47 protein-coding genes (1 of these 47 running past the window's edge) are annotated in these 57,671 nt (G+C 70.5%); 21 read left to right on the top strand and 26 right to left on the bottom strand.

Annotated elements, in window-relative coordinates:
• The 4 genes from BCF74_RS03715 to BCF74_RS03700 all read right to left on the bottom strand — a co-directional run.
• Positions 1–546 carry the 5' portion of a carbohydrate ABC transporter permease gene (locus BCF74_RS03715; protein WP_245889203.1) on the bottom strand. The gene continues 384 nt to the left of window position 1, outside the view, so 546 of the gene's 930 nt are visible here — the first part of the coding sequence; the start codon lies at positions 544–546; the stop codon falls past the left edge of the window.
• Positions 547–760: 214 nt separating this feature from the next.
• Complete coding sequence (locus BCF74_RS03710; protein ID WP_106296712.1) at positions 761–2,140, bottom strand: ABC transporter substrate-binding protein; 1,380 nt, start codon at positions 2,138–2,140, stop codon at positions 761–763.
• Between the two features lie 127 nt (positions 2,141–2,267).
• Positions 2,268–4,730, bottom strand: a complete 2,463-nt coding sequence (locus tag BCF74_RS03705) for a DNA gyrase/topoisomerase IV subunit A (RefSeq protein ID WP_106296613.1) — start codon at positions 4,728–4,730, stop codon at positions 2,268–2,270.
• 64 nt (positions 4,731–4,794) lie between these two features.
• Positions 4,795–5,436, bottom strand: coding sequence for a nitroreductase family protein (locus BCF74_RS03700; protein WP_106296612.1), 642 nt, complete (start codon positions 5,434–5,436; stop codon positions 4,795–4,797).
• Positions 5,437–5,467: 31 nt separating this feature from the next.
• Here BCF74_RS03700 and BCF74_RS03695 point away from each other — a divergent pair, with 31 nt between their 5' ends.
• From BCF74_RS03695 to BCF74_RS03680, 4 genes are read left to right on the top strand one after another with little or no spacing between them, the layout of a single operon-like run.
• The gene (locus tag BCF74_RS03695; protein WP_170070121.1) at positions 5,468–8,137 is read left to right on the top strand and encodes a bifunctional acetate--CoA ligase family protein/GNAT family N-acetyltransferase; all 2,670 of its coding nucleotides are present in this window, start codon (positions 5,468–5,470) and stop codon (positions 8,135–8,137) included.
• 57 nt (positions 8,138–8,194) lie between these two features.
• Complete coding sequence (locus BCF74_RS03690; RefSeq protein WP_106296610.1) at positions 8,195–8,797, top strand: DUF5998 family protein; 603 nt, start codon at positions 8,195–8,197, stop codon at positions 8,795–8,797.
• 26 nt (positions 8,798–8,823) lie between these two features.
• The gene (locus BCF74_RS03685) at positions 8,824–9,951 is read left to right on the top strand and encodes an alkaline phosphatase family protein (protein WP_106296609.1); all 1,128 of its coding nucleotides are present in this window, start codon (positions 8,824–8,826) and stop codon (positions 9,949–9,951) included.
• 11 nt (positions 9,952–9,962) lie between these two features.
• Positions 9,963–10,652, top strand: a complete 690-nt coding sequence (locus BCF74_RS03680; RefSeq protein WP_106296608.1) for a thymidine kinase — start codon at positions 9,963–9,965, stop codon at positions 10,650–10,652.
• A gap of 454 nt (positions 10,653–11,106) precedes the next feature.
• On the opposite strand, the gene sepH is transcribed toward BCF74_RS03680, so the two are convergent.
• Positions 11,107–12,402, bottom strand: a complete 1,296-nt coding sequence (sepH, locus tag BCF74_RS03675) for a septation protein SepH (protein ID WP_106296607.1) — start codon at positions 12,400–12,402, stop codon at positions 11,107–11,109.
• A gap of 121 nt (positions 12,403–12,523) precedes the next feature.
• Between sepH and BCF74_RS03670 the strand changes: the two genes are divergently transcribed.
• The 7 genes from BCF74_RS03670 to BCF74_RS03640 all read left to right on the top strand — a co-directional run bounded on the left by BCF74_RS03670 (position 12,524) and on the right by BCF74_RS03640 (position 17,402).
• Positions 12,524–13,645 carry a ferrochelatase gene (locus tag BCF74_RS03670; RefSeq protein ID WP_106296606.1) on the top strand — a complete coding sequence of 374 codons (1,122 nt, stop codon included), beginning with the start codon at positions 12,524–12,526 and terminating at the stop codon, positions 13,643–13,645.
• A gap of 1 nt (position 13,646) precedes the next feature.
• Positions 13,647–14,537 carry an inositol monophosphatase family protein gene (locus BCF74_RS03665; RefSeq protein ID WP_106296605.1) on the top strand — a complete coding sequence of 297 codons (891 nt, stop codon included), beginning with the start codon at positions 13,647–13,649 and terminating at the stop codon, positions 14,535–14,537.
• Between the two features lie 154 nt (positions 14,538–14,691).
• Positions 14,692–14,991, top strand: a complete 300-nt coding sequence (locus tag BCF74_RS03660; protein ID WP_106296604.1) for a DUF4193 domain-containing protein — start codon at positions 14,692–14,694, stop codon at positions 14,989–14,991.
• A 53-nt stretch (positions 14,992–15,044) separates the two neighbouring features.
• On the top strand, positions 15,045–15,548 hold the full coding sequence (dut, locus tag BCF74_RS03655; protein WP_106296603.1) for a dUTP diphosphatase: 504 nt from the start codon (positions 15,045–15,047) through the stop codon (positions 15,546–15,548).
• Positions 15,545–16,345 carry a DUF3710 domain-containing protein gene (locus BCF74_RS03650; RefSeq protein WP_106296602.1) on the top strand — a complete coding sequence of 267 codons (801 nt, stop codon included), beginning with the start codon at positions 15,545–15,547 and terminating at the stop codon, positions 16,343–16,345. Before dut ends, BCF74_RS03650 begins: the two co-directional genes overlap by 4 nt.
• Positions 16,345–16,713, top strand: a complete 369-nt coding sequence (locus BCF74_RS03645) for an OB-fold nucleic acid binding domain-containing protein (protein WP_106296601.1) — start codon at positions 16,345–16,347, stop codon at positions 16,711–16,713. The genes BCF74_RS03650 and BCF74_RS03645 overlap by 1 nt, the downstream gene beginning before the upstream one ends.
• The gene (locus BCF74_RS03640; protein WP_106296600.1) at positions 16,710–17,402 is read left to right on the top strand and encodes a DUF3159 domain-containing protein; all 693 of its coding nucleotides are present in this window, start codon (positions 16,710–16,712) and stop codon (positions 17,400–17,402) included. Before BCF74_RS03645 ends, BCF74_RS03640 begins: the two co-directional genes overlap by 4 nt.
• A gap of 103 nt (positions 17,403–17,505) precedes the next feature.
• On the opposite strand, the gene BCF74_RS03635 is transcribed toward BCF74_RS03640, so the two are convergent.
• Positions 17,506–18,195, bottom strand: coding sequence for a potassium channel family protein (locus BCF74_RS03635; protein ID WP_106296599.1), 690 nt, complete (start codon positions 18,193–18,195; stop codon positions 17,506–17,508).
• Between the two features lie 27 nt (positions 18,196–18,222).
• Positions 18,223–18,885, bottom strand: a complete 663-nt coding sequence (locus BCF74_RS03630; protein WP_177426624.1) for a potassium channel family protein — start codon at positions 18,883–18,885, stop codon at positions 18,223–18,225.
• A 65-nt stretch (positions 18,886–18,950) separates the two neighbouring features.
• On the opposite strand from BCF74_RS03630, the gene BCF74_RS03625 reads away from it, so the two are divergent.
• The 5 genes from BCF74_RS03625 to acnA all read left to right on the top strand — a co-directional run bounded on the left by BCF74_RS03625 (position 18,951) and on the right by acnA (position 27,536).
• Positions 18,951–20,960, top strand: a complete 2,010-nt coding sequence (locus tag BCF74_RS03625) for an APC family permease (RefSeq protein ID WP_425432799.1) — start codon at positions 18,951–18,953, stop codon at positions 20,958–20,960.
• A complete protein-coding gene (locus BCF74_RS03620) occupies positions 20,957–22,267 on the top strand; it encodes a class I SAM-dependent RNA methyltransferase (protein WP_106296597.1) in 1,311 nt (436 codons plus the stop codon). Before BCF74_RS03625 ends, BCF74_RS03620 begins: the two co-directional genes overlap by 4 nt.
• 7 nt (positions 22,268–22,274) lie before the next feature.
• Complete coding sequence (locus BCF74_RS03615; RefSeq protein WP_106296596.1) at positions 22,275–23,135, top strand: hypothetical protein; 861 nt, start codon at positions 22,275–22,277, stop codon at positions 23,133–23,135.
• A 116-nt stretch (positions 23,136–23,251) separates the two neighbouring features.
• Positions 23,252–24,568, top strand: a complete 1,317-nt coding sequence (locus BCF74_RS03610; protein WP_106296595.1) for an MFS transporter — start codon at positions 23,252–23,254, stop codon at positions 24,566–24,568.
• Between the two features lie 181 nt (positions 24,569–24,749).
• Positions 24,750–27,536 (top strand): aconitate hydratase AcnA, encoded by a 2,787-nt coding sequence (acnA, locus tag BCF74_RS03605; RefSeq protein ID WP_106296594.1) that lies wholly within the window; start codon positions 24,750–24,752, stop codon positions 27,534–27,536.
• Between the two features lie 146 nt (positions 27,537–27,682).
• On the opposite strand, the gene BCF74_RS03600 is transcribed toward acnA, so the two are convergent.
• The 8 genes from BCF74_RS03600 to BCF74_RS03565 form a co-directional block, all read right to left on the bottom strand.
• Complete coding sequence (locus tag BCF74_RS03600; RefSeq protein WP_106296593.1) at positions 27,683–28,603, bottom strand: SGNH/GDSL hydrolase family protein; 921 nt, start codon at positions 28,601–28,603, stop codon at positions 27,683–27,685.
• Positions 28,604–28,664: 61 nt separating this feature from the next.
• Entirely contained in the window at positions 28,665–30,698 is a 2,034-nt protein-coding gene (locus BCF74_RS03595; RefSeq protein ID WP_106296710.1) for a vWA domain-containing protein, read from the bottom strand.
• Positions 30,699–30,748: 50 nt separating this feature from the next.
• Complete coding sequence (locus BCF74_RS03590; protein WP_106296709.1) at positions 30,749–32,101, bottom strand: magnesium chelatase ATPase subunit I; 1,353 nt, start codon at positions 32,099–32,101, stop codon at positions 30,749–30,751.
• Positions 32,102–32,289: 188 nt separating this feature from the next.
• The gene (locus BCF74_RS03585) at positions 32,290–32,889 is read right to left on the bottom strand and encodes a DinB family protein (protein ID WP_106296592.1); all 600 of its coding nucleotides are present in this window, start codon (positions 32,887–32,889) and stop codon (positions 32,290–32,292) included.
• Positions 32,890–33,056: 167 nt separating this feature from the next.
• A complete protein-coding gene (locus BCF74_RS03580) occupies positions 33,057–33,908 on the bottom strand; it encodes a carbohydrate ABC transporter permease (RefSeq protein WP_106296591.1) in 852 nt (283 codons plus the stop codon).
• A complete protein-coding gene (locus BCF74_RS03575) occupies positions 33,905–35,089 on the bottom strand; it encodes a carbohydrate ABC transporter permease (RefSeq protein WP_245889194.1) in 1,185 nt (394 codons plus the stop codon). The genes BCF74_RS03580 and BCF74_RS03575 overlap by 4 nt, the downstream gene beginning before the upstream one ends.
• A 5-nt stretch (positions 35,090–35,094) precedes the next feature.
• A complete protein-coding gene (locus BCF74_RS03570) occupies positions 35,095–36,348 on the bottom strand; it encodes an extracellular solute-binding protein (RefSeq protein WP_106296590.1) in 1,254 nt (417 codons plus the stop codon).
• A 92-nt stretch (positions 36,349–36,440) separates the two neighbouring features.
• Positions 36,441–37,463 (bottom strand): LacI family DNA-binding transcriptional regulator, encoded by a 1,023-nt coding sequence (locus BCF74_RS03565; protein ID WP_106296589.1) that lies wholly within the window; start codon positions 37,461–37,463, stop codon positions 36,441–36,443.
• Positions 37,464–37,585: 122 nt separating this feature from the next.
• Here BCF74_RS03565 and BCF74_RS03560 point away from each other — a divergent pair, with 122 nt between their 5' ends.
• The 3 genes from BCF74_RS03560 (at position 37,586) to BCF74_RS03550 (ending at position 41,352) form a co-directional block, all read left to right on the top strand.
• Positions 37,586–39,634, top strand: a complete 2,049-nt coding sequence (locus tag BCF74_RS03560; RefSeq protein WP_106296588.1) for an amylo-alpha-1,6-glucosidase — start codon at positions 37,586–37,588, stop codon at positions 39,632–39,634.
• Between the two features lie 166 nt (positions 39,635–39,800).
• Entirely contained in the window at positions 39,801–40,511 is a 711-nt protein-coding gene (locus tag BCF74_RS03555; RefSeq protein WP_106296587.1) for a metallophosphoesterase family protein, read from the top strand.
• Positions 40,501–41,352, top strand: a complete 852-nt coding sequence (locus tag BCF74_RS03550; RefSeq protein ID WP_106296586.1) for a ParB N-terminal domain-containing protein — start codon at positions 40,501–40,503, stop codon at positions 41,350–41,352. The genes BCF74_RS03555 and BCF74_RS03550 overlap by 11 nt, the downstream gene beginning before the upstream one ends.
• A gap of 79 nt (positions 41,353–41,431) precedes the next feature.
• On the opposite strand, the gene BCF74_RS03545 is transcribed toward BCF74_RS03550, so the two are convergent.
• The 9 genes from BCF74_RS03545 to BCF74_RS03505 form a co-directional block, all read right to left on the bottom strand.
• Positions 41,432–42,631, bottom strand: a complete 1,200-nt coding sequence (locus BCF74_RS03545) for an ABC transporter ATP-binding protein (protein ID WP_106296585.1) — start codon at positions 42,629–42,631, stop codon at positions 41,432–41,434.
• A gap of 49 nt (positions 42,632–42,680) precedes the next feature.
• A complete protein-coding gene (locus BCF74_RS03540) occupies positions 42,681–43,514 on the bottom strand; it encodes a carbohydrate ABC transporter permease (protein WP_106296584.1) in 834 nt (277 codons plus the stop codon).
• A 1-nt stretch (position 43,515) separates the two neighbouring features.
• Positions 43,516–44,508 carry a carbohydrate ABC transporter permease gene (locus BCF74_RS03535; RefSeq protein ID WP_281257170.1) on the bottom strand — a complete coding sequence of 331 codons (993 nt, stop codon included), beginning with the start codon at positions 44,506–44,508 and terminating at the stop codon, positions 43,516–43,518.
• Positions 44,505–45,794: an ABC transporter substrate-binding protein gene (locus tag BCF74_RS03530; RefSeq protein ID WP_106296706.1), complete on the bottom strand. Its 1,290-nt coding sequence runs from the start codon at positions 45,792–45,794 to the stop codon at positions 44,505–44,507. The genes BCF74_RS03535 and BCF74_RS03530 overlap by 4 nt, the downstream gene beginning before the upstream one ends.
• 98 nt (positions 45,795–45,892) lie before the next feature.
• Complete coding sequence (cobA, locus tag BCF74_RS03525; RefSeq protein WP_106296583.1) at positions 45,893–47,107, bottom strand: uroporphyrinogen-III C-methyltransferase; 1,215 nt, start codon at positions 47,105–47,107, stop codon at positions 45,893–45,895.
• Complete coding sequence (locus tag BCF74_RS03520) at positions 47,095–48,444, bottom strand: sulfate adenylyltransferase subunit 1 (RefSeq protein ID WP_106296582.1); 1,350 nt, start codon at positions 48,442–48,444, stop codon at positions 47,095–47,097. Before BCF74_RS03520 ends, cobA begins: the two co-directional genes overlap by 13 nt.
• A complete protein-coding gene (cysD, locus tag BCF74_RS03515; RefSeq protein WP_245889193.1) occupies positions 48,444–49,415 on the bottom strand; it encodes a sulfate adenylyltransferase subunit CysD in 972 nt (323 codons plus the stop codon). The genes BCF74_RS03520 and cysD overlap by 1 nt, the downstream gene beginning before the upstream one ends.
• Positions 49,412–50,185 carry a phosphoadenylyl-sulfate reductase gene (locus tag BCF74_RS03510; RefSeq protein ID WP_106296581.1) on the bottom strand — a complete coding sequence of 258 codons (774 nt, stop codon included), beginning with the start codon at positions 50,183–50,185 and terminating at the stop codon, positions 49,412–49,414. The genes cysD and BCF74_RS03510 overlap by 4 nt, the downstream gene beginning before the upstream one ends.
• On the bottom strand, positions 50,182–51,882 hold the full coding sequence (locus BCF74_RS03505; RefSeq protein WP_106296580.1) for a nitrite/sulfite reductase: 1,701 nt from the start codon (positions 51,880–51,882) through the stop codon (positions 50,182–50,184). Before BCF74_RS03505 ends, BCF74_RS03510 begins: the two co-directional genes overlap by 4 nt.
• Before the next feature lie 130 nt (positions 51,883–52,012).
• On the opposite strand from BCF74_RS03505, the gene BCF74_RS03500 reads away from it, so the two are divergent.
• Together BCF74_RS03500 and dxs are read left to right on the top strand one after the other, a co-directional pair.
• Positions 52,013–52,468: a hypothetical protein gene (locus tag BCF74_RS03500; protein WP_245889192.1), complete on the top strand. Its 456-nt coding sequence runs from the start codon at positions 52,013–52,015 to the stop codon at positions 52,466–52,468.
• A 118-nt stretch (positions 52,469–52,586) separates the two neighbouring features.
• Positions 52,587–54,455, top strand: a complete 1,869-nt coding sequence (gene dxs / locus BCF74_RS03495) for a 1-deoxy-D-xylulose-5-phosphate synthase (protein ID WP_106296579.1) — start codon at positions 52,587–52,589, stop codon at positions 54,453–54,455.
• Between the two features lie 275 nt (positions 54,456–54,730).
• Here the strand turns inward: dxs and BCF74_RS03490 are convergent, their stop codons facing one another.
• Both BCF74_RS03490 and BCF74_RS03485 read right to left on the bottom strand, forming a co-directional pair.
• Positions 54,731–55,690, bottom strand: a complete 960-nt coding sequence (locus BCF74_RS03490; RefSeq protein ID WP_106296578.1) for a hypothetical protein — start codon at positions 55,688–55,690, stop codon at positions 54,731–54,733.
• A 289-nt stretch (positions 55,691–55,979) separates the two neighbouring features.
• The gene (locus BCF74_RS03485; RefSeq protein ID WP_106296577.1) at positions 55,980–57,515 is read right to left on the bottom strand and encodes a helix-turn-helix domain-containing protein; all 1,536 of its coding nucleotides are present in this window, start codon (positions 57,513–57,515) and stop codon (positions 55,980–55,982) included.
• Positions 57,516–57,671: the final 156 nt, after the last annotated feature.

Raw genomic sequence — 57,671 nt, 5'->3', positions numbered from 1 at the left:
GATGAGCATGATCGTGTTGCGGGGTGCGTCGAGGAGGAACTGCTGGGTCTCGAACCCGAGCGACTTCAGGACCTGGTTGAGCAGGCCGATCTGCGGGCGCTCGGTCTGCTTGTACTGGTAGACGAACTTCCAGATGATGCTCGCGCCGACCATGGAGATCGCCATGGGCAGGAAGATGAGCGCCTTGGCGAAGGCCTCGCCGCGCGCCCGGTCGATGAGGATCGCGTAGAGCAGCCCGACGGCCGTCGCGAGGAACGGCACGAGCAGCACCCAGATCGCGGTGTTGCGGATGACGGTGAGCAGCTCTGGCTGGGTGAAGATCTCGGCGTAGTTGGAGAACCCGTAGGCGCCGTCGCCCTTCCGTCCGCGCAGGGACTGCTGGATCGTCAGCAGGGCCGGGTAGAGCAGTCCGACCGCGAGGAGCAGCACGACCGGTGCGGCGAAGAGCGCACCCTGGGCCTGCTCGCCCCGTCGCCCCTTGAAGAGGGAGGCGAGGAAGAGGATGAGGCCGAAGACGATCGCGAAGATCGCGACCGCGGCGAACATGAGCAGGAACTTGCCTGCGGTGCTCTCGGCCCGCAGGAGGGGCTCGGGAAGGATCGCCGAGGGAATCGCCGACGGAACGGCATACGCGACGTTCCCGGCATACGAGGTCGTCATGTCTCCACCTCCGGGAGTGGACAGGGGAAGGGCAGGGGAGCCCACGAGGAGGGCGGGGCGCCCGGAGCCGAGCGGCCCCACCCTCCTCGCGAACGTCAGGTCAGGACTTGGGCCAGGAGTTCTCGATGTAGTCGAGCGTGGCCTTGTCGTCCTGTCCGGTGATCCAGTTGGTCATGCCCTTCCAGAACGTGCCCGCGCCGACGGCGCCCGGCATGAGGTCCGAGCCGTCGAAGCGGAACGTCGCGCTCTCGTCGGTGAGCTGCTCCGCGGAGAGCTTGTCGACGGGGTTCTTCAGCAGCGAGACGTCGGCGTTCTTGTTCGCCGTGACGCAGCCGCCGGAGCCGCAGGTGCGGGCGCGCTCGTTGGCCCACTCGACCGAGGAGAGGTAGGTCTGGAAGGCCTTGACCTCGGGACGGTCGGCGAAGGCGGCGACGAACTCGCCACCACCGAGGACCGGCTTGCTCGACTCGTCCTTGGCCGGGAGGTAGAAGGCCCACACGTCGCCGTCCTCGGCCACGTTCGTGCCCTCGGGCCAGTTGGCGGCGTAGAACGACGCCTGGCGGTGCATGTAGCAGCTGCCGTCGAGGATCGGCTGGCCGGCGTCCTGGAACGACGTGGACGCGATGGTCTTGACGTCGCCGTAGCCACCGTTGACGAACTTCGGGTCCTTGAGGATCTTGCCGACCTCGGCGAGCGCGGTCTGCACGGACGGGTCGTTGAACGGGATCTCGTGCTTGACCCACTTGTCGTAGGTCTCCGGGCCGGCCGTGCGGAGCATGACGTCCTCGAGCCAGTCGGTGGCCGGCCAACCGGTGGCGTCACCGGACTCGATGCCGGCGCACCACGGCTTGCTGTCCGGGTTGTCGGCGGCGATCTTCTGGGTGAGCGTCATGAGCTCGTCCCAGGTCTTGGGGACCTCGTAGCCCTTGTCGGCGAAGGCCGAGGGCGAGTACCAGACGAAGGACTTGACGTTCGCGCCGAGCGGGGCGGCGTAGAACTTGCCGTCGACCGTGCCGTACTCCTTGAAGTCGGGCATGTTGGCGTCGACGTTCTTGACGACCTCCGGCGGGGCCTCGATGACCTTGCCGGTCGCGACCATCGTCTGGAGCAGACCGGGCTGGGGGAGGTAGGCGATGTCGGGGGCGTTGCCACCCTTGACGCGGACCGGCAGCTGGGCCTCGAACTCCTTGGAGCCTTCGTACTTGACCTTGACGCCGGTGCAGTCCTCGAAGGGCTTGTAGGGGTCGATGTGCGGCTGGTCCTCGGGCGCGGTGATCGAGGTGTAGACCGAGACCTCCTTGCCCTTGAGGTCGCCGAACGCCTCGTAGGGGGCGCAGTCGATCTTGCTCGCGCCGGCGTCACCGGAGCCGGCGTCGCCGCCGTCACCGCTGTCGCTGGACCCGCACGCGGCGAGACCGAGGGAGAGAACCGCGACGCTCGCGAAGACCTTGACGCTGCGGCGCTGGGAAGTGAGGGACATGCCCGCCTCCATCTGTGCAGGGGACGCGTCGCTGCCCGCGAGGGTCTCGACGCTGAGGGACAGTTCTGGAGTGTAAAAGCGGTTGCACCGGTCAGTCAGCCATTGTGCGCGAATCCCTCGGTCACGATCACGTAACGCGCGCGTTTGCGGGTGGTGCTGCAAGGCCGGCGATGACGGACGGGGCGGGGGTGCCGGACCCGTCGCGCTTGCCCGTCGCCTCGGGCAGCTCGATCGCGACCCCGCCGGCGCCGCTGGCCCGCACCGGCGTCGCACCGACCCACGCCAGGACGAGCGTGTCCTCGCCCTTGAGGAACCGGTGCGCGCGCACGCCTCCGGTGCCGCGACCCTTGGCGGGGTACTCGGCATACGGCGTGACCTTGAGGGCACCGGGCTGCGTGCCAGGCAGCGCGTCGGACGACCCGGAGGCCGTGACGACGACGGCCTCGCGCGCCGGGTCGACGACCCCGAAGAACACGGCCCGCTGCCCGGAGCCGACGCGCACACCCGCGACACCGCCGGCCGAACGCCCCTGCGGCCGCACCGCCGACGCCGAGAACCGGAGCAGCTGGGCGTCGGAGGTGACGAAGACGAGGTCCTCGTCGCCGGTGACGACCTGGCCGGCGCCGACGACGCTGTCGCCGTCCTTGAGCGAGATGACCTCCCAGTCGTGGGCCTTGGGCGCGTCCGCGGTGACCCGCTTGACGACACCCTGGGCGGTGCCGAGCGCGAGGCCCGGACCGTTCGGGTCGAGCGAGACGATGGTGATCGGCTCCTCGCCCCGGGGCAGGTCGACATAGGCCGCGAGCGGCGCGCCACCGGAGAGCGACGGGGCCCCACCGAGCGGCGGCAGCGCCGGCAGCTCCAACGCCGAGATCCGGATCATCCGGCCGCGCGACGTGACGAGGCCGACCTCGCCACGCGCCGTCGTGCGGACCGCGCCGATGACCGCGTCGTGCTTCGCACGCGGCCCCTCGGCGGGGATCGGCTCGGCGTCCGAGGTGCGCGCGAGCAGGCCGGTCGAGGAGAGCAGCACCCAGCACGGGTCGTCCGCGACCTCGAGCGGCGTCGCGGTCGAGACGGGGTTGCCGGCCGACTCGAGCAACACGGTGCGGCGAGGCGTGCCGTACTTCTTCGCGACCTCGGCGAGCTCGCCGGAGACCGTCTTGTGCAGCAGCTTCTCGTCGCCGAGGATCGCCTCGAGCTCCTGGATCTGGCGCTGCAGCTCGTCGCGCGTCTTCTCGAGCTCGAGCCGCGAGAACTTCGTCAGCCGGCGCAGCTGGAGCTCGAGGATGTAGTTCGCCTGCAGCTCGCTGAGGTCGAAGACGTCCATGAGGCGGGTGCGCGCCGTCGCCGTGTCATCGCTGGAACGGATGAGCTGGATGACCTCGTCGATGTCGAGGATCGCGATGAGCAGGCCCTCGACGAGGTGCAGCTGGTCCTGGGCCTTGCCGAGCCGGAACTGCGTGCGCCGCCGGACGACGTCGATGCGGAACTCGACGTAGTGCCTCAGCAGGTCCTTGAGGCCGAGCGTCTGCGGTTGGCCGTCGACGAGCGCGACGTTGTTGATGCCGAAGGAGTCCTCCATCGGCGTGAGCTTGTAGAGCTGCTCGAGGACGGCCTCGGGGTTGAACCCGTTCTTGACCTCGATGACGAGACGCAGCCCGTTCTTGCGGTCGGTGAGGTCCTTGACGTCGGAGATGCCCTGGAGCTTCTTGGACTGCACGAGCGTCTTCATCCGCTCGATGACCTTCTCCGGGCCGACGAGGTAGGGCAGCTCGGTGACGACGATGCCGGACTTGCGCGGGGTCACCTTCTCGATCCGTGCGCTCGCGCGCGTGCGGAACGTCCCCTTGCCGGTGAGATAGGCGTCGCGTATGCCGTCCAGCCCGACGATCTTGCCGCCGAGGGGCAGGTCCGGGCCGGGGACGAACTTCATGAGGTCGTCGAGGCTGCAGTCCGGGTGGGCGATGAGGTGGCGCGCGGCGCCGACGACCTCGACGAGGTTGTGCGGCGGCATGTTCGTCGCGAACCCGACGGCGATGCCGCTCACGCCGTTGACGAGGAGGTTGGGGTAGGCCGCGGGCAGGACGCCCGGCTGGGTGAGCTGGTCGTCGTAGTTGGGGACGAAGTCGACGGTGTCCTCGTCGAGGCTCTCGGTCATGACGAGCGCGGCCGGGGCGAGCCGGGCCTCGGTGTAGCGCGACGCGGCCGGGCCGTCGTCGAGCGAGCCGAAGTTGCCGTGTCCGTCGACGAGCGGCAGCCGCATCGTGAACGGCTGCGCCATGCGCACGAGCGCGTCGTAGATCGCCGTGTCGCCGTGCGGGTGGTACTTGCCCATGACGTCGCCGACGACGCGCGAGGACTTCACGTGACCGCGGTCGGGGCGCAGGCCCATCTCCGACATCGAGTAGAGGATCCGCCGCTGGACCGGCTTGAGCCCGTCGCGCACGTCCGGCAGGGCGCGCGAGTGGATGACCGAGACGGAGTACTCGAGGAACGCGTTCTGCATCTCGAGCCCGACGTCGATGTCGACGACGTTCTCGGCGATGTCTTCGTCGGTCTGGGCGGTCTTGGTCGTGCGCTTGGCCATGGAGCGGGTCGTGCCTCTTCGTCGGTGGTCCCGGGACGCGGCCGGGCGATCACTGCATCCTCTCTCAGGGCTGCGGCGCCTCCGCGGAGGGCGCGCCGAACCGCCCGACGTGCAGCACGTCACCGAGCGCCCGCCGGCCGCGCTTCAGCGAGGGGCTGCGTACCCGATGCGCCTCGTGACCCACCGCGATGACGCCGACGACGCGGCGACCGGGCGGGACGGCATACGCCGCCTTGACGGCCTCGTGGCGCCCGGCCGGGACCCCGAAGAAGAGCGCACCGAGACCGCGGTCGGTCGCGCCGAGGAGGACGAGCATGGCCGCCATCGCGGCATCGGTGTCCCAGTAGGGGATCGGCCACCGGTCGGGGGAGCGGTCGGTCCAGCCCTTGTCGGGTTCGGCATACCGGTCGAGGTATGCCGTGGGGTCGCTGAGCAGGACGAGCAGCACCGGCGCTGCCGAGACTCCCCGCAGCCAGGCGCTGCCCGGGTCGGGTGCCGGGCTCCGTTCCTCACGGGCCACCTCCCAGAAGCGCTCGCGGTCCGCGGCGTCGACGAGGGCGAGCATGTCCCAGCCCTGCGTGAAGCCCGCGCTCGGCGCCCGCTGCGCCAGGGCGACGAGATCCCGGACGACGTCGAGCGGCACCGGCCGGTCCGGGTCGAAGCGGCGCACCATCCGCCGCCGCGACACCACCTCACGCAAGTCCATGGACCCATCGTGCCGTGACACGATGGGCGCCATGGGCACGGGCAACGAGCTTCCGCCGGGCTATCCCGTGCAGTGGGAGGCCGATGTCGTCCTGCGTGACGGCAGCGTCGCGCACCTCCGCCCGATCAAGCCGAGCGACACCGCGGGCATCCACGCCTTCCATGCCCGGCAGAGCGAGGAGTCGATCTACCTCCGGTTCTTCGCGCCGCTGCGCCGGCTCTCCGACAAGGACGTGCACCGGTTCACCCACGTGGACTACGAGGACCGGGTCGCGCTCGTCCTCACCCTGCGCGACGAGATCATCGGCATCGGACGGTACGACCGGGTCTCGCCGACGTCGGCCGAGGTCGCGTTCAACGTGAGCGACCACTACCAGGGCAAGGGCATCGGCTCGGTCCTGCTCGAGCACCTCGCGGCGATCGCCCAGGAGTTCGGCATCACCCGGTTCACCGCCGAGGTGCTGCCGCAGAACCGCAAGATGCTCGCCGTCTTCTCCGACGCCGGCTACGAGGTGAGCCGCAAGGTCGAGGACGGTGTGGTCTCGCTGCACTTCGACATCGAGCCGACCGACCGGTCCAAGGCGGTGGCGATGTCGCGCGAGCACCGCGCCGAGGCGCTGTCGGTGAGCCGCATCCTGCGCCCGCAGGTCGTCGCCGTCATCGGCGCCGGGCGGTCGCCCGACTCGATGGGGCACCACTTCCTGGGGAACCTGCTCGACGCCGGCTTCACCGGCACGGTCCACCCCGTCAACGCGCGCGCGAAGAAGATCCTCGGGCGGACGGCATACGACACGATCGCCGACGTCCCGGGACCGGTCGACCTCGCCGTCGTCGCGGTGCCCGCGGAGAAGGTACTCGGCGTCGTCGACGAGTGCGCGGCGGCGGGCGTCGACGCGCTGCTGGTCGTCAGCGCCGGGTTCGCCGAGCGCGCGGACGGGGAGGGGGATGACCGGCAGGCCGAGCTCGTGCGGCGGGTGCGCGGCTCGGGCATGCGCATCGTCGGCCCCAACTCGTTCGGGATCATCAACACCGACGCCGAGGTGCGGCTCAATGCCTCGCTGTCGCCGTCGCTGCCCCCGGCCGGTCGGCTCGGGCTCTTCGCCCAGTCCGGAGCCCTCGGCATCGCGGTCCTCGCGTCCGCCGAGCGACGGGGTCTCGGGTTGTCGACCTTCGCGTCCGCGGGGAACCGGATCGACGTCTCCGGCAACGACTTCATGCAGTACTGGATCGACGACGACGCCACCGAGGCGGTCGGGCTCTACCTCGAGTCGATGGGCAACCCGCGCAAGTTCTCGCGGATCGCCCGCAACCTCGGGCGCATCAAGCCGGTCATCGTCGTGCGCTCGGGCGTCTCCGCGTATGGCGTGCCGCCGGGTCACCGGGTGCGTCGCACCAAGGCACGGCCCGAGGTCTTCGCCGCGATGTTGGGCCAGGCCGGTGTCATCCAGGTCTCCAACGTCCACCAGCTCTTCGACGTCGCCCAGCTCGTCGTGCACCAGCCGCTGCCCGCGGGGCGTCGCGTCGCGGTCGTCGGCAACTCCTCGGCCCTCGGCGCGCTGTCTGCCGGGGCGCTCGCCGGGCGCGGCCTCGAGGTGACGCACGGGCCGGTCAACCTCCCGAGCGACGCGACCGCCGAGCAGTTCCGCGCGGCCCTCGACGAGGCCTTCGCGGACCCGGACGTCGACTCGGTGTTCACCTGCTTCATCCCGCCGATCGTCGCGCACGACGAGGAGGTCACCGAGGCGGTGCGGGCAGCGGCTCGCCAGTCTGAGAAGACCTGTGTCGCAACGTTCCTCGGCATGAGCGGGGTGTCGCCCGACAGTCATCTGGCAGAGGGCGGGGAGTCCCACCAGGCCATCCCGGTGTACGCGATGCCGGAGGACGCGGCCTACGCCCTCGGCAAGGCGACGAAGTACGCCCAGTGGCGCGGCAAGGACCACGGCGAGCCGGTGGCGCCGACGGGCATCAACCGGCGCGTTGCCGAGGACGTCGTCCAGACGGTCCTCTCGGTCTCGCCCGAGGGCCGCCGTCTCGACCCCGACGAGACGAGCGCCCTGCTCGCGGCCTACGGCATCGAGGTGTGGCCGACGCGCCGGGTCGCGACGGTCGACGACGCGGTCGCCGCGGCCGAGGACATCGGCTACCCCGTCGTGCTCAAGTCCACCGCGCCGATGCTGCGTCATCAGGGCGGGGTCACCGGGGTGCGCGTGGATCTTGCGAACGAGCAGGCGGTGCGCGAGGCGTGGGCGTCCCTGCACGAGCGGCTGTCACCGCTCGCCGCCGGCCAGCTCGAGGTGCAGCGCATGGCGACTCCCGGTGTCGCCTGCGTCGTCACTGCCGACGAGGACCCGCTCTTCGGGCCGGTCGTGAGCTTCGGGGTGGCCGGGTTGCCGACCGAGCTGCTCGACGACATCTCGCACCGCATCCCGCCGCTCACCGACGTCGCCGTCTCCGAGCTCATCTCGTCGGTCAAGGCGGCGCCGGTCCTGCACGGCCACCGCGGCTCGACTCCCGTCCACCGGGCGGCGCTCGCCGACCTCATCGCCCGCGTCTCGGTCATCAGCGACGACATGCCCGAGATCGAGTCGCTGCGGCTCGCGCCGGTCAACGCACACCCCGGTGGTGTCGAGGTGCTCGGTGCCGAGGTGACGGTCGCGCCGATGGAGCGCCGCACCGACCCAGGGCGGCGCTCGCTCACCTGAGCGGCAACCACCCCGTGAGCAGGCTTCGCGGGACCGTCGACGGGGGTGCCTGCCAGAATGTCCGGCATGAAGCGCACCTTCGACGTCCCGACGCTGCCGGCCGACCTCACCAAGGCCATCGAGCGGGCCGGCTACTACCCGGCGCTCGTCGCCGACGTCGTCTCCGCCGCTCTCGTCGGCGAGGAGGTCCGCTCCCACCTCGTCCACCTCGAGACGACCTTCGACCGTGACGTCATCCGCCGCCACGTCACCGTCCTCGTCCTCACCCCTACCCGGCTCGTCATCGCGCATGCCGACGACCACGCCGATGAGGCCGCGGGTGCGGGGGAGCAGGAGGTCGCGACCGCGACCACCGAGAGCATCCCGCTGTCGGCCGTCCGCGGCGTCATGCTCACCCACGTCGTCGCCGACCCGCAGAACTACGTGCCCGGCTCGCTCGGCCGCGAGCTCACCCTCACCCTCGGCTGGGGCGCGGTGTCGCGGGTGGACCTGCTCCCGGCGACCTGCGGCGACCCCGGCTGCGACGCCGACCACGGCTACGACGGCACCATCGCGAGCGACGACATCGCCCTGCGCGTCTCGGCCACCGCCGACGGTGACTCCGCGCTCCAGCAGGCCGTCGGCTTCGCGCACGCGCTCTCGGCGGCCTTGGGGCAGTGACCGGAGCCCTCGGTGACGAGCGGCGTATGCCGCCCGCGCCGGCCTACGCCGACGGCGGCCTTCCCGACGTCCTACCGTCCGTCGTCGCCTCCCTCGGTGTCGGGGGCGTGCAGTCGCTGTGGCAGCTGCCGCCGGCCCGCAGCGCCGTCGTCGTGCTCGTCGACGGGCTCGGGCACGACCTGCTGAGGCGTCGCGGTGGGCACGCGCCGTGGCTGCGTTCGCTCTTCGACTCGGGGAAGCGGATCGTGAGCGGGTTCCCCTCGACGACGCCGGTGTCCATGGGGTCGTTCGGGACCGGCCTCGCGCCTGGAGCCCACGGGATGGTCGGCTTCGAGGTGCTCGTCCCGGGGGAGGACCGGCTGCTCAACGAGCTGTCCTGGGAGGACGGCCCGGTGCCCGAGCTGTGGCAGCCGCGGGCGACGTGGTTCGAGCGGGCCGCCGCGGCCGGGGTCGACGTCGTGCGGATCGGCCCGGGCTTCTTCGACGGGTCTGGCCTGACGCGGGCGGCCCTGCGGGGCGGAAGGTTCGTCGCGGCGAACTCGCTCGAGGCCCGCGTCGACGCGACGCTGGCGCACGTGCGCTCGCAGCCTGCCGCGCTGACCTACCTCTACTGGGGCGACCTCGACAAGGTCGGGCACGTCCACGGCTGCGAGTCGTGGCAGTGGGGTGACGAGCTGGAGTCGATCGACCGCGAGCTCGCCCGTCTCGCGGACGGTCTGCCGTCGGGCTGCTCGCTCACGATCACCGCCGACCACGGGATGGTGGACGTGCCGATGGCGAACCGGCTGGACCTCGCCCACGACGGCGAGCTCGCGGACGGCATACGGCACGTCGGTGGTGAGCCACGGGCGCCGCAGCTCTACTGCGAGACCGGTGCGCTCGACGACGTGCTGGCGACGTGGACGGCGCGGGTGGGGGAGTTCGCCTGGGTCATGCCGCGCGAGGAGGCCGTGGGCGCAGGGCTGTTCGGCGCGGTCGCACCCGAGCACGTGACCCGCATCGGCGACGTCGTCGTCGCGATGCGCGGTCCGCACGCCGTCGTCGACTCGCGCCACCACCGCCCCGAGCTGCTCGCGCTCATCGGGCTGCACGGGTCGCTCACCGACGACGAGGTACCCGTGCCGTTGTTCCACGTGCCGGCTCGCGGCGTCTAGGGTGTCGCCTCGTGGCTGAGCTGGTGTTCTTCTCCGGGACGATGGACTGTGGCAAGTCGACCCTCGCCCTGCAGATGGACCACAACCAGTCTGCGCGCGGCCGGGTCGGGCTGATCTTCACCAAGCTCGACCGGATGGGGGAGTCGGTACTGTCGTCGCGGCTCGGGCTGTCCACGCCGGCGCACGAGGTGGGTGACGACCTCGACTTCTGGGAGGTCGTCGTCGAGCACCTCACGCATGGTGCGCGAGTGGACTACCTCATCTGCGATGAGGCGCAGTTCTACACGGCGGCGCAGGTCGAGCAGCTGGCGCGCGTCGTCGACGAGCTCGGGATCGACGTCAACTGCTTCGGGATCACGGCGGACTTCCGGACCGAGCTCTTCCCGGGCTCGAAGCGGCTGTTCGAGCTCGCCGACCGCGTGCAGGTGCTCCAGGTGCCCGCGCTCTGCTGGTGCGGCGAGCGGGCGACGCACAACGCGCGCATCATCGACGGGGTCATGGTCGTCGAGGGCGAGCAGGTCGTCGTGGGTGACACGAGCGGTGAGGGTGGCGTCATCGACGAGGCGCACGTCGAGTACGAGGTGCTGTGCCGGCGGCACTACATGCGCCGGATGAACAGCCATGCCGCGCGGCTCGCGTCGGCGACCCCGGACGTGCTGCCCTTCGACCTCGACGTCTGTCCCGTGCCGCCGCGAGGCTGAGAGCGCTTTCGCTTCTCTTCGCGGACGGGCTCGCCGGAGACGGACGGAGCTCGCAGGTCGCTGCAGCTGTGGGTGCTCCAGTTGTGGGTCTGCAGGTTGCGGGTCTGCAGGTTGCGGGCCTGCCGGTTCCGGGCGCTGGATCGCTCCCGGGCAGTTGGGTCTTGACCCGTACTCTGGAACACCCGTCGGACGGAGCGTTCCAGAGTACGGGTCAAGACCTGAGCATCGTGGGCGCCGACCGCGAGCGCGGCGACACCGGCGGCGTGCGGGGATGCCATCGACGTCGGGGAGTCATCGAGTCCGCAGCGCTCTGATCTTGCGTCGTCCTTTGGACCACTCGGACTGGCCCAAAGGACGACGCAAGATCAGAGCATCGGACAGGGATGGACTCACCCCCGACTGGATCGCGTGCCCCATGGAAGCCACGAGGTTCCGGTGAGAACCTCGGCGGGGCTCAGCCCTTGCCGCGGCCTCCGCCGAACATGATGTCGTCCCAGCTCGGGACGCTCGGTCGGCCGGACTTGCGCGACCCGCCACGGCGCGAGGATGGCTGTGCGGAGTCGGCCGCCTCGTCTTCGGCGTCCTCGAGGTCGGTCGTCCCCGAGTCGGCTTCGTCGTCCGTGACTCGGACATCCCGGTCCGCGTCCGCGTCGCCGCGGTCACCCACGCGCGCGTCCGGGTCCGTGTCGGCACCGTCGGCCGGTGCGCGCTCGTCGAGGTGGGCGCTCTCGGGGTGCGAGCCGCGGGCCGCGGGAGGCTCGGGCGCCTCGGCGGGGTCCATCGTCAGCTCCTCAAGGGGGAGGGCGTCCTCGCGGGGTGCGTCATCGCCCGGGGTCTGCGCCGGGGAGCTCTTGCGGCTGCGCCCCCGTCCCTTGCCGCTACGGCGCGACCGGTTGGACTGCTCGCGCATCGCGGCCATGAGGTCGATGGGCTCGCGCGACGTGGCCCGGCGCCCGCGCTTGGGTGCCGGCGCTGCGTCGGCGTCGGGGTCGGCACCGGCTTCGGTCTCGGCCCCGCCCTGCGAACCGTCGACCTGAGGGACCTCGGGCAGCGGAGCGGGTCCCTCGTCGTCACCGTAGGACTCGACGTCGAACACCGCACTGGCCCGGTTCGCACTCGTCGCCACGTGCGGCGTCGGGATCGTCATGTCGCCCGAGGCGTCCTCGCTGAGCCAGCGCGCCTCGTCATTGGTCGCCATGAGCGACTTCAGTCGCGGGTCGAACGTCCACGACGCCGTGCGCTCCCGGCCGCCAGCGGGGAAGAGGGCCTGGACGGTCCAGCGACCGTCGTCAAGACGCAGCGAGTCCCACCGGATCAGCTCCTCGGGCACCCCTCGGGCCTTGAACCGCTCGTCCGCGCGAGCGCCGAGCGTCTGGTCGGACTCGACGGCACCGGAGCCACGCCGCGACGCCCCCCGACCGGACCCGACGACGACCGCCTTGGCGAGGTTCGCGACGTATTCCCGCTCGGCGAGCACCGGGCCCTCGAATCGCTGCACCTTCTCCACCGTCCACCCGGCGCGGTCCGCGACCTCCTCGGTCGACAGACCGGAGCGGATGAGGGCCTGGACGTCGCGGGGACGCAGCCCACCGTCGATCTCGATCTGCAGCTGGCCGAGCCGGGGACGGTCGCGGCGGGCCGCGGCACGCATCGCCTCGTCGAGCTGCACCCGGTAGCGCACCCCGTCGGCATCGGACAGCAGCATGTGCTCGCCGTCCTCGTGGACGCCGATGAGACGAAGGTCCTTCATCGCAGATCTCCCGGGCAGTGGTCAGGTCACCCTTGACTGTGCCATCTCGCAGGGCCGCGACAAAGCACCACGCCCGGTTGGGGCCCGCCGAGTTGCCGCACGCGCCTCATAGGGTGGTCGCATGACGCCCCTGCCCTCCGACGACGACGTCCTCGCCCCGTACGACGCCGTCCTCCTCGTCTCCTTCGGCGGGCCCGAAGCGCCCGACGAGGTCATGCCCTTCCTCCGCCGGGTCACCGCCGGTCGTGACGTCCCCGAGGAGCGCCTCCTCGACGTCGCCGCCCACTACGACCACTTCGGCGGGCGCAGCCCCATCAACGACCAGAACCGCGCCCTCGTCGCGGCCCTCACCGACGAGATCGCCCGCCGCGGCTCCGACGTGCCGGTCCTCTGGGGCAACCGCAACAGCGACCCGTTCCTCGCCGACACCCTCCGGGCAGCCCGGGCCGAGGGGCTGCTGCGCCTCTGCGTCGTCCTCACCTCCGCCTACTCGTCGTACTCGAGCTGCCGGCAGTACCGCGAGAACCTCGCCGCCGCGACCGAGGAGCTGGGCGTCGCCGCCGCCGACCTCGTCATCGACAAGGTCCGCCCGTATGCCGTCCATCCCGGCTTCGTGGCCGTCAACACCGAGGCGCTCGTCGAGGCCATCGCCGACCTGCCGGAGAACGGCGACGCCTCGACCCGCCTGCTCTTCGTCACCCACTCGGTCCCCGAGGCGATGGACGACACCTCCGGGCCGGGCGACGGCGAGGGCAACCTCTACGTCGACCAGCACCTGCGCGTCGGCGCCCTCGTCGCCGAGGGCTTGCGGGAGCGCACCGGCCGCGACCTGCAGCACGAGCTCGTCTTCTGCTCCCGCTCCGGCAGCCCGCGCACACCCTGGCTCGAGCCGGACGTGAACGACCGCATCACCGAGCTCGCCGCCGAAGGGGTCACGACGGTTGTCGTCGCGCCGATCGGCTTCGTCTCCGACCACATGGAGGTCGTCAACGACCTCGACCGGGAGGCGCGGGCGACCGCCGAGCGGCTCGGGGTGCGGTTCGTGCGGGTCCCCACCGCGGGCACCCATCCGGTGTTCGTCGAGACCCTCGTCGACCTCGTCGAGGAGCGTGCCGCCGAGGCCCGCGGAGAGGTGGTGCTCCCGGCGCACGCCGACTCCGGCGACCTCCGGCCGTCGGTGTGCGACGCCGGCTGCTGCCCGAACCTGCGCGAGGCCCTGCCCGCCCTCTGCGGAAGGGACTGAGATGACGACGCACGGCGCGCACCACGGCGAGCGGGCGGCCATACCGGCCCTTCCGGACGATGACGTCGCCGCCGAGCTCGAGGAGCTCGCCGCCGCCGTGGCCCTCTCGGCCGGACGGCTCATCGTCGACGAGCGACCGGACGCCGTCGAGGTGGCGTCGACGAAGTCCACCGCGACCGACGTGGTCACGGTCATGGACCAGCGCTCCCAGGACCACCTCGTCGCGCGGTTGCGCGAGGCCCGGCCCGACGACGCCGTCCTCGGCGAGGAACGCGGCGGTGCCACCGGCACGTCCGGGATCACGTGGGTCATCGACCCCATCGACGGCACCGTGAACTACCTCTACGGCATACCCGCGTATGCCGTGTCCGTCGCCGCCGTCGTCGGTGACCCGACCCGTGAGGGCGCGTGGCGCCCGTTCGCGGGAGCCGTGCACAACCCCGTCACCGGCGAGTTGTTCCGGGCGCGAACCGGCGGCGGAGCGCGGCTCGTCCTCGCCGACGACAGCGACCGCATGCTCGCCCCGACGGCGTGCACCGACCCGGCGCTCGCGCTCGTGGGCACGGGGTTCGGGTATGCCGCACAGCGGCGTGAGCGGCAGGCTCGCCTCGTCCTCGACCTCCTTCCGCAGGTCCGGGACATCCGGCGCATCGGCAGCGCCGCACTCGACCTGTGCGCCGTCGCGGCCGGCTCTCTCGACGCGTACTACGAGACCGGCCTCAACCCATGGGATCTCGCCGCGGGCTGGCTCGTCGCGACCGAGGCGGGAGCCGCGGTCGGGGGCTTCGACGGGCCGGGCTCAGCACTCACCTGGGCCTGCGCCCCGGGCCTGGTCGGGACCCTCCCCGAGCTGGTCGCGGAGGGTACCCGGAGGCACCTTCGGGACGCCTGACGAACCCGGCATGGCGTTCTGCAGGCCGATGGTGCACAATCTCCGCTCGCGCGGGCACAAAACCCGGCACCCGTGCGTTGACCGGGCGAGCAGGGCAACCAGCGAGCCGTCCCCTTCCCGGCAGACGGCACCACGACATCGGAAAGGGCGAGCCATGGCGACTGACTACGACGCTCCACGCAAGACCGACGACGACCTGTCCGAGGACTCGATCGAGGAGCTGAAGAACCGCCGCAACGACAAGCGGTCCTCCAGCGTCGACGTCGACGAGACCGAGCAGGCCGAGGGTTTCGAGCTCCCCGGTGCGGACCTCTCCGGCGAGGAGATGTCGGTCCGGGTCATCCCGCGGCAGGCTGACGAGTTCACCTGTTCGCGCTGCTTCCTCGTGCACCACCGCAGCCAGCTGGCGTCCGAGAAGAACGGCCAGATGGTCTGCAGCGAGTGCGCGGCCTGAGCGAGCCGCAGGTGGTCCGGCAGGGCCAGCGAACCGAGATAGGGTCAGTCCCCGTGACTGGCCCTTCTCGCGTTCCCGTGGCCTTCCGGCGACTCCACGAGGAGGCGCGCGTGCCGGCATACGCCACCGACGGCGACGCCGGCGCCGACCTCAGCTCGGTCGCCCGGGTGACCCTCGCACCGGGGGAGCGCGCGCTCGTGCCGACCGGTCTCGCCGTCGCACTGCCGCCGGGGACTGTGGGCCTCGTGCACCCACGCTCCGGTCTCGCGGCCAGGCACGGCATCAGCATCGTCAACGCTCCCGGGACCGTCGACTCCGGCTACCGCGGGGAGATCCTCGTCAACCTCGTGAACCTCGACCGCACCGAGAGCTTCACGGTCGAGGTGGGCGACCGCATCGCCCAGCTCGTCGTGCAGCACTATGTGCATGCCGAGTTCACCGAGGCCGATGCCCTGCCGGAGAGCGTCCGGGGGGAGACTGGACATGGATCCACCGGTGGTTTCGCGGGACAGGCTCGCGGGACCGCAAACACCTTCGAGGAAGTGACCGCACCGTGAGCATCTTTCGCCGGCGCAAGGCCGAGGACGCCACCGACACCACCGAAGACCTGAGCACCGACGTCGAGTCCGCCGAGGGCGACGCGACCGAGGGTGACGCCGCGATCGAGGCGGAGGACGACGACGGTCTCGACGCTCCCGCCGACCGCAGCAACGGACCGTACGACGCGAGCGAGGTCGCGGACGACGACGGCCGGCTCGACCTCGGCGCCATCCGGATCACCGGCGTCGAAGGGATGGAGCTGCGCCTCGAGATCGACCAGGAGCAGCAGCACGTCGTCGCCGCGACCGCCGTCATCGGCGAGTCCGCGCTGCAGCTGCAGGCCTTCGCCGCGCCGCGCTCCGGCGGGCTGTGGCGTGACATCCGCACCGAGATCGCCGAGGCCATCGAGGCCCAGGGCGGCACGGCCGACCACGAGCGCGGCGTCCTCGGAGCCGAGCTGCGCACCCGCATGCCGAGTGCCGGCCCGGACGGTCGGACCGTCTTCGCGCCGGCGCGCTTCCTCGGCGTCGACGGGCCGCGATGGTTCCTGCGCGGGGTCATCAGCGGCCGCGGGGCGATCGACGACGAGGCGGCCGCGCCGCTGCTCGACGTCTTCCGCGAGACCGTCGTCGTGCGCGGGTCCGACCCGATGGCGCCGCGTGAGCTCCTCCAGCTGCGCCTGCCGCAGGAGGAGGCCGCTCCGATGCCGGCGGCGACCGACGCCGGAGACGAGCAGGCCACCGAGGGCACGCCGCGCAGCACCGACGACCTCAACCCCTTCGAGCGCGGGCCCGAGATCACCGAGGTGCGGTGATGGGCCTCAAGGAGAAGCTGCGCGACCTCGCCCGCACCGAGACCCAGCTCGAGGCCGACGAGATCCGTGAGCGCACCCTCGAGGACCCCTCCGTCGCGCAGGCCTGCTCCACCCCACTGGTCGAGCGTCGCCCGGCCACGGTTGCCGGCTGTGTGCGCTGCACGACCATGCCGCCGCGCCAGAGCGTGCCCGTCCTCGTGGCCGAGCTCTTCGACGGCAAGCGGTCGGTCAACCTCGTGTGGATCGGCCGGCGTCGTATCGCCGGCATCGAGCCCGGCGTCTTCCTCAAGGCGCAGGGCCGGATCGCGAAGGTCAAGGGCCAGCCCACGATCTTCAACCCCGACTACCAGATCGTCCCGACGAAGTGACCGAGCGACCGCCCGCCCCGAGCACCGAGGTTCCCGCAGCGACCGCGGAGACCGTCGAGGAGCTCATCCGCCACCGGCTCTCCACCGCGCTTGGTGGGTGGCGCGGCTCGATCGAGACCGCACTGCCCACCGTTGCCTTCATCGCGCTGTGGACCTGGCGCGAGGACCTGCGGCTGGCGGTGTATGCCGCGTTGGCGGTGGCCGTGATTCTCGCGCTCGTGCGTATCGCGCAGCGATCGAGCCTTCAGCACGTCCTCGCCGCGGTCTTCGCGACCGCGATCGCCGCCTTCTTCGCGATGCGCAGCGGGCGTGCGGAAGATGCCTTCCTCCCCGGGATGCTGCTGTCCGGGGCATATCTCGTCGGGACCGTGGTGTCGATCCTCGTGCGCTGGCCCGTCGTCGGCTTCCTCGTCGGCGCCGGCGACCCGCGCGCATCCGAGGACCCGTTCGCGTGGCGGCGTGACCGCGGCATGGTCGCCGTGTGCTCGCGGCTGACATGGGTGCTCGTCGCGCTGTATGTCGTGCGGCTCGCGATCCAGGTGCCGCTCTACCTCGCGGGGCAGGTCCAGGCGCTGGGGGTGGCGAAGATCGTCCTCGGCTGGCCGCTCTGGGTGGCGGCGATCTCGGTGATGGGCTGGCTGCTCGTGCGCGGCCGCACCCCGCAACAGTCGCCGGCGCCCGACTCCTGACGGCTTTTCATTTCCCACTGATTGCGCAGAGTTCGCATCCTCGCTGCGCATCGGATGCGAACTCTGCGCAATCAGTCGTCGACCGGGGTGCCGGAACGGGCAGTCAGTCGTCGAGCTCGCGCTTCTGGCGCTGGGTTCCGGGGCTGAGCATCGACTCGAGCTCGGACTCGCCGTCACCGGTCGTGATGAAGAGCAGCTCGTCGAGCGGCTCGAGCGCGTCGTCGCGACTCGGCGCGATCGGCGCCCCCTCGCGGATGATCGCGGTCAGGACCGTGTCGGGAGGGAAGGCGACGTCGCCGACGCGCGCACCGGCATACGGACTGCCTTCGGGCAACGTCATCTCGACCATCGCGGCACGTCCCTGCTGGAACTCGAAGATGCGCACGAGGTCGCCGATCGAGACGGCCTCCTCGATGAGGGCCGTCATGAGGCGCGGCGTCGACACGGCGACGTCGACACCCCACGCCTCGTCGAACATCCACTCGTTCTTGGGGTTGTTGACGCGGGCAACGGTGCGGGGGACGCCGAACTCGGTCTTGGCAAGCAGCGAGACGACGAGGTTGGCCTTGTCGTCACCGGTTGCGGCGACGACGACGTCGCAGTCGGCGACACCGGCTTCGGTGAGGGCGCTCAGCTCGCAGGCGTCGGCCTGGAGCCAGGCGGCATCGGGGACCTTGGTCACCCGCTCCCCGTCGGCCTCCTTGTCGACGAGCAGGACCTGGTGGCCGTTGCGGAGCAGCTCGCGGGCGATGGAGCGACCGACGCTCCCGGCTCCGGCGATGACGACGCGCATGTGTGTGCTCTCTTCCTCTGTCGTCGCTCAGTGAGCGGGGGGCGCCTGGTCGAGGACGCGTTCGGCGTCGGCGAGCCGGTCCCGCTCGAGGGCGAAGTGGACGAGGTCGCCGTCCTGGTAGACGGTGTCGGACCGGGGGAGCAGTCCCTCTCCGAGCCGGCTGACGTAGGCGACCCGACCTCCGACCGCTTCCTCCAGATCGGGGAAGCGACGACCGACCCAGCCGTCATGGATGGGCATCTCGGCGATGACGATCTTGCCGCTCGGGTCGGTGAACTCGGGCACGTGACCCTGGGGGAGGAGGCGCCGCAGCACTTGGTCGCTGGTCCACTTCACCGTGGCAACGGTGGGGATGCCGAGCCGCTGGTAGATCTCGGCGCGGCCCGGGTCGTAGATGCGGGCGACGACGTTCTCGACGCCGAACTTCTCGCGCGCGACCCGCGCCGCGAGGATGTTCGAGTTGTCGCCGCTGGAGACGGCGGCGAACGCGTAGGCGTCCTCGATCCCGGCCTGTCGCAACGTGTCCCGGTCGAAGCCGACACCGACGACGCGGCGTCCTTCGAAGGATGCGCCGAGGCGGCGGAAGGCGGCCTCGTTCTGGTCGATGATCGCGACGTCGTGTCCGGCGCGTTCGAGAGCGCGGGCGAGAGAGGCGCCGACACGGCCGCAGCCCATGATGACGAAGTGCACGGCTCCGACGCTACACCGCGGAACGTGCGGCACAGCGGGCATGTCAGGTGCATAGAGTGGCCACCGTGAGTTCCTCAGGTCGCGTGGTCAAACGCGTCATCCTCGGTCGCGCCATGCGCTCGGACCGCCTCGGCGAGACCCTGCTTCCCAAGAAGCTCGCCCTGCCGGTCTTTGCGAGCGACGCGCTGTCGTCCGTGGCCTACGCCCCGGACGAGATCATCCTCACCCTCGGCCTCGCCGGCGGTGCCTTCGCCGCGACCCACTCGTGGCAGATCGCACTCGCCGTCGTCGTCGTCATGATGGTCGTCGTCGCGAGCTACCGGCAGAACGTGCACGCCTACCCCTCCGGTGGTGGCGACTACGAGGTGGCCAGCGTCAACCTCGGGCCGAAGGCGGGGCTGAGCGTCGGCAGCGCCCTGCTCGTCGACTACGTGCTCACGGTCGCGGTGTCGGTGTCCTCCGGCGTGCAGAACGCGGCGTCGGCGTTCACGTTCCTGCGCGGCCACGAAGTGGCCGCGGCCGTCGTCATCGTCGTGCTGCTCACGGCGATGAACCTGCGCGGGGTGCGCGAGTCGGGCAAGGCGTTCGCTGTGCCGACCTACCTCTTCATGTTCACGATCCTCTCCATGGCCGTCGTCGGCTTCTTCCGGGAGGCGACCGGGACGCTCCCGCCTGCCGAGAGCGCGGCATACGAGCTCGCTCCCGAGCCGGGTATGGGTGCCCTCGGCACCGCGGCGATGGCCTTCCTGCTGCTGCGCGCCTTCTCGTCGGGCTGTGCCGCGCTCACCGGCGTCGAGGCGATCTCGAACGGTGTCCCCGCCTTCCAGAAACCCAAGAGCCGCAACGCCGCGACGACCCTCTTCCTCATGGGCTCGATCGCCATCACGATGCTCGTCTCGATGGTCGCGCTCGCACGCTGGACCGGCGTCAAGATCGCCGAGGACCCCGAGGTCCAGCTGATGAAGGACGGCGTCCCCGTCGGCGAGGACTACGTCCAGGACACCGTCATGGGCCAGGTCGCCAAGTCCGTCTTCGACGGGTTCATGCCGGGCGTCGTCCTCGTGTCCATCGTCACCGGCCTCATCCTCATCCTCGCCGCGAACACGGCCTTCAACGGCTTCCCGGTCCTCGGCTCGATCCTCGCGCGCGACGGGTTCCTCCCGCGTCAGCTGCACACCCGCGGCGACCGCCTCGCGTTCTCCAACGGCATCCTCATCCTCGCCGGTGCCGCCGCGGCCCTCATCGCCATCTACGACGCGCAGGTCACCAAGCTCATCCAGCTCTACATCGTCGGTGTCTTCGTGTCGTTCACGCTGAGCCAGACGGGCATGGTCCGCCACTGGAACCGCAAGCTCGCCCTCGAGCGCGACCCGCGCGAGCGCGGCCGGATGATCCGTAGCCGGGCCATCAACGCCGTCGGCGCGGTCATGTCCGGGGTCGTCCTCATCGTCGTCCTCATCACGAAGTTCACCCACGGCGCCGGCTACGCCATCGCGGCGATGGCGGTGCTGTTCTTCATCATGGTCGGCATCCGCCGTCACTACGACCACGTGCGCGACGAGCTCGCCGTGACGCCCGGCGACACGCAGGCGCAGCTGCTGCCCTCGCGCGTGCACGCCATCGTCCTCGTCTCGAAGATCCACAAGCCGACGTTGCGGGCGCTTGCCTACGCGCGGGCGACCCGACCGTCGATCCTCGAGGCGCTCACCGTCGACGTCGACCCCGAGGACACCGCGGCCCTGCAGCGTGAGTGGGACTCCCGCGACATCCCCGTCGCCCTCAAGGTCCTCGACTCGCCCTACCGCGAGATCACCCGCCCCGTCGTCGAGTACGTCAAGTCGATCCGCAGCGGCAACCCGCGCGACCTCGTCGTCATCTACATCCCGCAGTACGTCCTCGGCCACTGGTGGGAGCAGATCCTGCACAACCAGAGCGCCCTGCGGCTGCGGACCCGGCTGCTCTTCACGCCGGGTGTCATGGTGTCGAGCGTGCCGTGGCAGCTCGCGTCGTCGGCGGGCGCCGAAGAGCGGATGGACGGCCCGGTCGTCGGCGACGTCCGGCGCGGCGAGGGATGAGCGAGGTCGAGGCGTCGGCGTCGGCTGCGGGTGAGCTCGCGGTCGGTGACGAGGTCGAGGTCGACTGCGGGCCGATCGCGCACGGCGGCTTCGTCGTCGCGCGGCACGAGGGACGGGTGATCTTCGTCCGTCACGCGCTGCCCGGGGAGCGGGTGGTCGTGCGCGTCACCGAGGGCGGTGCGGGGGACCGGTTCCTGCGCGGTGACGCAGTGGCTGTGCTGGTGGCCTCGCCCGACCGGGTGGCTGCGCCGTGTCCGTATGCCGGTCCCGGCCTCTGCGGTGGCTGCGACTTCCAGCATGTCGCGTTGTCGGCGCAGCGGGGTCTCAAGGCCGATGTCGTCCGCGAGCAGCTGCAGCGCCTGGCGGGACTCGACGTCGACGTCACGGTCGGGCCGGTGCCCGGTGACGTCGACGGGCTGCGCTGGCGCACCCGCACCGAGTTCGCCGTCGACGAGGATGGGCGCGCGGGGATGCGGCGGCACCGGAGCCACGACGTGCTGCCGGTGGAGGACTGTCTCATCGCGGGGGAGCGGGTCGTCGGGACCGGTGTCCTCGGGCAACGATGGGACGACGTCAAGGCCATCGACGTCGTGGCTCCATCGGATGGCGAGGCGGTCGTCGTGCGGGTACCGGTCTCGGATGCAGACGAGGTGCCGGTGGTGACCGAGACCGTTGCGGGACAGTCGATCTCGCGCTCGTTCGAGGTCAGCGCTCGGGGCTTCTGGCAGGTGCATCCGGGGGCGGCAGCGACGTTCGTCGACGCGGTGGTCGCGGGTCTGGAGCCGCGGTCGGGGGAGCGGTGTCTCGACCTGTATGCCGGGGTGGGAGTCTTCGCGTCGGCGCTGGCGGAGGCGGTGGGGGAGTCGGGTCAGGTGCTCGCGGTCGAGTCCGATGCGGTCGCGGTGGCGCACGCGCGCGACAACGTGGCTGCGACGCCGTGGGTCCAGGTTGTCGCGGGACGCGTTGACGACGTGCTGGGGGTGGAGTCGCGCGGGCGAGTGGCCGGTGGCCGGGGCCGGTCGCGCCGCCGGTCGGGCAAGCCGCGCCGGCCGCACTCGCTCATGCCGCCGTCGGCCGACCTCGTCGTCCTCGACCCGCCGCGCACAGGCGCCGGTGCCGCTGTTGTCGGGGCGGTGACAGCGCTCGGGCCACGCGCCATCGCCTACGTCGCCTGCGACCCGGCTGCATTGGCGCGGGACACGGCATACGTCATGGAGCGCGGCTACGAGCTGAGGAGCCTGCGTGCCTTCGACGCCTTCCCCATGACCCACCACATCGAGTGCGTCGCCATCTTCGAGCGCACATGAGTCGCGCATGAGTCCGTTGCGGGAGAACGCCTTCCGGGCGCTCGACGCGTCGACGCGGCGGTTCTGGCGTGGGGTGGGGCGACAGGCTGACCTCGACGGCGAGCACGCCTGGCTGCGCGCGCCCGAGGCCCGCGCCGGTGTCGTGGGAGAGTCGTGGATCGAGGAGGCAGCGACGTCGGTCGGCGGGACGGCCGAACGCGGACCACACGGCCTCGTGCCGGACCTCGCCGTCCTCGACGGTCCCGGCTTCGACGCCGACGACCTCGCCGCGCCGGTGCGCGAGTTCTACGAGCACACGAGCGACTGGGTCATGGACGCCTGGTCCAGCTGGTCACCGGTCTTCCAGCCCGGAGGCATGCTCGTCGAGCACCTCTTCGGCCGGCGGATGCAGCAGCTCGCCCTGCCCGTGCAGCCGCTCGACGTCAGCCACGGCATCGACAGCGAGGTCGTCGCGATCCGCGATGCGATGGGGGCCCAGGTGTGGGCGGCGTGGCTGCGCCGGCTGCGGCGCACCGACCAGTTCCTCTTCAGCGGTGCGTATGGCGTGCGCAGGCTTCCCGGGGCCGACCGCCCGAGCATCCACGTCACCTTCCCGCTCGAGCTCGGCAACGTGCAGGTGTTTCTCCGGCCGTCGACCCGCAACGACGGTGCCCTCGTGCTGTCCTCGCCCCGCGGCCCGTTCGGCAGGGACGGCGCCTACGTCCTCGCCCGGCAGCCCGACGGCACCGCTTGGGCCGCGAAGGCGCCGATCCACGAGGAGTTCACGGTCTACGTCGACGAACGTGGGGAGCTGCGCACCGACCACGAGCTGCGGTTCGGCCCGGCCCGCGCGCTGCGCCTGCACTACCGGATGCGCCGGACCGGCTGATCCGGGTCGCCCCCTCGGAAGGCGAGGTCGGACGCAGACCGCACTCACCGGCATACGGATCACTGACTGAGACGGGTGTCCGCACTGCGGAACCCACGGTGGCACGATGGCTGCCCATGTCCGACCTCATCGCCGAGCCACCACCCGCGCACGCGACCGGGACCCAGAGCACCGCCCGCATCGCGGTCGCGAGCTTCATGGGCACCGCGATCGAGTTCTACGACTTCTACATCTACGGGACGGCCGCGGCGCTGGTCTTCTCGGGCGCGTTCTTCCCCGAGCTCTCCGACGTGGCCGGCACGCTCGCGGCGCTGTCGACGTTCGCGGTCGCGTTCGTCGCACGGCCGCTCGGGTCGGCGCTCTTCGGGCACTTCGGCGACCGCGTGGGACGCAAGTCGATGCTCATCGCGTCGCTGCTCACCATGGGGCTGGCGACGTTCGCCATCGGTCTGCTGCCGGGCTACTCGTCGATCGGGGTGCTCGCGCCACTGCTCCTCGTCCTGCTCCGGTTCGCCCAGGGGCTGGGGCTCGGTGGCGAGTGGGGAGGCGCCGCTCTCATCGCGACCGAGCACGCACCGCCCGGGAAGCGTGGCCTGTTCGGTGCGTTCCCGCAGCTCGGTCCGTCGATCGGCTACATCGCGGCGAGTGGGATCTTCCTCGCGCTCACCCTGACGATGAGCGAGTCGACCTTCGAGTCGTGGGGCTGGCGTGTGCCGTTCCTCATCTCGATCGTGCTCGTGGGCGTCGGGCTGTGGGTGCGGCTGCAGATCGCCGAGACACCCGCCTTCGCCAGGGTCATGGACCAGCAGGAGCGGGCCAAGGTGCCGCTCTTCGTCCTGTTGCGCCAGTCCTGGCTGCCCGTGCTGCTCGGCGCCCTCGCGATGGCGATCGCCTACTCACTCTTCTACACCGCGACGACGTTCTCGCTCACCTACGCGACGGCCGACGAGCGTGGCTTCTCGCGGCCCGAGGCGATCGGCGCGACCCTCGTCGGCGCGGCGTTCATGGCGCTCGGCACGTGGGTCAGTGCGCGCCTGTCCGACCGGTTCGGCCGCCGCCCGACCCTCATCGCGGCGGTGGTCATGTCGGTGCTGTTCGCGCCGGCGATGTTCCCGCTCATCGACACCGGTGCGTATGCCGGCCTGCTGCTCGCGATCTGCGGTGCGCTGTGGTGCATGGGTGCCGTCTACGGCCCGATGGGCGCCTTCCTGCCGGAGCTGTTCCCGGCGACGACGCGCTACTCCGGCTCGGCCCTGGCCTACAGCCTCGGCGGTGTCATCGGTGGTGCCGCGGCGCCGCTCCTTGCCGCTCGACTGGCCGCCGACTACGGCGCGGGGGCCGTGGGTCTGTACCTGATGGGTGTCGCCGTCGTCAGCCTCCTTGCTGTCCTCGCCCTGCCCGAGACGCGTGACCGGGACCTCGTCGCGCAGTGACTCCCCGCCGGTGCGGCGTGGCTCAGGTCGGTCTACCGGTGCGGCGGGTGGCGTGGGAGTGTGGGACACGCAACGGCACACCGACCCCGAAGCGGTGGACACGGCATACGGTCGCTAGTATCTTGATATCAAGATAAATCGGGACCGACGAGCGCGAGGACGCGCGGAAGGAGCACAGCTCGTGGCGAGCACGGACAGCTTCAAGGCACACGGCGAACTCTCGGTGGGCGAGAAGTCCTACGAGATCTACCGACTCTCGGCGGTCGAGGGGAGCGAGACGCTGCCCTACAGCCTCAAGGTCCTCCTCGAGAACCTGCTGCGCACCGAGGACGGTGCGAACATCACCGCCGACCACATCCGCGCGCTCGGCTCCTGGGACGAGAACGCCGACCCGGACACCGAGATCCAGTTCACGCCGGCCCGCGTCATCATGCAGGACTTCACCGGCGTGCCCTGCGTCGTCGACCTCGCGACGATGCGTGAGGCCGTCGCCGACCTCGGCGGCAACCCCGAGAAGATCAACCCGCTCGCGCCGGCCGAGCTCGTCATCGACCACTCGGTGATCATCGACGTCTTCGGTCGCGCGGACGCCTTCGAGCGCAACGTCGAGATCGAGTACGAGCGCAACGGCGAGCGCTACCAGTTCCTCCGCTGGGGCCAGGGCGCCTTCGACGACTTCAAGGTCGTCCCGCCCGGCACCGGCATCGTCCACCAGGTCAACATCGAGCACCTCGCCCGCGTCGTCTTCGACCGCGACGGCGTCGCCTACCCCGACACCTGCGTCGGCACCGACAGCCACACGACGATGGTCAACGGGCTCGGCGTCCTCGGGTGGGGCGTCGGCGGCATCGAGGCCGAGGCGGCCATGCTCGGCCAGCCGGTGTCGATGCTCATCCCGCGTGTCGTCGGCTTCAAGCTCTCCGGCCAGATCCCCGACGGCGCGACTGCGACCGATGTCGTCCTCACGATCACCGAGATGCTGCGCGAGCACGGTGTCGTCGGCAAGTTCGTCGAGTTCTACGGCGAAGGCGTCGCGGCCGTGCCGCTCGCCAACCGCGCCACGATCGGCAACATGAGCCCCGAGTTCGGCTCGACCTGCGCGATCTTCCCGATCGACGACGTCACGCTCGACTACCTGCGCCTCACCGGTCGCTCCGACGAGCAGGTCGCGCTCGTCGAGGCCTACGCGAAGGAGCAGGGCATGTGGCTCGACCCGGCGAAGGAGGCCCGCTACAGCGAGCGGCTCGAGCTCGACCTGTCGACCGTCGTGCCGTCCATCGCCGGCCCCAAGCGTCCGCAGGACCGCATCGAGCTCTCCGGCGCCAAGGAGGCCTTCCGCAAGGTCCTCCCGACGTATGTCGCGCACGACGAGGGTGCCGATGGCGTCGCGTCGTCGTTCCCGGCGAGCGACCCGACGCCGCAGGGCAGCCCCGAGGGCGTCAACGGTGGCGACAAGCCGGAGGAGACCGGCAACGGCTCCACCCGCCCGTCGAAGAAGGTCCAGGTCACCGCGGCCGACGGTGGTGGCTCGTTCGAGATCGACCACGGCATCGTCTCGATTGCCTCGATCACGTCGTGCACGAACACGTCGAACCCGTCGGTGATGATGGCCGCGGCGATGCTCGCCAAGAACGCCGTCGAGGCCGGGCTCACCGTCGCGCCGTGGGTCAAGACGTCGATGGCGCCGGGCTCGAAGGTCGTCACCGGCTACTACGACAAGGCCGGCATGTGGCCCTACCTCGAGAAGCTCGGGTTCCACCTCGTCGGCTACGGCTGCACGACGTGCATCGGCAACTCCGGCCCGCTCAACGAGGAGATCTCGAAGGCGATCAACGAGAACGACCTCGCCGTGACGTCGGTCCTCTCCGGCAACCGCAACTTCGAGGGTCGCATCAACCCCGACGTGAAGATGAACTACCTCGCGTCCCCGCCGCTCGTCATCGCCTATGCCCTCGCCGGCACGATGGACTTCGACTTCGCGAACGAGCCGCTGGGTCAGGGCACCGACGGCAAGGACGTCTTCCTGCGCGACATCTGGCCCGCCCCGGCCGACGTCGAGCGGACCATCGCGGAGTCGATCAGCCAGGAGATGTTCACCGAGGACTACTCCGACGTCTTCGCCGGTGACGAGCGCTGGAAGTCGCTGCCGACCCCCGAGGGCAACACCTTCGAGTGGGACGACCAGTCGACCTACGTCCGCAAGCCCCCGTACTTCGAGGGCATGGAGATGCAGCCCGCACCGGTCGAGGACATCGAGGGCGCGCGGGTGCTCGCCAAGCTCGGTGACTCGGTCACGACCGACCACATCAGCCCGGCCGGGTCGATCAAGGCCGACAGCCCCGCCGGCAAGTACCTCGCCGAGCACGGCGTCGAGCGCAAGGACTTCAACTCCTACGGCTCACGGCGCGGCAACCACGAGGTCATGATCCGCGGCACGTTCGCCAACATCCGCCTCAAGAACCAGCTCCTCGACGGCGTCGAGGGCGGCTTCACCCGCGACTTCACCCAGGGCGGCGAGCAGTCGACGATCTTCGACGCGTCGGCGAACTACCAGGCCGCGGGCACGCCGCTCGTCATCCTCGCCGGCAAGGAGTACGGCTCCGGGTCCTCGCGTGACTGGGCGGCCAAGGGCACCCGCCTGCTCGGCGTGCGGGCCGTCATCGCCGAGAGCTACGAGCGCATCCACCGCTCGAACCTCATCGGCATGGGCGTCATCCCGCTGCAGTTCCCGCAGGGCGAGAACGCCGAGTCGCTGGGCCTCGACGGCACGGAGACCTTCGCCATCAGCGGCATCACCGAGCTCAACGAGGGCCGGACGCCGAAGACGGTCAAGGTCACCGCGACCAAGGACGGCGCCGACCCCATCGAGTTCGATGCAGTCGTCCGCATCGACACCCCCGGCGAGGCGGACTACTACCGCAACGGCGGCATCCTCCAGTACGTCCTGCGCTCCCTCGTCACGAGCTGAGCGACTTTCGACGGATGGCCCGTTCGGGTCTGCGCAACGACGCAGCCCGAACGGGCCATTCGGTCTTTCAAGGCATCGCTGCCCAAGAGCTCACCGAGGAGTGAGGGTCTCACCCAGGGGCCATCGTGATGCCCCGGTGGTGGTCCTCAGGTGAGCTCGTCGATGAGCAGGTCGGCGATGGCGCGCTGCTCGTTCGCGAACGGGTGGTAGTTCTGCGCCCGGGTGATGTCGGTGACCTGCCCGTTGACCCACGGGTCGCCGGAGCAGATGTCGTGCCCCTGGCTCGCCTTCCACACGTCGACGTACTCCACTTGGTTGCTCTTGGCCGCCTGCCGCAGCGCGTCGGTGAGGCGCTTGTTGACCTGCACGGCATACGACACGTCACCGTCGGCGAGCGGCAGCAGGTCGGGGCAGGTGCCCTGACGCGGCGCGATCTGCGGGTACCCGACGACGAGGATGCGCGCGTCCGGTGAGCGCTCCTCGATCTCGGCGATGACCGCGTCGATGCGTGCCCGGGTCTCTTTGACGGCGGCGAGCAGCCGGTCCTGCCCGTCGCTGCGCATCTCGTCCCGGCACGGGCTGCCCGTCGGGTCGCTCGCCCGCAGCGTCGTGCAATAGCCGACGAGGGTGCCGAAGACGTTGAAGTCGTTGCCGCCGATGCTCAGCGTGACGAGGTCGGTGTCGGGGGTGAGGTTGTCCAGCTGCGGTGCGACGCCGGCGAGCTGGCTCTGCGTCATGTCCGTCGTGTCCGCGCCGGAGCAGCTCGCGTCGACGAACGTCGTCACACCGAGCTCGCGCGCGAGCAGGCTCGGGTAATTGTTCGTCGAGCGGTAGCAGCCGCCCGCGATGTCGAGGTTCGGCACGAGCGGCGCCGCCGTGTAGGAGTCGCCGAGGGCGACATAGCGTTCGTATGCCGGTGCGTCGCCGTCCGGGGCGGGCGCGGCCTGCGTGGGCGCCGACGCCCGCTCGGTCGCGGCCATCGACTGGGCACCGGGCACGGCGACGAGCAGCGCAGCAGCCCACGCAGCGGCGACGGCGGTGCGGACGGTACGACGTGACGAGCTCATCCGTGAGGTCCCTTCATGGCGGGTGCGTCCCTCGCCACGATACGCCGCGCCGTCGTGCGGGTCAGCCCGCCCAGAAACCCCGCGAGCCGAACAGGTCCCCGAAGTGGTCACGGTAGGACCCACCGCCAGGACCGCGCGAGCCCCGAGACCCGAGATAGCTGCCGACGACCGCGGCGCCGAGGTCGTCGAGCTCGGGCGCCACGACGCGCCCGTCGACCCGCCGTGCCATCTGCTCGATGAACCGCGCCAGCCCGTAGTCCTCCCCGAGACGGAAGAACGTCACCTGCGCCCCGAGCCGCCCGACGGCGTCGAGCTCACGCACGGTGTGGGCGATCGTCAGCGGGTGCGGGGGATAGGCGAACGCGACCTCGCCGTCCGGTTCGAGGTGTGCGGTCGGCTCGCCGTCGGTGACGACGAGGAGGACGGGCTGGGCGTTCGGGTGCTTGCGGAAGTGCCGCTGTGCGAGGAGCAGCGCATGGTGCAGGTTCGTGCCCTTGGCCCACTCGGCCTCGAGCGCGGTGAGCTCCTCGATCTCCATGACCTCCGCGTGCCGTCCGAACCCGATGAGCTGCAGGTGGTCGCCGCGGAACCGCGTCTGCACGAGGTGGTGCAGCGCGAGCGACGTGCGCTTCATCGGCACCCACCGCCCGTCCATCGCCATCGAGAACGACGTGTCGACGAGCAGCGCCACGGCGGCCTGGGTGCGGGCCTCGGTCTCGCTCACCTCGACGTCCCGGATGTTGAGCCGTATGCCGCCGCGCGTCGCCCCACCCTCGCTCGCCGTGCGGAGCACGGCGTTCGTCACCGTGCGGGTGACATCCCACGGCTGGGTGTCACCGAACTGCCACTCCCGGGTGGCTCCGCTGGGCTCGGCCGCAGCACCGGCCTGACGCGTATCCCGTTGTCCCTGGCGGCCGCTCAGTCGTTCGGCGACGTCGCGCAGCAGGGCCCGGCCGAGCTGGCGCATCGCCTTCGGTGAGAGCCGGAGCTGGCCGTCGGAGGTGCGGCCGAGGTAGCCCGAGTCGCGCAGCGCCTTCTCCAGTTCGGCGAGGGTGCGGGCGTCGACGGCGGCGTCGTCACCGAGGTGACGGGCGAGGGCGTCGAGGTCGATGTCGTCCAGGCGAGCGCCCGGATAGGCCTGTGAGAGCTGCTCGCTCAGGCGGTCGAGCGAGGCGAGCTCCTGGAAGGCGCCGGTCCCGTCGCCGAGCCCGAGTCCTTCGGACCCGTCGAACTGTTCGCTGCCGCCCCAGTCCTCGCCGGGGCGCAGAGCCTGCAGGTTCGCGTCGAGCTGGTCGAGCGCGTCCATGAGCGCCGGGCTGCCGAACGCCTGCGCGGAGAGCGACATCAGCTCCTCACGCTGCTCGGGTGTCATCGAGTTGAGCATCCGCTGCGCCGCGGCCGACCGGGCCGCGAGGTTGTCGATGAGCTCGTCGACGTTCTGCGGGTTCTCGGGGAAGTGCTCACCGTGCTTGTCCATGAACTCGCGGAACTGCTCGCTTGTGTCCTCGCCCCGGGCGTGGGCGGCGAGCAGGTCGTTGAGGTCGGACAGCATCTCCTGCACTGCCGCGCGATCCTCGTCGGTGGCGTTCTCGAGCGCCTGCTTCATGCCGGTGAACCGCTGGTCGAGCGCCTCGCGGCCCAGGAGGTCCTTGATGCGGTCGAAGTCCTCGCGGGCCTGCGAGGACCGCCACGAGTAATCCGACAGCTCGCTCACAGCGCCGGCCGTCGAGGACGGCAGGTTCTCCAGCTGAAGCTCCGCGAACCGCGCGTCGTCGTCGAGGTCGCGGGCGAGCTGCTTGCGTTCCTCGAGCACCGCGCGGTCAAGCAGCTCACGCACCTCGCGCATCGTCCCGTCAAGCGAATGCCGTTGCAGCAGCTCGTTCTTGCGCTGCGCCACCCGTGCCGCCAGGTCGTCGAGACCGCGCTGGTCGCGTCCGCCACGACGCAGGAACTCCCGCATCGCGTGCTCGGCGGAGTAGCCGGCCATGACCTCCTCGCCGATGGCGTCGAGGGCTTCGGCGAGGTCGACCGGGGGAGCGAGCGGGTCGGGCCCACCGGAGTAGCGCGCGTAGCGCGCGCGGTGACCCCGCGGCATACCGCCGCCGGTGCCGGGACCGGGAGCGGACGGCATACCGGGTCGTTCGCTCATCCGTAGACCGTCTCGCCGTCGGCGCTGTCCTTGTCGACCCGGCGGGCAAGGTAGAGCGCCTCGAGGGCGAGCTCTACCGCGCCGGCCCGGGCGCCGTCGGAGGTGGCGTCGAGCCGCTCGGCGATCCGGTCGTACAGGTCCGACTCGCCGAGCACAGGCAGCCCGTCGAGGACGTCGCGGGCCGAGACCTGCTCACCGGTCGTCACCGTCGCGCCCTCCTCGAGCGCCGAGACGAGGAGCGCGAGGTCGATGCCACCGAGACGGGAGCGGGCAGTCTCGGCGACAGCGGTCCGCAGCAGGTGGGTAAGGATGTCCTGCTCGCGGCCTTCCTCGCCGGTCTCGAACTCGATCTTGCCGCCGAGCACCTCGACGGCGCTGTCGAGGTCGACGACGCGGGCGACAGCCTCGTCCTCGCCCTGCCGCGTCGCGCGGTGAAGTGCCGCCGCCGCAACGGTTTCCGCGCCGGCGATGGCGAACCGTGCCGAGACGCCGGAGCGCTGGTCGACCGACGACGACTCGCGCAGCCCTCGGGTGAAGCGGGCGAGGATCTCGACGAGGTGGTCGGGCAGCTCGGCGACGAGGTCGGCCTCCTGCCGGATGACGGCCATCTCGGCCTCGAGCTCGCGCGGGTAGTGGGTGCGGATCTCGGCTCCGAAGCGGTCTTGCAGCGGGGTGATGATGCGGCCGCGGTTGGTGTAGTCCTCGGGGTTCGCGCTGGCCATGACGAGGACGTCGAGGGGGAGGCGCAGGACGTAGCCGCGGATCTGGATGTCGCGCTCCTCCATGACGTTGAGCATCGCGACCTGGATGCGCTCGGCGAGGTCGGGCAGCTCGTTGATGGCGACGATTCCCCTGTGGCTGCGGGGGATCAGGCCGAAGTGGATCGTCTCGGGGTCGCCGAGCGAGCGGCCCTCGGCGACCTTCATCGGGTCGACGTCGCCGACGAGGTCCGCGACCGACGTGTCCGGGGTGGCGAGCTTCTCGGCATACCGCTCCTCGCGGTGCCGCCACGTCACGGGGAGGTCGTCGCCGAGCTCGGTGGCGCGACGCTTCGACTCGGGCGTGATGGGGGAGTAGGGGTGCTCGCCGAACTCGGAGCCGTCGATGACCGGCGTCCATTCGTCGAGCAGGCCGACGAGGCTGCGGAGCAGTCGGGTCTTGCCTTGGCCGCGCTCGCCGAGCAGGACGATGTCGTGGCCGGCGAGGAGGGCGCGCTCGAGCTGCGGGATGACGGTGTCCTCGAAGCCGTGCAGGCCCGGCCACGGGTCGCGCCCCTCGGCGAGCGCCGCGACGAGGTTGTCGCGGATCTCCTGTCGGAGGGGCTTTTCCTCGTGGCCGGACTCGCGCAGCTGGCCGAGGGTGCGCGGCTCCGGCGGCTCGGTGCGAGCCGGGGTGGGCGGCGGGGTGGACGCGGTGGTGGACGAAGTGGCAGGGGGCTGGTGCGAGGGGGTCGTCACCAACTCACGCTAACTCCGCCGCCGCGACTTTGGGTATGCCGTGCGTCCAGTCCGTGGTCGTAGGGCCGCACCGCGGGTTCTCAGCCCATCGTCTTCTGGCCGTCGATGGACTCGCGGATGATGTCGGCGTGGCCGGCGTGCTGGCTCGTCTCGGCGATGATGTGCAGCACCGCTCGCCGCACCGACCACTGGGCGCCGGGCTCGAACCACGGCGCCCGCGGCAGGTCGTGGCGGGTGTCGAGGTCGAGTGTGGCGACGAGCTCGTCCGTCGCCGCGGCGACCCGCTCGTACTCCTCGACCCAGTGCGCCAAGGTCTCGTCGTCGAGGAGGCGGTGGGAGTCCTGGAAGGCGCGGACCTCGGCGGGCGGGTTCGACCAGTCGATCGACTCCCAGTCGATGTCCGGGGCGGTTCCGGCACCCTCGCGCATGAAGGTCGCCCACTGTGCCTCGGTCTGGGTGACGTGCTTGACGAGGCCGCCGAGGGTGAGCTCGCTGACGGTGCTGCGTTCGCGGGCCTGCTCGTCGGAGAGGTTCTGGACCGTCGTGAGGAGGAAGCCGCGGTGGCGGCGGAGGGACTCGACGAGGTCGGCACGCTCTCCGGTGAGCGTCGTGGTCGAGCCGGCCGTGGTGCGTGCGGCGGTGGCGGACGTTGCTGCGGTGGTGGGTCGTGTCGTGGTCATGGACACCACGCTAGGGACGATTCAGGTCAGTTCCTGACCGTTGTGTTGCTGAGGTTGTGTCGACGCCGGCGAGCTCAGGGTGCCCGGGAGGGGGAGAGAGACCGACTGGACGCGCGGGCAGGGGGTCACGCGCGCCCAGCCGGGGTTCGGGGAGGGCTGCTGGGTCGTCAGCCCTTGACTCCTCCTTCGTTGGCACCGCGGGTGAAGTGGCGCTGGAAGGCGAAGAAGAGGATCGCCACGGGGATGGTCGTGAGGAGGGCCGCGCCGAGCTTGAGCGGGTACTGCGTGCCGGAGCTCAGCTCGCCGCTGGCCAGGCTCGCGAGCCCCGTGACCAAGGTCTTGCGTTCGGGACTCTGCGTCGTGACGAGGAAGTGGGTGAACTCGTTCCACGACCCCTGGAAGGACAGGATCGTCAGGGTGAGCAGGGCCGGCTTGGCCATCGGCAGGACCACGGACCAGAACGTCCGGAAGACACTCGCCCCGTCGATGCGCGCGGCCTCCTCGATCGAGACGGGGATCGTGTCGAAGAACTGCTTCATGATGAAGACGCCGGCGGCGTCGACGATGAGCGGCAGAATCATCGCGGTGTAGGTGTCGTAGATCCCGAGGTACTTCACCATGAGGAACTTCGGGATGAGCAGGGCGACACCGGGCACGCTCATGACAGCGAGGACCGTGGCGAAGAGGAAGCCGCGGCCGCGGAACTTGAGTCGGGACAAGGCATAGCCGGCGAGGCTGTCGAGGAAGACCCGGCCCGCAGTGATGACGATCGCCACGAGGAACGAGTTCTGCGTCCACGTCATGATCGGGACGGCGGAGCCGCCGATGCCGAAGATCCGCTTCCAGGCCGACAGGTCGAGCGGGTTCGGGATGAGCCCGAGCGGGTTGTCCGTCGCCGCGGCGTCCGACTTGAACGACGTCGCGATCTGGATGAAGAACGGGTAGATGAAGAAGAGTGCGAAGAGGATGAGCAGCCCGTAGAACAGCGCGAGCTTCCACGTGGGCGTGCGGGCGGTCATGCGCGGTCTCCTGCCTCTGCGGCGGCGCCGCTCGTCGTCGAGCCGACCGGGCGGCCGAGGCCGAGGCCCCGGCGCCGGCGGCGGGGTGCGGCGTCGCGGTCTCGCAACAGCCAGCGCTGGAACGACGTGATGGCGACGATGAGCGCGAAGACGACGAACGAGATCGCCGCGCCGGTGCCGTAGTCGAGGCTCGTGAAGGACTGCTTGTAGGACAGGAACGCCGGCGTGAGGGTCGTGTTCGCAGGGGCGCCCTTGCCCATGACGTAGATCTGGTCGAAGACCTGCCAGGTGCCGATGAGGCCGAGCGTCGTCACGAGGAAGAACGCCGGCTTGAGCATCGGGATGGTGATGTGCCGCAGCTTCTGCCAGCCCGACGTGCCGTCGAGCAGCGCCGCCTCGTCGACCTCCTCGGGCAGGTCCTGCAGCGCCGCGAGGAACATGAGCATGAACGTGCCGGTCGTCGTCCACACGACGAGGAAGATGACGACGCACATCGCGACCGACGGCCCGGCGAACCACTCCCAGAGGGTGCGCCCGAACACCTCCGCCTGCGCGAACGCCGGTGTCCCGTCGACCCCGAACGCGCCCGCGACGATGTGGAAGAGCCCGCGAGAGTCGGAGAACCATGCCGGACCGTCGATGCCGAACCAGGACAGCACCGCGTTGACGGCGCCCGAGTTCGCGAAGAGGAAGATGAAGACGACCGAGATGGCGATCGAGCTCGTCACCGAGGGGAAGTAGAAGGCGGTCCGGAAGAAGCCCTTCCCCCTGAGGAACCGGTTGTTGACGATGAGCGCGAGGAAGAACGCGAGCGCCGTCTGCAGCGGCACGACGAAGAGCACGAACCAGAAGTTGTTGCCGAGCGACTGCATGAACGTCTCACGCGTCAGCCCGTCCTCGGTGAAGAGCGCGGTGTAGTTGTCCAGCCCGACGAACCGCGCGTTCTCGCCGCCACCGAACGGCGAGCCGTTACCGTTCCACGACGTCAGGCTGACATAGAGCGCCATGAGCACGGGGATGAAGAGGAACACCCCAAGGATGGCGATCATCGGCGCGGTGAAGAGCCACCCGGCGGCGGCGTCACCGCGACGTCCGCGGCCGCGCGCAGACCCGCCGCGGCGCGGCCCCGACCCGCGGCCGGGCGTCACCCGGCCGCGGGTGGCGGACACGTCGGTCGTCACCGGCGTCACTTCCCCTGGATGACGGCTTCGCCGTTCTTCTGCAGCGTGTCGAGGATGGCCTTGGGGTCCTTGGACTTCAGCTGCTCGAGGTCGGTGTTGAAGGCGGCGTTCACCGGCTCGTAGCCCGCGAGGTTGACCGGACCCTGGCCGTACTCTCCGCCGGCGGCGAACGCCGCGTCCTGCGGGAAGTCCTTGGCGTACTGCTCGACGCCCGCGGTCGTCGACGGCATGACGCCGAACGCCTTGGCGAACTCCATCTGCTGCTCGGTCGAGGTCAGGCTCTTGACGAGATCGACCGCCGCCGCCTGGTTCTTCGACTTGGCGGCGATGCCCCAGCAGTTGCTGAAGAGCAGCGTGCCCTTGCCCTTGGGTCCCGCGGGCAGCTCTGCCACGGTGGCCTTGACGTTCGGGAAGTCCTTCTGGAGGGCACCGCGGATCCAGTTGCCCTCGATCGTCATGGCCGCGGTGCCCTTGCCGAGAGCCTCGCCGCCCCAGCCGGCGTCGACCTCCTTGGCGTACTTCATCGTGCCGTCGGTGAGCATCTTCTTGACGAAGGTCAGCGCCTCGACGTTCTCCGGCGAGTTCGCCGTCATCTCGGTGCCGTCCTCGTTGACGATCCAGCCGCCGGCCTGCTTCATGAAGGCGCCGACGCGGGCGGCTTCACCGCTGATGACGAGCCCGGTGACGTTGCCGCTCGTGAGCTTCTTGGCCGTGGCCTCGAGGCTCGGCCAGTCCTTGGGGATGTCGGCTTCGGTGAGGCCGGCCTTGGCCCACAGGTCGGAGTTGATGACGAGGCCGAGGGTCGAGAAGTCCTTCGGAGCGCACTGGAGCTTGCCGTCGTAGGTGTAGGTCTGGACGAGGCTGTCGAGGAAGCCGGCGTCCTTGACCTCGTCGCCGTAGGCGTAGAGGTTGCCCGCCTTGGCGAAGTCGCCGACACGCGAGGCGTCGGTGTAGAAGACGTCTGGCGGGTTGCCGCCGGCGAAGCCCTGGCCAAGCTGCTGGTTGAGATCGGAGGCCACGACCACCTCGGCCGTGTTGCCGGACTTCTTCGCCCACGCGTCGGCTGCGGCCTTGACGGCGTTGGTCTCTGCGTCACCGGAGGTGCCGATGAGGATCGTCAGCTTGGCGGGGCCACTCGACTGCTGCGGCGAGCCGGCCTCCTCCTCGAAGCCGCCCCCTCCGCAGGCGGTGAGGGCGAGGGCGAGGGTGCCGGTGCAGACGATGGCGGCGCGGCTGCGCCGCGGTGTCGTGGACTTCATGGTGTCTCCTCCAAGGGGGGTGGCAGGGGTTGGTGTCAGTGGTCGTATGCCGGGTGCGCGCGTCGTCCTCGCAGGCCCACCCGGGAGAGTGGTCAGGTGCGTTCGGTGCTGGCGTCCGGCACGAGCTCGGGGGCGAGCATCACTCCGGCAGAAGGGAGCTCATCGTCGGTGAGCTGGTCGTGCACCTGGGTGAGCAGGGTGTCGGCGATGGCGCCGTAGGGCTGGTGGACGCTCGTGAGGCCGTGGGTCCGTGCCGTCTGGGAGCCGTCGAAGCCGACGATGCCGACGTCCCGCCCGGGGATGAGCCCGCGGCGTAGGAGGACCTGGTGGACGCCCAGCGCCAGCACGTCGGACGTGCACACGATCGCGCCTCCTCCTCCCACGGAGTCGACGAGTCCCTCGGCGGCGGCCATCGCGCTGACGAGATCCTGTTCGGCCCGCGCCTCCGGTCCGTCGAGACCGTGCCGCTCGAGGGCATCCACCCATCCGGAGCGTCGCTCGTCCCCGATGGCCGACCCGTCGGGCCACCCGAGCCAGCCGATGCGCTCGTAGCCGCGTGCCGCGAGGTGGTCCACCGCGTCGGACGTGCCGGCCCGGCCGTCGACGTCGGCCCATGCCGTGAAGGACGGGTCGTCCCAGACGCGACCGAACGAGGCGAACGGGACCCGTCGCTCACGCAGCCAGCCGGGTCGCGGGTCGTCGGGGTGGGTGTCCATCATGACGAACGCGTCGACGAGCCGGCTGCGCCACATCGACCGGTAGCGCTCCGGCTCCGGGCGGTCCGCGTCGGTGGCGAAGGTGACGATGTGGCAGTCGTGGGCGGGCGCGTGGACCGCGAGCCCGAGGAGGAATGGCGCGAGCGCCTCGCTCGGGGTGGTCCCGAGACCGGTCAGCTCGATGCCGACCGCGCCGGCCCGCTGGTCGCGCAGTGACGTCGCCGCGGTCGAGGGGGTGTAGTCGAGCCGGTCGATCTCGGCGAGCACGCGCTCGAGGGTGTCCGGCCGCACCCGCTCGGGGTGCTTGAGGGAGTTGGAGACGGTCTGGCGCGAGACCCCGGCGGCCTGCGCGACGTCGATGATCGTCGCGCGGCTGCGGCCGGTGGGGACGGTGGCCATCTCGGACTCCTCGGCGGTGAGAACAGTCTCTGGACGACTCGAATTTGAACCTTCAAGTCGCTAGGGTCCTTACTGTGGCCCGCGTCACCGTGGGTGTCAAGAGCGCGAGAGGATCAGGTCCCATGACGAGGTACCAGCAGCCGTGGCTCCACGACCTCGAGATCGCGGTGCGCGGCAACGTCACCTCGCTCGGTGACCGCCTCGGCGACATGGGTGCGGCCGGGACCGGGCTCTTCGTCGACGACGAGCGGGTCGTCACCGTGTGGTCCCTCACCGTCGACGGCGAGGCACCCGCTCCCTTGGCCTCCGGGAGCACCGGCGACCTCACGCGGACGTCCGGGGTCGCACGCGGGCTCGGCGACACCGGGCCGGACCCCACGGTCGAGCTGCACCGTGAGCGGCGTCTCGTCGACCACGGCATGGTCGAGACGGTGACGATCGCCTCCCACGCCGGCCAGCCGGTCACCGCCACCGTGACGCTCGACCTCGCCGCCGACGGTGCGGACATCGCGACCGTCAAGGGCGGGGCCTCCGACCCGCTGCGCGAGCTCACCGTCAGTGACACGGGCGTGGAGTGGCACACGCCGCGCCACTCGCTCCGGCTCACCGGCGATGCTGGCAGCGCGGAGACGACAGGCCCCACGAGGGCGCGCTGGAGCTGGGTCGTCAGCGTCCCGCCGGGTGGCAGCCAGACCCTGACCCTGAGCATCGACGTCGCGAGGAGCGAGGGTGCCGTCTTTGCCACGGATGCTGGCTGGGACCGCGCAGCTTGGGACGCCGTCGAGGTCACGAGTGACGACCCCCGGCTCGGCGCGGTCGTCGCGCAGTCGGTCACCGACCTGCGCGGCCTGCTGCTCACCGATCCCGAGGAGCCGGCCGACGTCTTCGCCGGGGCGGGCACGCCCTGGTACCTCACCCTCTTCGGCCGGGACTCCCTCTGGGCCGCGCGCTTCATGCTGCCGTTCGGCACCGAGCTCGCGGGTGGGACGCTGCGCGCCCTCGCTCGCCGTCAGGGAACCCGCACCGACCCCACGACGGCCGAGGCGCCCGGCAAGATCCTCCACGAGGTGCGCCGGACGGCATACGTCGACCCGGTGACAGGGATGGCCCTGCCCCCGGTCTACTACGGCTCGGTCGACGCAACTCCCCTGTGGCTCAGGCTCGTTCACGACGCATGGCGGTGGGGGATCGACGAGTCCGAGGTCCGCGCCCTGCGTTCGCACATCGATGCCGCGCTGGGGTGGCTGGCCGAGCAGGCCGAGAGCGGTGACGGCCTGCTGCGCTACGTCGACGAGAGCGGCAGCGGGCTCGCCAACCAGGGCTGGAAGGACTCCGGCGACTCGATGCGACGCGACGACGGCAGCGTCGCCCCCGCGCCCATCGCGCTCGTCGAGACGCAGGCGTATGCCGTCGCGGCGGCTCGCGGGGCCGCTGACCTCCTCGAGTCGGTCTGGGGAGAGGACGGCGACTCGTGGCGGAGCTGGGCCGACGACCTGAGTGGCCTTGTGCGGGAACGGTTCTGGGTGGAGGACGTCTCACCGCGGTTCCTCGCCATGGCCATCGACGGTGAGGGTCGGCAGGTCGACGGCATCGGCAGCAACATGGGCCACGTGCTCGGCACTGGCTTGCTCACCGACGCCGAGGCGCGACGCACCGCGCACGTCCTGACCCGCGAGGACCTGCTCGGCGCGGGAGGCATCGGCACCCTCTCGCGGGACAACCCGGCATACAACCCGATCGGCTACCACACCGGTTCGGTGTGGACGCACGACAACGCGGTGGCCGTGCTCGGTCTCGCCGCTGAGGGCTTCGCCGATGAGGCCGGTCGCGTCATACGGTGTCTCGTCGACGTGGCGTCGCGGGTCGAGAACCGCTGGCCCGAGCTGTACGGCGGCGAGCTGCTGCTCGGTTCGCCGGTGCCCTATCCGGCGTCCTGTCGGCCGCAGGCGTGGGCCGCGGCGAGCGTCGGCGCCCTCGTCGAGGCCTCACTCGGACTCGCGCCTGACGCGCCTCGCCGCTCGCTCCGCCTGTCGCCCGTCGCGGCCTCGCCGTTCGGTGCGATGACCGTCCGCGGGCTGCGGGTCGGGGACGTCCCGGTCTCGGTCCGGATGAACGCCGAGGGCGAGGTCATCGACGTCGACGCTCCTGGTCTCGACGTCACCGTCGCCTGAGCGGCCACTCTCGACCCGACTGATTGCCCGTTGTGGCTGCCACAACGGGCAATAAGTCGTCGGTATGCCGGGCGGCTGGGGTCCGCGGGCCTGCGAACTGTGCGCAATCAGTGGGGACTGATTGCCGTTTCCGTTCGCTTGGGTGCTGCAGCGGCATACTGGGGCGATGGTGCGTGTCCTCGCCATCGCTGACGAGGTGGACCACTCCCTGGTGGGGGAGCGGCTCGCTCGGATGGCGCCTGACCTCGTCGTCAGCGCCGGCGACCTCCCGTGGGACTACGTCGAGGCCGTGGCATCTGCCGCGAATGTGCCTCTCGTCTTCGTGCCGGGCAACCACGACCCCGCGCTCGCTCGCACGCGGCTCTCGCGCTCGGGGATGCACCTCGAGGCCGGAATGCCCTGTGCCACACCGCGACCCATCGGCGGCATCAACGTCGACGGGCGCGTCGCCGACGTCGCCGGCCTGCGGATCGCCGGGCTCGGCGGGTGTGTGCGCTACCGACCCGGGCCGAACATGTACTCGCAGGCCGAGTACCGGCGGCGGGCGCTGCTCCTGAGGTGGCGGCTGTGGCTGCACCGTCGGCGCGACCCTCGTGGCGTCGACATCCTCCTCACGCACGCCCCTCCCCGCGGGGTCGGCGACGAGGACGACCGTCCCCACGTCGGGATCGAGGCGTTGCACGGCCTCGTCGAGCGACTCCGTCCGACCTGGCTGCTGCACGGACACATCCATCCGCACGGGATCCGCCGTGAGGACCGCCAGATGGGCGGGACGACCGTGCGCAACGTCGTGCCGGTGCGCCTCTTCGACGTCGAGTCCCGAGGTGGCTCCGGCTGGGCGACCAGCGAGCGCGAGAGCTGGACCCATGCCCTCTGACACCGGCTTCCCGCGCGCCGACGCCGAGGCCGACTTCCTCAAGGTGCGCCGCCAGCAGCGCGTCTCCGGCCTCGCCCGCAAGGTGCGCGGTGAGCAGCGTCGCGTGCTCTCCCTCGACGAGGTCCTCCAGGCGGTCGGCAACCGCGGCGAGGAGGCGCTCGGGGTGCAGAGCATCCCGCTCGACAAGATCGTCGGGTCGGTCGACAAGGTGCGCGAGTTCGACCCGAGCTTCCGGCCGACGTCCGGTCGCAACCGCGCCCGGTGGGAGCGCCTCGCCGAGGCCGTGCGTCGAGGGCAGCCCATCCCGCCCATCGACGTCTACCAGGTCGGCGATCTCTACTTCGTCCGGGACGGGCACCACCGCGTCTCGGTCATGAAGGCGCTGGGGGACACGGCCATCGAGGCCGACGTCACGCGGATCCGCACGACCCTGGACGCGAGCGGCATCCGCGGCCGCGAGGACCTGCGCGGCAAGAACCTGCGCCGGCTCTTCCTCGAACGGGTGCCGCTCGACCGGCTCGCCCGCGGTGAGGTGAGATGCGCTGAGCCGCAGCACTATCCGGAGCTCGCCGAGATGGTCGAGGCGTGGTCGGCGCGGCTCATGTTCCGCGAAGGCGTCCTGCTCACGGCCTCCCACGCGGCGGCGCGGTGGTATGCCGAGGAGTTCACCATGGTCATGGACCTCGCTCGCGACGGCGGGTTCGTCGAACCGGGTGAGGACGAGGGTGACGCCTACGTCCGGCTCGCGGGCACGCGCTACCACCTCATGGGTGCGCATGTGTGGTCCGAGGAGGTCTTCGAGGAGATCGCGCGCTCCCGGCGCAAGGCGCCCAAACGCTGACCGTATGCCGTCCGCGCGACGCGCGCGTGAATCCGCGACGCGCACGGACGGCATACGGTCGCTGGGTTGCGAGCGAGCGTCAGGCCTGGGCGGTCTCGCGCTGCTGTCCGGCGAGGAGGTTCTCGCCGCTCTTGGCGTCGAAGACCTGCATCTGTGCCGTGTCGTACCAGAGCTCGGCGTCCTGACCCGCCTGCGTGCGCGCCGCGGGGTCGAGACGGGCCGTGACCTGCGTGCCGCCGCCGGTCATGTCGTTGCCGGTGTCGGCCGCGAGGTCGTCGAGATCGGCCGACGACGCTCCCTCGCCGCGCACGGTGAAGTAGGCGTAGATGTCCGAGCCCATCGCCTCGACGAGGTCGATCGGCGTCGTGAACCTCGCACCGGGCTTGCCCTCGGGCACGAGCCGGGCATCCTCGAAGTGCTCCGGGCGGATGCCGACGATGACGTCGCGCGAGGACGCGTCCGCCGCCTCGAGGGCCTGCCGCTGCTCGTCGGGCAGGGTCGCCTCGCCGAGCGCGGTCGTGATGCGGCCACCGCCCTCGAGCCGGCCCGGGAGGAAGTTCATCGACGGGCTGCCGATGAACCCGGCGACGAAGAGGTTGTTCGGGTGCTCGTAGAGCTCGGTGGGGGAGCCGACCTGCTGGATGACGCCGCTGCGCATGACGACGACGCGGTCCCCGAGCGTCATCGCCTCGGTCTGGTCGTGGGTGACGTAGATCGTCGTCGTGCCGAGGCTCTTCTGGATGCGGGACACCTGGGTGCGCATCTGGACGCGCAGCTTCGCATCGAGGTTCGACAGCGGCTCGTCCATGAGGAAGGCCTTGGGCGAGCGCACGATCGCGCGTCCCATCGCCACCCGCTGTCGCTGGCCGCCGGAGAGGTTCGACGGCCGGCGGTCGAGGTGCTGGCTCAGCTCGAGCATCTCGGCGGCCTCGCCGACCTTCTGCTGGATCGTCGCCTTGTCGACCCCGGCGAGCTTGAGCGGGAAGCCCATGTTCTCGCCGACCGTCATGTGCGGGTAGAGCGCGTAGGACTGGAACACCATGGCGATGTCGCGGTCCTTCGGGGCCTTGTCGTTGACGACTTCACCGTCGATGAGCAGCTTGCCCTGGGTGATGTCCTCGAGGCCGGCGACCATGTTGAGGGTCGTCGACTTCCCGCAGCCGGACGGGCCGACGAGGATGATGAACTCACCGTCGGCGATCTCGAGGTTGAAGTTGTCGACGGCGAGCGCACCGTCGGGGTACCTCTTGACGACGTTGTCGAGGACGATCTCTGCCATGACTGCTCCTTCGGGTCCGGCGCGGGTGCTGGGGAGTGTGGTGGTGGGCTCAGCCCTTGACGGCGCCGGACGTCAGTCCGGCCACGATCCGTCGCTGGAAGAGCAGGACGAAGATGACGATGGGGATGGTGATGACGACGGCTGCGGCCGCGATCGGGCCGGTCGGCTTCTCGAACGTCGTCGCACCCGTGAAGTACGACATCGCCGCGGGCACGGTGCGCGACGCCGACGTCGACGTCAGCGAGATGGCGAACAGGAAGTCGTTCCAGCAGCCGATGAAGACGAGGATCGCGGTGGTGAAGACACCGGGCATCGCGAGCGGGGTGATCACCTGGCGGAACGCCTGGTAGGGCGTCGCGCCGTCCATCTTCGCCGCCTTCTCGAGCTCCCACGGGATCTCGCGGAAGAAGGCGGAGAGGGTGTAGATCGCGAGCGGGAGGGCGAAGGTGATGTACGGGATGATGAGGCCGAGCCAGGTGTCGAAGATGCCGAGCGTCGTCTCGATCTTGAACAGCGGTGTCACGAGCGCGATCTGGGGGAACATCGAGATGAGCAGCGACATCGCGACGATGGTCCGCTTGCCGGGGAAGTCGAGTCGCGCGATGGCGTATGCCGCCATCGTCCCGAAGACGATCGCGACGAATGTCGCGATGAGGCAGATCCCGATCGAGTTGATGAGCGCCCGGGTGAAGTCGGGGTTGCCGAAGATCTGCGAGTAGCTCTCCCAGCTCGGCGACACCGGCAGGAACTTGCCGTCGTTGAGGGTCGCACTGTCCTTGAGGGACAGCGAGATGATCCAGATGACCGGCACGAAGGCGTAGATGAGGACGAGGACGTTGACCAGTGACCAGGTCAGCTTGAGCCGTGGTGTCTCCTGCTGCATCTCAGCGCCTTCCGCCGTCGTCGTTGCCCGGTGCGGCTGCACCGAAGACCTTGATGAAGATGGCCGCGATGATCGCGATCGTGAGGAAGATCAGCACCGCCATGGTCGAGCCGATGCCGAGGTTGAGTCCCTTGATGAGGTTGTTGTAGCCGAGCATCGACACCGACGCCGTGTCGTTGGACCCGCCGGTGAGGACGAAGATGTTGTCGAAGATCCGGAACGCGTCGAGGGTGCGGAAGAGCAGCGCCACGAGGATCGACGGTTTGATGAGCGGGACGGTGATCTGCCAGAACCGCTGCCACGCCGAGCCGCCGTCCATCGCCGCCGCCTTGTGCAGGTCCTCCGGGACGAGCGCGAGGCCGGCCATGAGGAGCAGGGCCATGAACGGCACGGTCTTCCAGACCTCGGCGAGGATGATGATGGCGATCGAGGACCACTTGCCGGTGAGGGGAGCACTGTCCCCGGCGAGCCAGCCGAGGTCTTGGGTCCACGCGAACCGCCACGAGAACGCAGCCACGACGGTGACGATCGCGTAGGGCACGAGTGCCGACGTCCGGACCAGCCCGCGGCCGACGATGGTGCGGTGCATGACGATCGCGAGGAGCATGCCGAAGATCAGCTCGAAGAAGGTGCTGACGACGGTGATGAGCATCGTCACGCCGAACGCCTGCCACCAGATCGGGCTGGACAGGACGGTGACGTAGTTCTCGAGACCGACGAACTCGTTGGCGTCGGGGGTGCGCAGGTCGGCGCGGTTGAGGGACAGCCAGACTGCGTAGACGATCGGGTATGCCGTGACGGCGACCATGAGGATGACCGCCGGTGCGACGAGCTTGATCCCGAGGTTGCGCTCGGCGCGCTTGCCCTCGCTGAACCTCTTGCGGGCGATCTCGGTGCCCTCGTCGGCGTCGCTCCCTCGGCCCGGTCCGCTGTTCCTCGGGTCCTCGGTCTCGTCGATGATGTCGGCCGCTGCGGCCTCGCCGGCGTTGCTCACGGCAGGATCCCCTTTCCGTCGAGGGTCTCCTCGATGAGTGAGCGGAGCTCGGACGTCGAGGACTCGGGGTTGATGGCCGACGGCGGCGACAGGTTCGTCGACACCAGCGTCGAGATGTTCTGGTACATCGGGGTGCGCGGCCGCGGCACGGCGTTCTTCAGCTCCTCGAGCATGACGTCGCCCATGGGGTACTGCTCGCGGAACTGCGCGTTGCTCGTGTAGATCTTCTCGAGGACGGGCGCCGCGCCGGCGTCGAGGGCGGCCTTGACCTGGTTCTGCTCGTTGCGCAGGCACATGGCCGCCTCGTAGGTCTCCTCGGGGTTCTTGCTGTAGGTGCTGATGGCGTAGTTCATGCCGCCAAGGGTGACCTTCGGCGGTTCACCGGCCTTGACGGTCGGGAACGGGGCGTACCCAAGATCCTGGGCGACCTCGGGGTTGGCCTCCCGCATCGCCGACAGGACGTAGGGCCAGTTGAGCGCGAAGGCCGCACGCCCGGACTGGAGGTCAGCGAAGACCTCGGGCTCCTGGGCGTTGGAGAGTGAATCGCTGGTGAGTCCGGAGGTCGCGATCTTCTTCATCAGGCCGAGGCCCTGGACCGCCTTGTCGTCGAGGGTGACCTTGGTCGAGTCCTCGTTGACGAAGGTCCCGCCATAGGCGTTGAGCATGTTCGTGATGTTGACGACGTAGCCCTCGTACTGCGCGCCAGTCAGCGAGATGAGGTAGGGCTTCTGCTCGTCCTTGAGCGCCTGCGCCTGCTCGAGCAACTGGTCCCACGTCTCCGGCGCCTTCGGGACAAGGCTCTTGCGGTACCAGAGGATCTGGACGTTCGTCGTGCGCGGGATGGCGTAGAGCTTGTCCTTCCACATCGCCGTGTCGATGGGCGGCTGGAGGACGCCCTCGGTCGCGGCCTGGGCCTTGTCGCCGGTGAGCTCACGGATCCAGCCGGCCTCGGCGAACTCCGCGGTCCACGTGACGTCCATGCCGAGCAGGTCGAGGCTGTCGTCGCGGGCCGCGAGGCGCCGGACGAACTGCTCGCGCTGGCCGTCGGCGTCACTGGGGAGAAGGTTGCCGACGATGCGGTACTTGCCGGCGGCCTCCTTGTTGCAGCTCGCGATGATCTCGTCGAACTTCACGTCCGAGGCGCCACCATAGAGGTTGATGACCTTGCCTTCGGGGCCGTTCGAGCACGCGGCCGTGACCGCTGTCAGGGCGATGACGCCGGCCCCGGCGACCCACCGGCGGCGGGTGTGTCCGGACCGGCGCGACGTCGTGCGTCGTCGGGTCATCGGGGGAACCTCCTCCTCGGCCACGACGGTGTGACCTGCGTCTCACCCAATACCCATCCGGCCGGATGTGCAAGGGGACGGCGGCGAGGCGTGTCGGCTCAGTGCGTCGCGAGCGAGACGACGTCGCCCACCACGACGACGGCCGGGGACTCGACGCCGCGCTCCAGGGCGAGAGATCCGATATCCGCGAGGGTCCCGATGGTGACGCGTTGCGTCGGGAGGAAGCCATGTTCGATGATCGCGACGGGGCACTGCGGCGAGCGGCCCTGTGCCACAAGGGATTTCGCGGTGTCGTTCAGGCCGGATACCCCCATGAGGAGCACGAGGGTGTGGTCCGAGCCGACGGGCAGGTCGGGGATCTGCTCGTGACCCGTGACGACGGTGAACGACTTCGCGAGACCGCGGTGGGTCACCGGGATGCCGGCCGCCGCAGGGACGGAGATCGCGCTCGTCACTCCGGGCACGACCTCGACGGGTATGCCGTGTGCCTCGCACGCGAGGCGTTCCTCACCTCCACGGCCGAGGACGTAGGGGTCGCCGCCCTTGAGGCGGACGACGCCGTGGCCGCGCTGTGCCTCCTCGACGAGGATCTCGTTGATCCGGGTCTGTGGCACCGGGTGGTTGCCGGGGGTCTTGCCGACGTCGATGACGCGCACGGTCTGCGGCAGCCGGTCCACGACGGCGCGCGGGGCGAGGCGGTCGACGACGACGACGTCGGCGGTCGCGAGCAGCTCGTGGCCGCGGGTCGTGAGCAGTCCGTCCGCGCCGGGGCCGCCGCCGACGAGGGCGACCCATCCGCCGTCGCGCGGTCGGTGCCGGCGCAGGTCGAGCTGTCCGGTGCGCAGGGCGAGGTCGATGCCGTTGCGAATCGTGCTGGCGCGCAGGGGATCCGCGCCGGTGTGCACGGCGACGGTGACCTCCCCGTCCGGTGTCGCCACCGTGGCACGGGCGGGAACCGAGGCCGTGGTCGCCGACGCATCGGTCGCGTCGATGCACCAGGTCCGCTGAGCGGTCGCGTCGTCGCGCACCGCGGCGTCGACGAGGGGGTCGCCGGTCGCGGTGTGCACGAGCCACGCACCGTCGAGGTCGAGAGGCCCGGTGTAGTCGCGGCGAAGCCAGTCGACCCGCTCGGCGTTGGCCTCGACGAGGTCGTGGACGTCCTCACAGGCCCACGGCGTCACGAGGCGCACCAGTGCGCCCTCGTCCAGCACCGCCCTCAGGCGCCGCGCCGTGACCGGACCACCGCCGCACATGACGACGAGCCGGTCACCCAGGTCGAGGACGAGGGGGAGTGCGCCCTTCAGATCTCCCATTCCTCGTCACCCTCCGGTCGGGTCGGCGCGTCCGCGGCGGTCGGGAGCGTGGCGCCGACCATGCCCGCGGCGACGGTGCGCCCGTCGTGGGCGTCGATGAGGAGGAAGGAGCCGCCACGGCGGGAGACCGAGTAGTTCTCGACGGGAACCGGCCCGGCGAGACGCAGCCGGACGAGCCCGATGTCGTTGAGCGACAACGTCTCCGACGGCACGGCGTGCAGGTCGTCGAGGTCGAGTGCCCCATCAATCGTGCGCACCGCGGTCTGCACCGTGCGCGACCCGTGCTTGAGCAACAGGCGCTGACCGGGGCGCAGTGGTGCATCGCCGAGCCAGCAGACGACCGCCTCGATGTCCTGGGTCGGATCGGGCGCGCCGTCCACCGCGGCGATGACGTCCCCGCGGGAGATGTCGATCTCGTCGGTGAGGCGCAGGGTCACCGACTGACCCGCGAACGCTTCGTCGAGGGTCCGCTCGCCGAGGTCGATGCCCGCGACCGTCGAGCGCTGCCCGGACGGGAGGGTGACGACCTCCTCGCCGACCCGGACGACGCCGGAGGCGACCTGGCCGGCATACCCGCGGTAGTCGCGGTGCGCCGCGTCGCGCGCGGCGCCCTGCGGGCGGATGACGAGCTGCACCGGCATACGGAAGGACTCGCGCACCGGGTCGTCGGCCGGGGACAACGTCTCGAGGAGGCCGAGGAGGGTCGGCCCGGAGTACCACGGTGTGCGGGCCGACGGCTCGGCGACGTTGTCGCCGTCGAGAGCGCTCACCGGGATGGCGGTGGCCTCCTCGACGCCGAGCTCATGCGCGACCTGCTGCACCTCGGCGTTGACGCGGTCGAAGACCTCCTGCGAGAAGTCGACGAGGTCGATCTTGTTCACCGCGACGATGACGTGCGGGACGCGGAGCAGCGCGGTGACGGCGAGGTGGCGGCGGGTCTGCTCGAGCACGCCCTTGCGGGCGTCGACGAGGAGGACGACGACGTCGGCGGTGCTCGAGCCGGTGACGGTGTTGCGGGTGTACTGCACGTGGCCCGGGCAGTCGGCGAGGACGAAGGAGCGCTGGGCCGTGGCGAAGTAGCGGTAGGCGACGTCGATGGTGATGCCCTGCTCACGCTCGGCGCGCAGGCCGTCGGTGAGGAGGGCGAGGTCGGCGGCCGTGAGGCCGCGGTCGCGCGAGACCCGCTCCACGGCCGCAAGCTGGTCGGAGAGAACGGATTTCGTGTCGTGGAGGAGGCGGCCCACGAGGGTGGACTTGCCGTCGTCGACGGATCCGGCGGTCGCGAGCCGAAGCAGCGTTCCCGAAGTCACCGGGGCCTGCGAGGTCAGGGCACCCATCAGAAATATCCCTCCTTCTTGCGGTCCTCCATGGCGGCCTCGGAGATGCGGTCGTCGGCGCGGGTGGCGCCACGCTCGGTGAGCGTTGACGCGGCGACCTCGACGACGATCTCGGCGTTGGTGCGGGCCGGGGACTCGACGGCGCCGGTGCAGGACATGTCGCCGACGGTGCGGTAGCGGACCGTGCGCGTCTCAACGGTCTCGTCCTCGCGCGGCTGGGAGTGCGGACCGACGGCGAGCCACATGCCGTCGCGGCGGAAGACGTCGCGCTCGTGTGCGTAGTAGAGCGGAGCGAGCGGGATGTTCTCGCGCTCGATGTAGCTCCACACGTCGACCTCGGTCCAGTTGCTGATCGGGAAGACGCGCACGTGCTCGCCGGGGCGGTGGCGCGGGTTGAACAGGCTCCACAGCTCGGGGCGCTGGTTCTTGGGGTCCCACTGCCCGAACTCGTCGCGCAGGCTGACGATCCGCTCCTTGGCGCGGGCCTTCTCCTCGTCGCGCCGGCCGCCGCCGAAGACGCCGTCGAACCGGTTCTCGTTGATGGCGTCGAGCAACGGCACGGTCTGGAGGGCGTTGCGCAGGCCGTCGGGACGCTCCCGGAGGCGACCGTCGTCGATGTAGTCCTGGACGTTGGCGACGACGAGCCGCAGGCCGAGCCGGTCGACGGTCTCGTCGCGGTAGGCGAGGACCTCGGGGAAGTTGTGCCCGGTGTCGACGTGCAGCACGGGGAACGGGATCGGCGCCGGCCAGAACGCCTTCGCCGCAAGGTGCAGCATGACGACCGAGTCCTTGCCGCCGGAGAAGAGCAGGGCGGGGCGCTCGAGCTCGCCGACGATCTCGCGGATGACGAGGATGGCCTCGCTCTCGAGGGCGTCGAGCTGGCTGAGGACTCGGGGCTGCGCGGTCTCCTGGGCGTGCACGACCTCGTCGGTGTGGGTTCGGTCGGTTCGGTCGATGATGGTGGCGCTCATGTGTGGATCCCGCATTCGGTCTTGGACAGGCCGGCCCAGCGGCCGGATCGTGGGTCGTCTCCGGGGGCGACGCGCTGGGTGCACGGTTCGCACCCGATCGAGGGGTAGCCGTCGTACATCAGCAGGTTCACGGGCACGGAATGCTCGTGCGCGTATGCCGTGACGTCGTCGAGTGACCACGTCACCAGGGGGTTGACCTTGACGAGGCCGTGCTTCTCGTCGAACGTCACGAGCGGGGTGTTCGTCCGGGTCGGGGCCTCGTCGCGGCGGACGCCGGTGACCCAGGCCTCGTAGCCGGCGAGCGTGCGAGCCAGCGGCTCCATCTTGCGCATCGCGCAGCAACGGGCCGGGTCGCGCTCGAAGAGGCGCGGGCCGTACTTCGCGTCCTGCTCGGCGACGGTGAGCTCGGGCAGGACGTCGACGACGGTGACGTCGAGCTCGTCGGCCACGCGGGCGCGGGTGCCGTGGGTGTCGGCGAAGTGGTAGCCCGTCTCGAGGAACAGGACGTCGACACCCGGGGCGTGTTGCGAAATGAGGTGCGGCAGAACGCCTTCGGCCATGCTGCAGGCGACGGCGAGGGTGCCGGGGAAGGCCTGCGCGGCCCAGCGGGCGACGCCCTCGGCGTTGGTGTCGTCGAGCTCGGCGCCCTCGAGCGCGAGGGCGCGCAGCTCCTCGATGCTGCGCTTCGGACGTGCGGACTCGATGCCGGTATGCCGTGCCGTGCCGTGCGGGGTCGGTGCCCCTGTCGTTGTCGCGGGCGTCGTCGTCATGTCAGCTCCTCGTCGTCGACGCGGTGGGCCCACGAGGCGAACGTCTCCGCGGAGGTGCGCTGCGCGGCATACCGACGCACGAGCCGCTCGACGTAGTCGGCGAGGTCGGCCGCGGGAACCTTGAGCCCGCGCACGGTGCGGCCGAGACCGGCCTCGTCGCGTTCGGGGGAGGCGAGGCCACCGCCGAGGTGCACCTGGAAGCCGGGCACCTGGTCACCGGCGTCGGTCGTCGTGATGAGCCCCTTGAGGCCGATGTCGGCGGTCTGGATGCGGGCGCAGGAGTTCGGGCATCCGTTGACGTGCAACGAGATCGGGGTGTCGAGCTCGATGCCCCGGAGCCGCTCCTCGAGCTCGGCGATGACGGCGACGGCGGTGTCCTTGGTGTCGACGATGGCGAGCTTGCAGAACTCGATGCCGGTGCACGCCATCGTCGTGCGCCGGAACGGGCTCGGCGTCGTCGTGAGGCCGAGCTCGCCGAGTCCCGCGACGAGGGTGTCGACCTGGTCCTCGGGGACGCCGAGGACGACGAGCTTCTGGTGGGCGGTGAGCCGGACGGCGTCGGAGCCGGTCCGCTCGACGAGGTCGGCGAGCCCGGAGAGCACGCCGCCGCCGACGCGGCCGACGGTGGGGGCGGCACCGACATAGAAGCGGCCGTCCTTCTGGCGGTGGACGCCGACGTGGTCGCCGGGGCCGGTCGCGGGCTGGGGTGCCGGGCCGTCGGGCAGGGCGCGGCCGAGGTACTCGGTCTCGAGGACCTCGCGGAACTTCTCGGGCCCCCACTCGGCGAGGAGGAACTTCAGGCGCGCCTTGGTCCGCATCCGGCGGAAGCCGTAGTCGCGGAAGATCGAGATGACGCCGTGCCACACGTCGGGGGCGTCGGCCTCGGAGACGAAGACGCCGATGCGCTCGGCGAGCCGAGGGGCGGTCGAGAGTCCGCCACCGACCCAGAGGTCGAAGCCGGGGCCGAGCTCGGGGTGGACGACGCCGACGAGCGAGACGTCGTTGATCTCGTGGACGACGTCGAGGCTCGGGTGGCCGGTGATCGCGGTCTTGAACTTGCGCGGCAGGTTGGACAGCTCGGGGTCGCCGAGCCAGCGCGTCGTGATCTCGCGGATGACCGGCGTCGGGTCGATGATCTCGTCGGCGGCGATGCCGGCGACCGGGCTGCCGAGGAAGCCGCGCGGGGTGTCGCCACACGCCTCGGTCGTCTGCAGCCCGACGGCCTCGAGCCGGCGCCAGATCTCGGGCACGTCCTCGATCGCGATCCAGTGGTACTGGATGTTCTGCCGGTCGCTGATGTCGGCGCTGCCGCGGGCGAAGTCGGTCGAGATGTCGCCGAGGACGCGCAGCTGCTCGGCGCTGAGCGCCTGGCCGTCGCTGCGCACCCGCATCATGAAGTACTTGTCCTCGAGCTCGTGCGGCTCGAGCTGCGCGGTGCGGCCGCCGTCGATCCCGGCCTTGCGCTGGGTGTAGAGGCCCCACCAGCGGAACCGGCCGTGGAGGTCGTCACTCGGGATGGCGTCGAACCCTTCGCGGGCGTAGACGGTCTCGATCCGCTCACGGACGTTGAGGCCGTTGTCGTGCGCCTTGAACGTCTCGTTGTGGTTGAGCGGCTCACGCCCGTCGACCGCCCACTGACCGTTGGACCGCCCGGTGCGAGGTGGTCTCAGGGCGCGGTTCGGGGCGACGGTCGTCATGGGCTCGCTTTCTCGGCAGGGGAGTGGATGCAGCGGTTGTGCTGATGGAAAGCATAAGTCGCGGTTATGGCGATCGTGGAGCGGTCCACGATGTGACCGCCCCTATGACCGTGGCCCTAGAATCGAACACATGTACGAATCGGCTGAGGCTCGCCGCGCCGCACCGGTGAGCCCGCCGCCCCTGCGCCGGGCGGCGAGCCCCGGCGCCCCGGGAGGCTCCCGGCGACCGGGACCGCCGGGCTGGCCGGACCGGGTGCCGCCCCCGCAGGCGACCGGCTGGCAGGTGCCCGCCGTCGGCTGGCTCCTCGACCACTGCCCGTCGGACTACCGCATGTATGCCGTGTGGCGCCGGCATCCGGTCGCCCTCGCCTGGGTGACCACGCACCACCTCGACGCGCAGCTGGGAGCGATGCGGACGGCATACCGAGGCCTGCGGGTCGACCTCGCCGAGCACGTCGAGCCGGAGGGCGTCGCCGCCGCCCTCGCCGCACTCGAGGCCGAGGGGGCGCGGCTGCTCGCGGCCCGTCGCGCCGCCGGCCTGGTGCTCGAGGCGATGCAGGGGCATCACTTCGTGCCGCGTCTGTAGTCGGGATCTGTGGGGCAGGTGAAGACTGCCCGTGTGCCGCGCGTGCGTGCGCGCAGGCGCAGCACCGGGCACTTAGACTCGAGCAGATGACACACCGAGGGAACGAAAGGTTGATGGCGTGAGCGTGTTGGAGGGCATCCAGGGCCCCGAGGACGTCAAGGCGCTGAGCCGCGGCGAGCTGGACACGCTGGCCGAGGAGATCCGGACCTTCCTCGTCGAGGAGGTGTCGCGCACCGGTGGCCACCTCGGCCCGAACCTCGGCGTCGTCGAGCTGACGATGGCGATCCACCGCGTCTTCGACAGCCCGCGTGACGCCGTCGTCTTCGACACCGGCCACCAGTCCTACGTGCACAAGCTGCTCACCGGGCGTCATGACTTCTCCGGCCTGCGAACCCAGGGAGGGCTGTCCGGCTACCCGAGCCGGTCCGAGTCCGAGCACGACATCGTCGAGAGCTCGCACGCGTCGAGCTCACTGTCCTGGGCCCACGGCATCGCCGCGGGGCGCGCCGTCGCGGGGGAACGGGACCGGCACACCGTCGCGGTCATCGGCGACGGTGCCCTCACCGGTGGCATGGCCTGGGAGGCCATCAACAACATCGCGGCCGAGCGCGACCTGCCGCTCGTCATCATCGTCAACGACAACGAACGCTCCTACGCCCCGACGCGCGGCGGCCTCGCCGACCACCTTGCGACGCTGCGCACGACCCGCGGCTACGAGCGCTTCCTCGACTGGGGCAAGCACACCCTCAACCGCACGCCCGTCGTCGGCGGCGCGATGTACGAGACGCTGCACGGCGTCAAGAAGGGCATCAAGGACATCGTCGCGCCGCAGGGGCTCTTCGAGGACCTGGGGCTCAAGTACGTCGGCCCGGTCGACGGCCACGACGTGGCCGCGCTCGAGGCGGCGCTGCGGCGTGCCCGGGCCTATGGCGGGCCGGTGCTCGTCCACGCGATCACCCAGAAGGGCCGCGGCTACGACCACGCCATGAACCACGTCGGGGACCAGTTCCACGCCGTCGGCGTCATCAACCCCGAGACCGGCCTGCCGCTCGAGATCTCCGGCCGGTCGTGGACCGACGAGTTCAGCGACGCCCTCGTCGAGATCGGCGAGGAGCGCGACGACGTCGTCGCCATCACCGCCGCGATGATGATCCCCGTCGGACTCGAGGCCTTCAGCGAGCGGTTCCCGGAGCGCACCTTCGACGTCGGCATCGCCGAGCAACACGCCACGACGATGGCTGCTGGGTTGGCGTATGCCGGTCTGCATCCGGTCGTCGCGATCTATGCCACCTTCCTCAACCGGGCGTTCGACCAGCTCCTCATGGACTGTGCGCTGCATCGCGCGGGAGTGACCTTCGTGCTGGACCGGTCGGGGATCACCGGCCCCGACGGCGCGTCGCACCACGGCATGTGGGACATGTCGATCGCCGGGATCGTGCCCGGACTGCGCCTCGCCGCGCCGCGTGACGGTCAGCAGATCCCGGTCGCGCTGCGCGCCGCGGTCGACGTGTCGGACGGGCCCACGGTGATCCGCTTCCCGAAGGGCTCGGTCGGTGAGGCCATCGAGGCCGTGCGCACCGTCGACGGCGTCGACATCCTCGCCGAGCCCGACGACGGGGAGGTCGACCTGCTGCTCGTCGCCGTCGGTGCGATGGTCGCGCCGTCGCTCACTGTCGCCGAGAAGCTCGGTGCCGAGGGGCTGCGGGTGCGCGTGGTCGACCCGGTGTGGGCGCTGCCGGTGCCCGACGCCGTGGTGGAGCTGGCCCGCAGTGCCGGTCGGGTCGCGGTCGTGGAGGACAACTCGGTCTCCGGTGGCGTGGGCACGCATGTGTCACGGGCGTTGTGCGACACCGGGATCCATGCACCCGTCGACCTCTTCGGACTGCCGCGCGACTTCCTCGACCATGGCTCGCGCGGCCAGGTGCTCGACCGGGTGGGGCTCACCCCGGACGCGATCTCGGCGCGCCTGCTCGACGTCCTGCGCTGAGCTGCCACTGTCGTGGTGAGCTGTCCCTGTCGCGGTGAGCTGCCCCTGCCGTGGTGACTCGTCCCTTTCTGGGTGAGTCGTCCCTGCATGGAGGGACGACTGAGCAGCCAGGGGACGACTCGTGCAGGGAGGGGCAACTCAGCAGCCTGGGGACGACTCGTGCAGGGAGGGGCAACTCAGCAGCCGGGGGACGACTTGTGCCGGGAGCGACAACTCGCTGCTGCTCGCGCCTGCCGCGCGGTTGACTCGTGCGGGTGCTTGGGCAGGCTCCTCGCTCAGGCGGCGTCGAGCCATGTGTTCCTGCGCGTGGGACGCACACCCTGAGCGGCCAGGATGCGCACCATCCGGGAGCCGTCGGCAGCGTCGGCCCACACCCATCGGGCCATCCGGTGCCCGCGAGCCCGAATCCGGTCCTCACGCTTCTTCTCGCGCCACATCACCTCGGCAACGCGGTCGCCCTCCAAGCCATCCAGACCGTACTTCTTGCGCCCGTCGAACTCGCCGAGGGTCCCGAGCCCGACCCAGCCGAAGTCACACACCCCAGCCAGTCCGTCGGCGTCCTCGATCCGAACCTGCAGCTGAGGGCGCGGCAGGTTGAACCGGAACATCTGAACCCTCGAGAGCGACTCGCCCACGGACATCGCCCCCGGGTCGGCGAGGCTGACGGCCAGCTCGGCTTGGGCGCGGCCCCGAGCACCGGCGGGGACGAGGTCCAGTTCGGCGCGCAGCTGCTCACGCGTGCACAGTGCGTGATGGAGGGCATGGTCCATCGCCGCGACAGCGTCCTTGAGGTCCTCGGTCCGCGCGATGTCGATGAGCGTGCGGGTCAGCGACGTGACAGGTAGCCCGTCGACGGTCTCGACCATGCCGGGCTGGCCGAGGTGGCGCCGCATCGTGTCCGACGAACGCCGGGCCTTCGTGGTCAGGACGTCGACGCGCGCCGGCCACGCGGAGACCCGGGGGAGCCGCCACACCGCCGCCGCCGCGGCATGTGAGAACGTCGGGATCGTGTCACCACGCACGTGCATGGCCGTCGCGTGGACGAGGGCAGCGTGTCGTTGCTCAGGCGTCGAACGCTTCCACTCCGGCGCGCCGACGACGACCCCATGGCGAACTCGAGCCCACGTGGCCGCCCCGTCGGCATCGCGCGCGCCGGGATCCTCGCCGAGACGGCGCAGATCAGCCGTCGCGCGCAGCAGCGTCGGGTCGAACGGCGTGGGTCGCTGTGTGGCCATGCTCGATCGTGACAGTTTTCGCGACGGCGACGGCGCCGTCATCCACAGGCCGCGTCGCGGTGCCGGACGAGTCGCGGTGCTGGACCAGCGGTGCGCTGCTGCTGCGCTGGCGAGCCCCCCAGCGCTGTCGAGTCGCCCCTTCGCTGCTGACTCGTCCCTTTGCTGCTGACTCGTCCCTCTATCAAGGGACGACTCATGCAGGGAGGGACAGCTCACCCAGTAAGGGACGACTCACGCGCCGAGGGGCCAGCTCACCCAGCAAGGAACGACTCTCCCAGCAGGGGATGGCTCAGATGTCGCGGAAGATCTCGATCGTCGCGCCCAGGGCGTTGAGGCGCTCGGCGAGGTCCTCGTAGCCGCGGTTGATGACGTAGACGTTGCGCAGCACCGACGTGCCGTTCGCCGCGAGCATGGCAAGCAGCACGACGACACCGGGACGCAGCGCCGGCGGGCACATGACCTCGGCCGGGCGCCACTTCGGCGTCTTGCCGGTGATCATGACCCGGTGCGGGTCGAGCAGCTGCACCGTCCCGCCGACCTTGGTCAGCTCGGTGAGGTAGATCGCGCGGTTCTCGTAGACCCAGTCGTGGATCATGGTCGTGCCCTCGGCGCAGGCCGCGATGAGCGCGAAGAACGGCAGGTTGTCGATGTTGAGCCCCGGGAACGGCATCGGCGCGATCTTGTCGATCGGCGCGGTGAGGTCGCTCGGGAGGATGGTGATGTCGGCGAGCCGCGTGCGGCCGTTCTTGGCGAGGTACTCCTCGGACAGCTCGTACTGCAGGCCCATGCCCTCGAGGGTCGCCATCTCGATCTCGAGGAACTCGATCGGCGCCCGCTCGATGGTGATCGAGGACTCGGTGACGACCGCAGCCGCGATGAGGCTCATCGCCTCGATCGGGTCCTCGCTCGGGGCGTACTCCACGTCGACGTCGATCGACTCGAGGCCGGTGACCTTGAGCGTCGTCGTGCCGACACCCTCGATCTCGACGCCGAGCTCCTGCAGGAAGAAGCAGACGTCCTGGACCATGTAGTTCGACGACGCGTTGCGGATGATCGTCGTGCCGGGGTTGAGGGCGGCCGCGAAGAGCGCGTTCTCGGTGACGGTGTCGCCGCGCTCGGTGAGGACGATGGCCTTCTCCGGGTGGACCGTCCGGTCGACCTTGGCCTCGTAGAAGCCGTGCGTCGCGGTGACGTCGAGACCGAACGCCTTGAGCGCGGTGAGGTGCGGCTCGACGGTGCGCGTGCCGAGGTCACACCCACCGGCATACGGCAGGGAGAACGTGTCGAACTGGTGCAGCAGCGGACCGAGGAACATGATCACCGTGCGCGTGCGGCGCGCCGCCGCGACGTCGATCGCGGCGAGGTCGAGCTCGGCCGGCGGGATGATCTCGAGGTCGCTGCTGTCGGGGAGCCAGCGGACCTTGACGCCCATCGACGTGAGCACCTCGATGATCCGGTTGACCTCCTCGATGCGCGCGAGGTTGCGCAGGGTCGTGCGGCCCTTGTTGAGCAGGGCGGCGCAGAGCAGGCCGACGGCAGCGTTCTTGCTCGTCTTGACGGGGATGGAGCCGGAGAGCTTCTTGCCGCCCTCGATGCGCAGGTGCTGCGGGCCGCTGTGGCCGAGCGAGACGAACTCGCTGCCGAGGGTTTCGCCCACGCGGGCGAGCATCTCGAGGCTGAGGTTCTGCCGGCCCTGCTCGATGCGGGCGACGGCGGACTGGCTCGTGCCGAGCTTGTCGGCGAGCTCGTTCTGGGTCAGGCCCTGGTGGCGGCGCGCGTCCCTGATGAGGGTCCCGATCCGGGTGAGGTAGCTGGACTCAGTCATGCCGAACAGCGTATGTCAGATATGAGATAACGCAAGTTCCGCGGCGCATTCCGTATGCCGTCCGCTCACTGCGCGTATGCCGCCCGCTTCCCGGGTGTCGGCCGGCCGCTCACTGCGCGTATGCCGCCCGCTTCCCGGGTGTCGGCCGGCCGCTCA

Source organism: Knoellia remsis (genome assembly GCF_003002895.1).
In the GTDB taxonomy this organism is placed as follows: domain Bacteria; phylum Actinomycetota; class Actinomycetes; order Actinomycetales; family Dermatophilaceae; genus Knoellia; species Knoellia remsis.
This window is presented reverse-complemented; position numbering and strand designations above follow the sequence as displayed.

Coding starts and splice junctions, on each gene's coding strand:
- BCF74_RS03550 (WP_106296586.1), top strand. CDS start 40,501: ATGCCCTCTGACACCGGCTTCCCGCGCGCCGACGCCGAGGCCGACTTC.
- BCF74_RS03560 (WP_106296588.1), top strand. CDS start 37,586: ATGACGAGGTACCAGCAGCCGTGGCTCCACGACCTCGAGATCGCGGTG.
- BCF74_RS03600 (WP_106296593.1), bottom strand. CDS start 28,603: ATGAGCTCGTCACGTCGTACCGTCCGCACCGCCGTCGCCGCTGCGTGG.
- BCF74_RS03510 (WP_106296581.1), bottom strand. CDS start 50,185: ATGACGACGACGCCCGCGACAACGACAGGGGCACCGACCCCGCACGGC.
- BCF74_RS03705 (WP_106296613.1), bottom strand. CDS start 4,730: ATGGCCAAGCGCACGACCAAGACCGCCCAGACCGACGAAGACATCGCC.
- BCF74_RS03710 (WP_106296712.1), bottom strand. CDS start 2,140: ATGTCCCTCACTTCCCAGCGCCGCAGCGTCAAGGTCTTCGCGAGCGTC.
- BCF74_RS03635 (WP_106296599.1), bottom strand. CDS start 18,195: ATGCGCGTCGTCATCGCCGGAGCCGGGAGCGTCGGTCGCTCCATCGCC.
- sepH (WP_106296607.1), bottom strand. CDS start 12,402: ATGAAGGACCTTCGTCTCATCGGCGTCCACGAGGACGGCGAGCACATG.
- BCF74_RS03580 (WP_106296591.1), bottom strand. CDS start 33,908: ATGACCGCCCGCACGCCCACGTGGAAGCTCGCGCTGTTCTACGGGCTG.
- BCF74_RS03520 (WP_106296582.1), bottom strand. CDS start 48,444: ATGGGTGCCCTGACCTCGCAGGCCCCGGTGACTTCGGGAACGCTGCTT.
- BCF74_RS03690 (WP_106296610.1), top strand. CDS start 8,195: ATGTCCGGCATGAAGCGCACCTTCGACGTCCCGACGCTGCCGGCCGAC.
- BCF74_RS03595 (WP_106296710.1), bottom strand. CDS start 30,698: ATGCCGCGGGGTCACCGCGCGCGCTACGCGCGCTACTCCGGTGGGCCC.
- BCF74_RS03670 (WP_106296606.1), top strand. CDS start 12,524: ATGACGCCCCTGCCCTCCGACGACGACGTCCTCGCCCCGTACGACGCC.
- BCF74_RS03530 (WP_106296706.1), bottom strand. CDS start 45,794: ATGACCCGACGACGCACGACGTCGCGCCGGTCCGGACACACCCGCCGC.
- cysD (WP_245889193.1), bottom strand. CDS start 49,415: ATGAGCGCCACCATCATCGACCGAACCGACCGAACCCACACCGACGAG.
- BCF74_RS03570 (WP_106296590.1), bottom strand. CDS start 36,348: ATGAAGTCCACGACACCGCGGCGCAGCCGCGCCGCCATCGTCTGCACC.
- BCF74_RS03490 (WP_106296578.1), bottom strand. CDS start 55,690: ATGGCCACACAGCGACCCACGCCGTTCGACCCGACGCTGCTGCGCGCG.
- BCF74_RS03695 (WP_170070121.1), top strand. CDS start 5,468: ATGGGCACGGGCAACGAGCTTCCGCCGGGCTATCCCGTGCAGTGGGAG.
- BCF74_RS03685 (WP_106296609.1), top strand. CDS start 8,824: ATGCCGCCCGCGCCGGCCTACGCCGACGGCGGCCTTCCCGACGTCCTA.
- BCF74_RS03540 (WP_106296584.1), bottom strand. CDS start 43,514: ATGCAGCAGGAGACACCACGGCTCAAGCTGACCTGGTCACTGGTCAAC.
- BCF74_RS03615 (WP_106296596.1), top strand. CDS start 22,275: ATGAGTCCGTTGCGGGAGAACGCCTTCCGGGCGCTCGACGCGTCGACG.
- BCF74_RS03565 (WP_106296589.1), bottom strand. CDS start 37,463: ATGGCCACCGTCCCCACCGGCCGCAGCCGCGCGACGATCATCGACGTC.
- BCF74_RS03555 (WP_106296587.1), top strand. CDS start 39,801: ATGGTGCGTGTCCTCGCCATCGCTGACGAGGTGGACCACTCCCTGGTG.
- BCF74_RS03545 (WP_106296585.1), bottom strand. CDS start 42,631: ATGGCAGAGATCGTCCTCGACAACGTCGTCAAGAGGTACCCCGACGGT.
- cobA (WP_106296583.1), bottom strand. CDS start 47,107: ATGGGAGATCTGAAGGGCGCACTCCCCCTCGTCCTCGACCTGGGTGAC.
- BCF74_RS03645 (WP_106296601.1), top strand. CDS start 16,345: ATGGGCCTCAAGGAGAAGCTGCGCGACCTCGCCCGCACCGAGACCCAG.
- BCF74_RS03585 (WP_106296592.1), bottom strand. CDS start 32,889: ATGACCACGACACGACCCACCACCGCAGCAACGTCCGCCACCGCCGCA.
- BCF74_RS03505 (WP_106296580.1), bottom strand. CDS start 51,882: ATGACGACCGTCGCCCCGAACCGCGCCCTGAGACCACCTCGCACCGGG.
- BCF74_RS03500 (WP_245889192.1), top strand. CDS start 52,013: ATGTACGAATCGGCTGAGGCTCGCCGCGCCGCACCGGTGAGCCCGCCG.
- BCF74_RS03700 (WP_106296612.1), bottom strand. CDS start 5,436: ATGGACTTGCGTGAGGTGGTGTCGCGGCGGCGGATGGTGCGCCGCTTC.
- BCF74_RS03610 (WP_106296595.1), top strand. CDS start 23,252: ATGTCCGACCTCATCGCCGAGCCACCACCCGCGCACGCGACCGGGACC.
- BCF74_RS03665 (WP_106296605.1), top strand. CDS start 13,647: ATGACGACGCACGGCGCGCACCACGGCGAGCGGGCGGCCATACCGGCC.
- BCF74_RS03485 (WP_106296577.1), bottom strand. CDS start 57,515: ATGACTGAGTCCAGCTACCTCACCCGGATCGGGACCCTCATCAGGGAC.
- BCF74_RS03620 (WP_106296597.1), top strand. CDS start 20,957: ATGAGCGAGGTCGAGGCGTCGGCGTCGGCTGCGGGTGAGCTCGCGGTC.
- BCF74_RS03660 (WP_106296604.1), top strand. CDS start 14,692: ATGGCGACTGACTACGACGCTCCACGCAAGACCGACGACGACCTGTCC.